The following is a 57,671-nucleotide window of genomic DNA, read 5'->3' as shown; positions in this document are numbered from 1 at the left end:
CGTATCGGCCGGCCGCTGCTGTGGGGCTGGCTGGGGCTGGGCTTGGTGCTGATCCTGGGCGAGGCCGCGGTGAATTTCGCGCTGCGGGCGGACGTCGAGCAGAACTTCGATTTCCTCGCCTCGCTGCTGGTGATCACCCCGGCGTTGTTCCTGCTGCCCCAGGCCTACTTCCGGGCCGGCCACAGCAATTTCCCGGCCAAGCTGTCCTCGGCGGTGTATTACGTGCACCCGTGGTTCGTCTATGGCGCGCTTGCGGCGGGCATGGCCTATGGCAACCTGATGACGATGCTGGTGTTGGTGCTGGCCTTTGCCGTGGCACCGCTGCTGATCCTGGCCAGCCGCCGGGTGCGCTTCATTCTCTAGAGCGGGCGGGTCGACGCTATTTTCATCCAGGGCCTACAATGAGCGCCCGTTCCTCATTACAATGGTCGCCCCCATGCCTCCTGAATGCCAATTGTTCGGCACCCTTGGTTGCCATTTGTGCGAGTTGGCCGAGGCCGAGCTGATGCCGCTGGTGGAGCACGGCCTGATGGTCGAGCTGGTGGACATCGCCGACAGCCAGGAGCTGTTCGAGGCCTATGGCCTGCGTATCCCGGTGTTGCGCCGGGTGGACAACGGCGCCGAGCTGGGCTGGCCGTTCGACGCCGAACAGGTGGTAGCGTTCCTGCGCTGAAACCTGCCGGGGCGTCGTGCAGCTTCCGCCTGTCGCCCTTGCCTGGAATTGATTGGCGATATCCATCGATTCGTTTACTGTATGCATATACAGTCAACGAGGAATCTCGCCATGTCGCTCACTTTCCTGACCGGTATCGAACGTTCGCAACCGTTGCCAACCCGTCTGATGGAGTTGGGCGGCAGCGAGCCTGCCCCTGGCCCCATCGGTAGCGGTTTCTCCCTGGACCGGACCCTGGGCCTGGGGGCCCCTCAGATCCACGGCCTGCTGGTGGACGATGACAATCTCCTGGGGTTCGGCATGTACCCCGGGGATCGCCTGATCGTCGATCGTGCCGCCACCCCCGTGGTGGACCAATACCTGGTGGTGCGTCCCCGCGGCTGTAGCGAGTACTCGCTGCGCCTGCTGGCTCCCGATCCCCGTGGCGGCCTGCTGCTCAAGGCAGCGCGTCCGTCGATCCCTTCCATTGCCCTGGACGACCTGGGCTCGATCGAGATCTGGGGCGTGGTGCTTTGGGTCGTCAGCTACGTTGGGCACAAGCAGCCCTGATGGATGTGGCGCAGGCTTCGAACCTTCAAAGGAATAAATGATGGTCAATGTCGAACAACTGAAAAACAGCGTGAACGGTATGTCTCCCGACGTGCTGCGCGAGGCGGTGCATGAGCTGCGCCTGGATGGTTTGGTCACCGAGGGCAAGACCCCCTTCAACAAGCTGCACTTCAATACCTGTTTCGCCGAGATAGAGGCCCTGTTCCAGCGTGCGGGTTATCACCGCCAGTTGGACGTCGTGGGGTACCAGGGGCTGTTGTATGCCCTTTACGATCCGGCTCGCTGGGAAGCGGTGGACGTCCTGCGCTGGCTCAAGGAGTTCACCGAGGCGGCGGCCCAGGCCAGGCAGTCTTGTGCCTGAAGGCGGGCAAACTCTTCCTAGGCTGTAGGGGATCGCTGTTGGATAATGCCGGCTTGGAACGATCCCTCGAGTTTTTGTATGTCTTGCGTGAGTTTTTCTGCGGCACAGCATCAGGCCAGCACTTTGTACCTGCCGCCAGGTCCTTGGGCGACCGTACTGGATTGCCTGTGCGATCACTTCACGGCCATCAGTCGTGAGCAGTGGCTGGACCGGTTTGCCCGGGGGCGGGTGCTGGATGGACAAGGCCAGCCCATCGGTGTGGAGGCGGCTTATCGTGAAGGTTTGCTGATTCACTATTTTCGCGAGGTGCCGAACGAAAAGGTGATCCCGGTGCAGGAGACGGTGTTGTATGCCGATGAGCACCTGGTGGTAGCGGACAAACCGCATTTCCTGCCGGTGACCCCGGCGGGCGAATACGTCGAGCAGACCCTTCTGCGGCGGTTGATCCGTCGTTTTGACAACCCGCATCTGGTGCCCCTGCATCGTATCGATCGGCACACCGCTGGGTTGGTGCTGTTTTCCGCCAACCCGGGTAGTCGCTCGGCCTACCAGGCGCTGTTTCCCAGCCGGCAGATCGAGAAGCGTTATGAAGCCATTGCCCGGGCCTTGCCCGATCTGGTCTTTCCGCTTTTGCACAAGAGCCGGCTGGTGGACGGCGAACCCTTCTTCCGCATGCAGGAGGCCCCAGGGGTCAGCAACACCGAGACCCTGGTGGATGTCCGGGAAAAGCATGGCGACCTGTGGCGTTACGGGCTGTATCCGGTGACGGGCAAGAAGCACCAGTTACGAGTGCACATGAGCGCTCTGGGCGCGCCGATCTGCAATGATCCGTTCTATCCCCAGGTGCTCAAGGACGCTGAGGACGACCCGGCCAAGCCATTGAAGCTGCTGGCCCAGGGGCTGCGCTTCGTCGATCCGCTGACTGGCCAGGAGCGCGAGTTCGAGAGTGGTATTCGCCTCGATTGGTGATATCGGGGCCGCAAAAACGCTAAAACCCGCACCAGGCGGGTTTTAGCGTTTTCAGGTCGGCAGTCGCCAGGCTTACAGCTCCTTGACGGTACGTACCTGATCCTTGTTGATGCGAGTCCGCTTGCCGTCCAGTTGTTCGAACTCGTAGAAGCCGGAATCACTGTCGAACTTGGGGGTATCCACGGCCTGGATTTCGCGACCATCATTCAGGGTGATCACTGTCGGCGATGCGCAACCGGCGAGAGTGGCCAGGCCCAATGCGAGCATGAAAGTGGCGAGGGTCCGTTGAGTCATTGTATGTCTCCGAAATGAGTACTTATGAGTGCTGGTCTTCAGACGTATACAACGTCTGCAAGTTCCTTGGCCAGGGACATTCTGCCACGTTGGCGGGACGATCGCAGGCGTTCGCTGGTGTGGGTTGCCCAATATGCCTGATTGTTCCCGAATGAACCGACCCACGAGGCATCGCCGGATGCGCGGCAGCGGAGCGGGGGCCTGTGATATAACACCGGCCTGTTTCCCCATCACTGGATCGAGCCTATGAAAGCCAAGGCTGATGTACCTTTTGTCCCGCTGAATATCGCGGTGTTGACCGTCAGCGATACCCGCACCCTGGACACCGATACCTCCGGCCAGCTCTTCGTCGAGCGCCTGGGTACTGCCGGTCACCACCTGGCGGCGCGGGTCCTGCTCAAGGACGACCTGTACAAGATCCGTGCCCAGGTCGCCACCTGGATCGCCGATGACCAGGTACAGGTAGTGCTGATCACCGGTGGTACCGGTTTCACGGGGCGCGATAGCACCCCGGAAGCGGTGGCGTGCTTGCTGGACAAGCAGGTCGATGGTTTTGGCGAGCTGTTCCGGCAGATCTCCGTGGCGGACATCGGCACCTCCACCGTGCAGTCGCGAGCGCTGGCCGGCCTGGCCAATGGCACATTGGTCTGCTGCCTGCCTGGTTCCACCAACGCCGTGCGCACCGGTTGGGATGGCATCCTTGCCGAACAGCTGGACTCGCGGCACCGTCCCTGCAATTTCGTTCCTCACCTGAAACAGGCGGCACCCTGTGAATCCCGTGGCTAAGCCGGGCAAGCTCGGTGCCCTGATGCCTGTGGAGGAGGCGCTGGAGCGCCTGCTGGCGATGGCCGAGGCGACGCCGATCCGCGAGCGCGAGCGTTTGCCATTGGCGGCGACCCAGGGGCGGGTGCTGGCCGAGCCCCTGGTATCCAGCCTGGACCTGCCGCCCTGGCCCAACAGCGCTATGGATGGTTATGCCCTGCGCCTGGAGGATTGGAAGGGCGAGCCCCTGCCGGTCAGCCAGAAGGTCTTCGCCGGCCAGGCCCCGGAGCCGCTGCAACCGGGCACATGCGCGCGGATCTTCACCGGAGCCCCGGTGCCGGCCGGCGCGGACTGTGTCGAGATGCAGGAAAACACCGAGGTCCAGGACGATCAACGAGTGCGTTTCACCGAGCCGCTGAAAGTCGGGCGGAACATCCGTCCCCAGGGCCAGGAAACCACCATCGGTGAGCAGATCCTCGCCGCGGGCACTCGCCTGGGACCTATCGAGCAGGGGCTGGCCGCTTCCCTGGGATGCGCCGAGCTGGACGTGATTCGCCGTGTGCGCGTGGCGGTGCTGTCCACCGGCGACGAACTGCTGGAGCCGGGCCAACTCCTGGGGCCCGGGCAGATCTATAACAGCAACCGGGTCCTGTTGTGCAGCTGGCTGCAGCGCCTGGGCTGCGAAGTGCTGGACGCCGGGATCCTGCCTGACGACCTGGCCGCGACCCGCGAACGCTTGGCAGGGCTCAAGGACGTCGACCTGATCCTTTCCAGCGGCGGTGTCTCGGTAGGGGAGGCGGACTTCCTCGGCCTGGCCCTGCGCGAGGCGGGAGAGCTGGCCTTGTGGAAGCTGGCGATCAAGCCGGGCAAGCCCCTGACCTTCGGGCATTTTCGGGGTGTGCCGGTACTTGGCCTGCCTGGCAACCCGGCATCGACCCTGGTGACCTTCGCCCTGCTGGCTCGTCCCTACCTGTTGCGGCGCCAGGGTGTGCAAAGCGTCCAGCCGTTGCGTTTCCAGGTGGCGGCCGGTTTTGCCTGGCCCCAAGCGGGCAATCGACGTGAGTACTTGCGGGGGCGGCTCGAGGATGGGCGGGCGATCATCTATCGCAACCAGAGTTCAGGGGTCCTGCGTAGCGCGGCGTGGGCCGAAGGCCTGGTGGAGGTGCTCGAAGGGCGGACCCTGGTCGAAGGTGACCAGGTCGCTTTCATTCCCCTGAGCGAGCTGCTGGATTGATCCTCCGTAGCCGGCCCGGTGTTGGGCCGGCTACGGAACGTTCAACGCAGCAGTAACAGCAACAACAGGCCGAAACGGCTGTGAAGACCCCAGGTCACCAGACCCGCCAGCAGGGCTGCGGCCAGTGCCAGTCGACCCAGGCGCTTGAGCAATGACGATAGGCGGGACTGAGGCGGGCGCGGTTCGCGGAATTCCTGGCTTGATGGAGTGGCCAGCCAGGCGTTGTCTTCGATGCGGTTGAGCGTCGAATGCGCTCGTGGATACAACCCCTTGTCATTCATGACCTTGTACTTCCCTGTTTGAGGCATCAGCGCCTGGCGACCACAGTCACTGATCGGTGCTGGAGGGTCAATTCGGGGAATTCTCTTTCTAAAGTCAGAAAAGTTACTGCAGCGGCCCTGGCTGTGGGCGAGCGTTGGGGCCGTCCCAGTAACGGCGGTACATGCCCAGGCGCTTCTTCAAGCCCAGGGGCAGGTAGCGTTCCTGCTGGCTGAGCTTATAGGCGAACAGCTTCAGTGCATTGCGCAGCAACGAGCCTGGCCATTGCAGCAGTCGTCCGAAGCCGAGGAATGCCAGTTCGGATTTGACGTAGCGCAATCCCTCGCCGCCGGCGCCGCCGAAGGCCTGGCGGATCCAGGGCTCCCGCGCATGGAACACGCCGATGTCGAAATAGCGGCGGAACTCTTCCTTGAGGCTGTAGTTGTGGGAGTGTCGGCAACAGGCTGTGCCTTCATAGACGACCTTCCAGCCGGCCAGGAGCATCTTGGCGCCGACGTACATGTCCTCGGACAGGATTACGTGGCTGGGAAAACCGCCCACCTGCATCAGCGCCTCGCGACGATAGGCCGAGAACGAGTTGGACATGAAGGCGGTCTTGATGCCCAGCGCCGGCACGTCGGCCAGGCTCTTCACCTGGGACGTGGGTGGGTAGTTGAACAGGCGCGCATGGGTGGCCAGGGGGCTGGCATCCAGGTGCGGCAGCTGGCGCCCGCACACGGCTCCCACTTGCCCATCGGCGAAGGGCGCGATGATGTTGGCGATGCCCTCGGCATCGGCGAGGTAGGCGTCCTGGGTCATGAACACATAGACGTCGTATTCGGCATTGCGCTCCACCATCAGTTGCCGGGTACCCCCGTGATTGAAGTCGCGGCTGTCGATGCGCAGTACGTTGGGGCAGCGCGACACGGCCATTTCATAAGTGCCGTCGCTGGAGCTGGAGTCGACGATCAGGGTATCGAAGACGGCGCTCTGGATGGCCAGGGAATCCAGCAACCGGGCCAGGTCCCGGCAGCCGTTGTAGGTGGGGATCACACAGGCCACGCGCAGTACCGACATAGATGCCTCCGGTTCAGGTCAGGTTCTGGCGCCAGGGGCGCAACCAGGCGGCGAGCCCCAGCAGCAAAAGCAACCCGCAGGCACTGCTCAGGGCCAGTTGCCAGATGATCGAGGTCAGCGGATGCAGGAACAGCGCCGCCAGCAGCATGCCGCCGATGCCGATCGACCAGTGGCTGCGCCAGGGCAGCAGGCCCAGCAACCGCTGGCGGCGCATCAGCAGCAGGGCGGTGAGCACCACCCCACAGATGGCCGCCAGGGCGATGCCCACCAGCCCCAGGAAGTAGGGAAGCGCGGCCAGCAGCAAGGCATTGAGCAGACTGCCGGCCAGTTCGCAGTTGAGCGGCATGCGGGTATCTCCCGCGGCGTAGGCATAACGCGCCAGCAGGGCGTTCCAGGCACCGAACATCAGTGGCACCGAGAACCAGGCCAGCAGGTTCGGCAAGGGGCTGTCCGCCGCCTGGGAAGGCAACAGCAGATGCACCAGCGCTGCCGCGGCGCCGATCAGCCCTACCACCGCCGGAATGGTCAGCAGGCTGGCGCTGCTCAGGCCCTTGCGCAACAGATCCAGCCGCTGTTCGCCGGAGCTGCCGCTCATCAGGCCCAGCAGCACCTGGTTGAGGCTCATCAGGGCGATCAGCGGCAGGTTGATCAGCTTGCGCGCCAGGTTGATCCAGGTGACCGCACCTTCGCCCAGCAACGAGGCGGCCATGCGTTCCAGCAACGCCAGGCCCTGGCTGGCCAGGTTGCTGCTCAGCAACGGACCGATGCGCTGCAGCAACTCGCGGCCGGCCCCGGGCGCGCCCTGGATGCGCCACGGGCGCCAGCCCTCGCGCAGCAGGCTGGGCAGCAGCACGCTGGGCATCAATACACTGCCCAGGACGCAAGCGGCCGCCAGACCGGTGGGACTGGCGGCATGTTGCAAGCTGGCCAGGTAGAGCACTGGCGGCAGGTTGAACAGCAGTGAGCCCAGACCGGCCAGGACGAACCGCGAACGAGCCTGCAAGGGTACGCAGAACAGGCTGTGGAGAATGAATCCAGGCGCACACCAGGCCAGCCAGTGCAGGCCGCCGCTGGCCAGGGCGTAGCCGTCAGCGGAAAGGCCTGGACCCACCAGGCGTACCCACAGGGGCGCGCCGAGGCTCAGCACGCCGCCCAGCAATAGGCCGCAGAGCAACAGGCGCGGGGCCAGGGCGGCGAGCCAGGCCTGTTGCTGCGTGGTCGAGCGTTGTTGGTACAAAGGCAGGGCCGCGGCGCTGAGCAGACCGGCGGCCAGGGCCATGCGCAGGGCTTCGGGCAGGAACATCGCTACCAGGAAACCGTCGCTCCGGCCGCCCGCCCCCCAGGCGGCCACCAGCAACCACTCCCGGGCGAAGCCGGCAGCCAGGCCGGTCAGGGTGGCCAGGGTCAGCCACAGCGTTGCGCCGAACATGTCGGGCGTTTCAGTGGAACAAAGTGAACAGGCCTTTGCCGCCCACTTTGTAGTTGAGGTTGCGGCAGCGTTCGCCCTTGATCGCCGCATCCGGGCCGCTGACGATGGCATAGGGCGGTATCGGCTTGGACACCACCGATTGGCCACCGACTACCGCGCCCTCGCCGATGTCGGCGCCATAGGACAGCAGCGCGCGGCTGGCGATCCAGGCGTAGTCATGGATATAGATCGGCCCGCCCACTGCCCAGAACTCCGGCTCCTTGAGGTCATGGCCGCCGGCGATGATCAATACGTGGGAAGCGATGGTCACGTGATCGCCGATGATCAAGCCACCCCGGGCATCGAGCTGGCAGTGCCAGGCCACGGTGCTGTCCCGGCCGATGCGCAGGCTGTCGATACCCAGTACCTCGGTGTTGCGCCAGACCGTGGAGCCCTTGCCGATCTTCGCCCCACCCATGCGCAACCAGAGCAGGCGCAGGGTGTGGCTGGGGATCTTGCAGATCAGGATGTTGTACATCTGTTCCCAGGTGCGCAGCATGCGATCGCGCAGGGTCGGCCAGTTGATGCCGTACATGGGGATCAGCGCGCCTTTGACTTCGCGACCCAGCAGGGCATAGAAGCGCCGGGGCAGGGCCGGTTCGATCTTCGATTCGATGTTCAGGTAGCTGATATAGGTGAGGATGTTGCCCTTGAGGGGCTGCTCGAAAATCACCTCGTTTTCCAGCATCCACTGATAGGCCGCTTCCAGTTCCTCGAGGCTTACGCCCATTTTCTGCGCATATTCGGGCAGTGCCTGTTTCAGGTTCTGCGAGTGAAAGAGGCGATGTTTCATGAATGGTTTCCTGAGCTAGGGGATTCTGGAGCATTGCCTGGTGTAGCAGCCTGGGCCTTGAGCCGCAGGCGCCTGGCTTCATGCAGGTTGAGGCCCAGCAGCAGCCAGAACAGGGCGGCCAAGACCTGGGTGAAGCTGAAATAGTGGTCGAACAGGCCGCTGATCAGCGCCGCGCTCAGGCCCGCGCCGCTGCCCAGCCACAGCGCATTGTCCCGGGTCAGGCGGGTTTGCAGGCCAGGGGCGCGGGTTTCCCGCCACCAGCTCCAGATCACCGCGACGAACAGCAGCATGCCCGGCACGCCGATCTTGTAGATGTAGTTCAACCACAGGTTGGAAATCCCCCACAGGCCAGTGCCCGGCACCGGCGGATCGACCTTGAAGCCGATGCCGAAGGGGAACATCGCCATGGCCTCGGGGAAGTGCGTGTACTCGTCGACCCGCACGCTGGTACTGGCGTCGCTGGAAGTGAACAGGGTCAGCAGGCGATCCTGCAGGGGCGGATAGGACATCATCAGCAGGGCGCCCAGGACGAAACCGCCCATGAGCATGCGTCCGGTGTAGGGCACCCGCTGGCGCGCCATCCAGATCAGTACCACCAACAGGCTCAGCAGGGCGCCACGCGAGCCTGAGAGCAACAGGCCGACCGCGCCCAGCAAGGCCACGCCCAGTCCCAGGCGGCGTTCCCAGCCGCTACGGGTCAGGCCGAAGCAGAAGGCCAGCGGCAGGACCAGCGCCATGGCGCCGCCGGTGACGTTGGGGTGCATCCAGGGCGAGCCCATGCGGTTGGCCAGGGCGCTGAGGCTGTCGCCCAGCACGGCGATGCCGCCGTAGCCGAGCCGTTCCAGGATCGGGGTCATGGCGGTGGCGGTGCCGCTCTTGAGGAATACGCTGATCGACAGCAGCAGGAGCATCGATGTCCCCAGCAACAGCCCGCAGACCAGTTGCTCCCGGGCCCGTTGCTCCTGCAAGAGGCGCGGCACCAGGAACAGTGCCGACAGGTTGAGCAGCCAGCGCACCCAGTTCACCGGCCCGTTGCCCACGGCGTCGACCGTCAACTGGCCGATGATGAAGGGCAGGGCGCTGAAGGCCATCAGCGCCAGCAACAGCTTCTCGGTACGCAGCAGGCGGGGCGGGCGCGGCAGGTTGGAGAACAGGTTCTGGGTCAGGACGCTGACCCAGACCAACAGCAGCAGCGCCTCGGAGACCGTGGTACGCAGGCCGATCTGCACCGTCGAATAGGGCAGGAAGGTGGCCAGCACGGCGAACAGCAGCAGCCCGCGCAAAGGCTGGCGGACCACGGTCACGGCCGCGGCGATGGCGACGATCAGCACCAGCACCTTCAAGGGCGGCAGCAGCCAGATCAGCACGCCGAAAACCAGGCTGAAGATCAGCGCCAGCGGCAGGGCGATGGGCATTACTTGAGCTCCTCGAGCAGTTCATCCAGGCGCTGGCGATAAGCGCCTTCGGCATAGCCGGCGGCCCAGGCCTGGAGCGCCGCTGGATCTTCCTTGGGAGAATCGGCCAACTGCACCATCAACTGGCCCAGCGCGGCGCCGTCGGTTGGCGAGAAGCGCGGGCTGCCGGCCGGGGTGATTTCATCCAGGGCCGAGCCCGAGGCCACTGCCACCGGGGTGCCGACGCTCAGCGCCTCGATCACCGGCAAGCCGAACCCCTCGGCATAGGAGGGCTGCCACAGGCGCAGGGCCTGGCGGTAGACGGCGTGCAGTTGGCTGTCGCTGAGGTCGCTGAGGAAATGCAGGCCGTGCAGGGCCCGCAGTTCGCTGGGCAGATGCTCGGGGGCGCCGATCAGCAGCAGCTCCGGGACGCTGGCCGACTGCTGGCGTGCGGCCTGCCAGGCGGAGACGAACCAGGGGATGTTCTTGCGTGGTTCGCGAGTGCCCACTACCAGCCAGTAGCGCTCGGGCAGTTGCAGGTCGCTGATGTCGGCCGGCTCGCCGCTGAAGCCGGCCACCAGGTTGGGCAGGACCCGGACCTTGTCCCGGGCGGCGGGGAACAGCTTGACCAACTCATCGGCGGTGTACTGCGAGGGCGTCCAGATGCGGTCGGCCTGCTTCACCGAATAGCCGATGGAGAGCTTGTCGCTCTGGCGGTAGAAGCGCTCCTTGAGGCGCGAGCCATGGCTGTTGCTCAGGGTCAGCTGGAACAGGTCGTGCAGTTGCAGCACATAGCGCAATCCCTGGGGTTTCTTGCCCAGCGGCAGGCCCATGTTGAAGTTGCAGATGTAGACCTCGACCCCCGCCTCGCGCAGGGCGCCCGGTAGAAAGCCGCCTTCGAAGCGCAGCCGCCCGGGCAGCCGGTGGATGCCTTGCAGCGCCGCTCCCCAGCGCGGGCAGTGCACCCGGCGACGTAGCGGATGATCTTCCGGGGCCACGCCGAACAACTGCAGGCTGACCTGCGGGTTGGCGCGCAGGGCTTGCTCCAGCGCCAGGTTCTGCCGGCCGATCCCGGTATTGCTGTAACCCGCGGCGGGGCGGTAATCCAGGCCTATGCGCATACGGATACTTGTTCCTTGACAGAGGGGAGTTGGTGATAGACCGCTTCGAGCTGGGCGGCAGCGGCGCTCCAGTCATGCCTGGCCAGGACGTAGGCCCGTCCGGCAGTGCCGATGCGGCGCAAGCGCTCGGGATCGGCCAATGCCTGGGCGAGGATCTGCGCCAGGGACGCGGAATCTTCGCTGCCCAGGTAGTGCTCGCCGTTTTCCACCTGCAGGCCCGAGCAGCCCTGGGCCGTGGTGACCACCGGCAAGCCGGCGGCCATGGCCTCGAGGACCTTGAGCTTGGAGCCGCCACCCTGGCGCAGCGGGGCGAAGAACAGCGCCGAGCGTCGTTGCAGGTCGCGCAGGTCCGGAACGAAGCCCTGCCACTCGATGCGCGGGTCGGTCCAGCGCTGGCGGAAGCTGTCCGGCAGCGCATAACCGCAGATGGCGAAGCGGACGTCCGGGTTGACGGCCCACAGCCGCGGCAGGATATCGTCCAGGGCCCATTGCACGGCATCCAGGTTGGGGCTGTATTCGTAGTTGCCGATGAACAACAGGCGCTGGCTGGAAAAGTCCGGCTGCACCGAGGCGTAGTGTCCGCAGTCCACGCCGTTGACCACCACTGGCGCCGGCTTGCCGCTGAGGCGGGCCAGGGTCAGCGCATCCTGCTCGGTCACGGCGACGACCCTGGCCGCCTGTCGGAACACCCGGGTTTCCCAGCGCCGGTAGCGCCACTGGTCATACAGAGTGAAGGGCTTGGACCAGGCTGGCAGGCGGTCGTAGCTGGCGGCTCCGAGCGCCGACTCGACATTGTGTTCGGTGAGGATGAAAGCTTGTTTGCGCTCGCGCAGTGGCTGCTCGAAGGGTTGGAAACTGTAGCTGTGCTCGATCTGCACCACGTCCCAGGGCTCATCCAGCAATTGCCGGAAACGCTGTTGCAGGGGCTCGGCCAGACCGTTGATCGTGGCCAGCATCGGGTACGGCGCGAACAGCACCGCCAGCAGGGTCTCGAGGCTGCGCAGGGGCCGGCGCGGCAGCACGATCAGGCGATCCAGCCAGGGTTCCAGGGCGGCGCGCGAGGCTTCGTCCAAAGGCGTCTTGGATTGCACCAGCAATGTAATGCGGTGCCCACGGGCGGCCAGGGCCCGCAGCAGATGGTATTGCCGGGTCTTGCCGCCGCTGGTGGCGGGCCAGGGCAGGTAGGGCAGGGTCCAGAGAATCTTCATGTTCACCACACCAGGAGTTGCAGGCTGGTTTTCAGCGGTACGTTGATGCCCTGGGCCCCGCTCAAGTCGCTGCGGGTACCGGCCAGAGGATCATGCAACGTGGCGTTGGTCAGTCCAGGAACCTGCAGGCTGGAGCCGCTGGCGCTCCAGAACATCCACACATGGGAGCCATCGGGGCGGGTCCAGGCGATGCTGTAGAGATCGCCCGGGGCATTGGCCAGGGGCGGCGGATCGGCCGGGACCAGGCTGGGCCCGGTGGTCTCGAGGAAATACTTGAGGGCGGTGTAGACCGGCTTGGGGTCGCCGGCCAGGTCCACCAGGCCATAGGCCTGGTCGCGGTTGGTGGCCCGGGAGTCCAGGTCGCTCAGGTTGAACAGGAAGATCCGCTGGTAGTCCATGGCCGCCATCAGGGCCAGGCGCCGCAGGGTGTAGTCGGCCTGGCCGCTGGGGCCGATCATCGCCTGCATCTCGGGGACGCCGGTGGTATAGCTCGACCAGCCCCATTCGGTGGCCCAGACCTGTTGCACGCCCTTGCCGTGCAGGGCGCTGTTGAGGAAGTTGCCCCGGGCCAGGAAATCCTTGGCCGCCGGGTCATCGCCCTCGGGGTATTCGGAGTAGGGATGGTAGGCGGCGATCAGGTTGTCATTGCCCAGGCCCTGGACCAGCAGGTCCTCGAGCATCAGCCCGGGAGTGCTGCGCATCTGGCTGTAGTAGGCCATGCCGGCGGTGGCCACCGGTTTGTCCGGCAGGGCTGTACGGATGGCATTGCTGGTGGTGCCGAGCAACTGGTCGTAGGCGCTGGGATCTTCCTTGGGCAGCCAGACGATGTTCGGCTCGTTCCAGACCTGCCAGGTGTTCACCTGGGGATAGCGCTGGGCGAGCATCTTCATGCGCTGGGCGAAGACGTTGAAATCCTTGGGCGGGTACTGGTCGGAGGGCGGGGCTCCGGCTGGGACGTTGGCGGCGAAGGGCGCCGAACCGACCATGTAGGCGAGGATCTTGTAGTGGCGATCCTTCATGGCGTTCATCGCGCCATCCAGGGTGTCGAGCTGCAGCTGATTTTCCACGGGTTCGATCATCGCCCAGTGGATGGACAGGCGGACCCAGTTCAGGCCCAGGGCGTCGAGCCGGTCCATCTGCTTCTGGTACAGGCTGGGGGCAAAATACTGGAATTGCGCGTTGACCCCGAGGAAGTCCTTCCAGGTCACCGGTCGTGGTCCGCGCAGGGTGTTGTCGGCCAGGGCCGTGCAGGCCAGGGTGGCCAGCAGCACGAGCAGCAGGCCTGATCTACGTGGCATGGACATGGGCAGCTCCTGCGCAGGCATCGGCGAACACTCGGGCGAAGCGTTCGGCAGTTTGGCTCCAGGCCCGGCGCGCGCCGATCATCGCCGCGTGCTCGGCCCAGCGTTCCACCAGCTCCGGGCTGGCGCACAGGTGGCTGATCTCGGCGGCCAGGGCCGCGACATTGCCCTGGGGAAAGATCACGCCATTGCCCTGGGCGACTTCTTCGGCGAACGAACGAGCATCGGAGGTGATGGCCCCGCGACCGCAGGCCACGGCCCAGGACAGCGCTCCGCTGGTGCCGCGCAACTGCCCCAGGACCCTGAGCTTGCTCGATTCGCGGTACGGCAGGACCATCACATGGTGGTCCTGGATGACTCGGGGGATATCACCGGCCGGCAGGTCCAGCTGCCAGTCGATGCTGTCCTGCAGGTTCAGGCGCTGGATATGCTGGCGTAGCTGGTTCAGGTAGCTGCCGGCAGTGCCGAAGGCCATTTCCGGTTCGCTGCCTCCGGCCAGGGTCAAGCGCAGGCGCTGGCGCAGCTCCGGTTGCTGGGCGAAGACCATGGCCAGGGCATCCAGCAGGTCTTCGATGCCCTTGCCGCGATAGATGAAACCGAAGTACAGCAACCTAAGTGGCATCAGCGGCGGCAGCGGCCGGGCGGGGATCGCCAGGTTGCCATGGGGGATCACCACCATCTGCTCGGCCCGCAGGCCCATGCGCTGGCGCAGGCACTCGCCGCCGGCACGGGTCAGGGTGATCAGCCGGTTCAGGCGGCGGGCCAGCTGTTTTTCCTCGTACAGGCAGATCGGGTCGGCCAGCACCGTAGCCAGCTGTGGCAGCGGCGAGGGCAATCGAGCGGCCAGCGACAACGGCCAGGGCAGGGCGGCCCGGCGCCACACCAGGCGCTCGGGGTCATGCACGGTGGCGCTCAGGGGCAGGCTGGGGAAGCGTTGGCGCAAGGCCCTCAAGGCATGGAACTCGGCCAATCGGCCGCCGCCGAGCTCGGCGTGCACCAGGTCGATATCCTGCCAGTCGGCCTGGGCCACGCGCTCGATGGCACGCTGCGGGTCGTTGCCCAGGCCTTGTAGCGGGGTGCTGATCCGTATCCCTCGCTCGTGCAGGGCCGTGCGCAAATGCGCGGCGTAGTCGGCGATGCCGTTCTGCTCGGGAGGCATGGGGGCCAGCACGGCGATGTGCATCAGTGTGGGCTCCTGATCCGCGCCATGAAACTGAGCACGCTTTCCGGAATACCGAAGCGCCGGCGGTTGAGAATGATGCCATCGACCCGCTTGAAGGCGGTGTTGAGGATCGCCAGGGCGTTTTGCAGGATTGGCACGGTGGTGGTCTCGGCCTCGATGATCAAGGCGATCAGGTCGGCTTCGCGCAGGCTGACGAAGGCCTCCTGGTTGGAGAAGAAGCCCGAGGCCTCCAGCAGCACGATTTCACCGGGTTGCGCAGTGGAGGCGCCATTGACTCGCACGCTATGCCCACGCTCTTGCAACAGGTCGCGCAGGTGGCCGGTCACGAAGCTCACCCCTTCGCCATGGCGGGCCGAAGTCAGGCCGATCACCAGCCCTCGCTCGGCCACCTGTTTCAACGGCAGCACGCCATACAACCGGTACAGGCTGGCGGTGAAGGCGCTGTTGCGCTGCGGCAGGTGGCTGTCCAGGTCCTGCAGGCTGCTCCAGACCTTGACGCCGAAACGTTCCTCCAACTGGTCGGCATCGTGGATGCGCTGGTCCAGCAGGTAGAAGAAGTACAGGGCCAGCAGGCCCACCGCCAGGCTCAGGGGGATGGCGGCCAGCAGCATGGTCAGGCTCTTGGGGAAGATCCGGCTGGGCTGGAAGGTGGCGTCCTCGATGACCGCGATGTTGCTGATCTGGCTCTGGTCCAGCTCGCGGTCGATCCGGGCTTTCTCGGTGCTGTCGCTGTACAGGGCGAAGCTTTTCTCGGCGGCGCTGAGCTCGCGCTGCAAACGGGCCAGCTCAGGTTCCAGGTCCAGGGCATGGCGCCGGTCCTGTTCCAGCTTGAGCAGCTGGCTTTCCTGTTGGGCGGCCTGGGTTTTCAGGCGGCTGAGGCTGGCTTGCTGGTCGGCGAAGCTGTTCTGCAGGCGGGTGTAGACCGGGTTCGGCGCCAGGTTCTCGCTGCGCTGGACCGTGGCGTTTTCCGCCCGTAGCAGGGCCTGCAGGTTGGCGATCGCCGCATCCATGGCCCGGACCGGCGGGGCGCCTTCCTTGAAAGTACGGAGCATCTCCTGGCGCTCGATCTGCTTGGCGTTGATCCGCTGTTGCAGGTCTTGGCGGTCGGGGTTGAGGCTCATCTGGCGCCCGATGCTGATTTCTTTCTTCATGCTGTTGAGCTGCTGCTGGATGGTGTCCAGGCCGCTCTTGGTGGAGGCCACCGCACGGGTGGTATTGAGATGCTCGCCGCGCAAGTTGTTGAGGTTGCGCGAGATGTCGTTCAGGCGCTCTTCGATGCTCACCGCGCCCAGCTGGTTGAGGTAGTCGGCGATCTGTTTCTTGTAGCCGAGGATGCGCTGGTTGGTGCTGGTGCTCTCGGTTTCATAGAAGGCGTACAGGCTCTTGCGCCCCAGGGTCTGCGCGCGTTCCTGCTGGTACTGCTCGATCCAGCTCTTGACCACGGTCTGCGCCACTTGCGGATCGTTCCAGATGAAGCTCACTTCCATCACCGAAGAGCCGGCGGCGTGGGTCACGCTGAAGTTCTTCAGCATGCGCTCGGTCAGGCGTTCGACCGGGGTTTGCTTCTCCACCAGGCCCACCAGTTGCAGCAGCCCGCGAAACAGGTCGGCGATACCTTCGACGGCGCCCTTGAGGGCGTTCTTGATGGTGCCCAGTACGCCGCCGGGCTGGGGCTGGCGCGACAGGTCGTCGAGGTACTGCTGCGCCACCTTGCGGGCGATGGGCGCGCCGGTGAGGATGCGTTCCTCGTCGAGGATCGGATCACGCTGGGCGCTGGGGATCACCACCGCCTGGCGGTCGGAAATCTCGATGGGCAGGGTGCTGGTATCGCGGCCTGGCTTGACCAGCAGCAGGGCGGTGGACTCGAAGCGGTTGGGCAGCAGGAAGGCGCCCAGCACGATGATGATGAACGTCACCAGGACGGTGATCTTGACCTCGCGCTTGAAGATGAAGAACAGCCGCAGCAAATCGCGAAAGGAACGGATATTGATCATGTGTGCAGTCCTTGGCGATCAATTGGATTGGCGGTTGATTTCGTAGCTGGCCGAGACACCGATCGACTTGGTGAACGGGATCAGCTGGTTGAGGTACACATCCACCCATTCGATGCCGTTGCCGACGCTGGACTTGGGCACGAACACCACGTCGCCGCGCTGCAGCAGTACCGGTGCCGCCCCGGCGTTCCCGGCGATCATGAACTTGCGGTAGTCGAAGAAGTAAGTCTTGTAGCGCCCGTCCTCGCCTTCGCGCAGCAGGGCGATGTTGCGGCTGTCGCCCACCGACAGCAGCCCCCCGGCACCGACGATGGCCTGTTCCAGGGTGGTGGTGACGGTCACTGGCAGGGACGCCGGGTTGCGCACCGACCCGCCGACGAACACCGTGTTGCCCGGCGCCTGGTTGATGTTCACGGTCAGCGCGGAGTCCTGGTAGATGTTCTTCAGCTTGCTTTCCAGGACCTGGGTCAACTGCTCGGGGGTCAGCCCCGCCGCCTTGACCTGGCCGGCATAGGGATAGGAGAAGGTGCCGTCGTTGAGCACGGTGAACAACGTCAGCTCGTAGATCGAGTTGGCGGTGAAGGCCGAGATCGACGGCGCCTCGCCGGTATTGCGGACGATGCGCAGGGTATCTCCCGGACGGATGCGCTGCGGCGGCAGCGGCTTGCCAGCCAGGGCCTCGCCGGCCCGGTGGCCTTGCTCGAGGTCCTGTCCGGGAGGCAGTTCAACTTTCGCCGGTATGGAACAGGCGCACAGCATGAGAACACTGGAAATCAGCAGCAGTCTTTTCATCGGGCGGTCTTCCTGGCGTCGTGCATAGTCACAATTCCCTGTCGGGCCAGATTCGGCGGTAGAACGCGGTTTCAGGTCTTGGCAGGCTCGGCGGGAACCCGTCCATAAATATCGTTGAAGCGCACGATGTCGTCTTCGCCGAGGTATTCCCCGCTCTGCACCTCGATCATCACCAGGTCGATCACCCCGGGATTGACCAGACGGTGGGTACGACCGGGCTTGATGAAGGTCGATTCGTTGGTGTTGAGCAGGAATTCGTCCTCGCCATTGGTCACCCGGGCCATGCCGCTGACGACGATCCAGTGCTCGCTGCGATGGTGGTGCATCTGCAGCGACAACGAGGCGTCAGGCTTGACCATGATGCGCTTGATCTTGAAGCGTGGCCCTTCCTCGAGCACGGTATAGGTGCCCCAGGGCCGGGTCACGGTACGGTGCAGCTTGTAGGCGTCGTGGCCCAGGCGCTTGAGTTCCTGGGCGATCAGCTTGACGTCCTGGCTGCGCTTGCCGTCGGCCACCAGCAGGGCGTCGGGCGTGTCGATGATGATCAGGTTGTCCAGGCCGACCCCGCCCACCAGGCGCTTGCGCGAGTCGATGTAGCAGTTGCTCACGTCATGCAGCACGGTCTGGCCGCTGCACTGGTTGCCGTGTTCGTCGGCGGGGGTCAGTTCCCGCACCGCCTGCCACGAGCCGATATCGCTCCAGCCGAGCTGGCAGGGCACCACGGCGACTTTCTTCGAGCGCTCCATGACGGCGTAGTCGATGGAGATATCCGCGGCCTGGGCGAAGCTGTCGCCGTCCAGTTCCACTTGCAGTTCGTGCTTGCCCTCCTTGCGGTGGCTCAGCTCCAGGCAGCGTTCCACGGCGCTGACCACGTCGGGTACGAACTCCCGCAGCTCCTGGAGGATCGCATCGGCGCGCATGCAGAACATGCCGCCGTTCCACAGGTGCAGGCCGCCGTCGACATAACGCTGGGCCGTGGCGGCGTCGGGTTTCTCGATGAAGCGGCTGACCTGGAAGCTGTCATGGTTCAGGCCCTGGCCTTTCTCGATGTAGCCGAAGCCGGTTTCGGCATGGGTCGGCACTATGCCGAAGGTCACCAGCCAGCCTTGTTCGGCCAGTTGCCGGGCCCGGCTCACGGCGGCGGCGAACGCGGACAGGTCCTTGATCAGGTGATCGGCCGGCAGCACCAGCAACTGCGCGTCCTCGCCGTACAGGCGGCTGACGTGCAGGGCCGCGGCGGCGATGGCAGGCGCGGTGTTGCGGCCGAAGGGTTCGAGGATGAAGTCCAGGTCGACCCGCTTCTTGTTCAGCAGGCGGTAGTCATCCAGGGTACGGAAGAACACGTCGCGGTTGGTCACCGTCAGCAGGCGGCCGACGTCGTCCAGGGCCGTCGCGCGCTCGAAGGTCTTCTGCAGCAGGCTTTCGCCATCGGGCAGGCGCATGAAGGGTTTGGGCATTGCCTCGCGGGATACCGGCCACAGACGGGTGCCGGCACCGCCAGCGATGATGCAGGGAATGAGTGTGCTCATTCAGAAGGCCTCGCGGGTCATGATCACGGAGGGAACGGTGCGGAACAGGATGTACAGATCGAACCAGACCGACCAGTTTTCGATGTATTCCAGGTCGAATTCGACACGTTTCTCGATTTTCTCCAGGGTATCGGTTTCGCCCCGGTAGCCATTGATTTGCGCCAGCCCGGTGATTCCCGGCTTGACCCGGTGGCGCGAAGTGTATTCCTTGACCGCCTCTTCGAAGAGGATGCCGGCGGCCTTGGTGGCGGTGGCATGGGGGCGTGGGCCGACCATGGACATGCTGCCGCCGAACACGTTGAACAACTGCGGCAGTTCGTCGAGGCTGGTCTTGCGGATGAAGCGCCCGACCCGAGTGATGCGTGGATCGCCACGGGTGGTCTGCTTTTCGGCATTGGCATCGCTCATGTGCTGGTGCATGGAGCGGAACTTGTAGACCTGGATCAGACGGTTGTTGTAGCCGTAGCGCTTCTGCTTGAACAGCACCGGGCCCCTGGAGTCGAGCTTGATGGCCAGGGCCACCAGCAGCATCACCGGGGACAGCAGCACCAGGGCGATGCTCGAGAGGACCATGTCCTCCAGGCGCTTGAAGAACGGCGACCACCCCCGCAGCGGTACTTCGGAGGCGTTGAACATCGGCAGGTTGGCGACTTCGGTGATGCGGTTGTGCGCATGCCGGAAGGCCACCATGTCCGGCACCAGCAACACGTTCACCGGTAGCCTGCGCAGTTCGCGGATCACGTAGGCCATGCGGTTCTCCGCCGACCAGGGCAGGGCCACCAGCACCTGGGTGACCTTTTCCTCGCGGATCAGGCGTTCCAGATCGCTGGAGTTGCCCAGCAACGGCAGATTGCACAACACCTTGGGCAGGCGACCGATGCGATCATCGATGAAACCGGTGACCCCGGAGCGGATGTCCTGGTGCTGGGCCAGGTATTCGGCCAGGCGCTGGCCGTTCTCTGTGGCGCCCAGGATCACCGCGTTCTGCAGGAAGACGCCGCGTTGCATCAGTTGCTGGAACAGGGTCAGGAGGATCAGGCGCTCGATGCCGAACAGCACGAAACTGCCAAAGAACCAGGCCAGCAGACCGCGATTGTCGACGGCGTTGAACATCTGCATCGAGTGATGCATGAACAACAGTACGCAAAAGGAGGCCGACCAGGCGAACAGGGTCAGTTGGAAACGCAGCAAGTTGCTGAAGATGGATTCGGCGTAGACCCCCAGGGCCTGGAAGATCAGCACGCTGATGACGCCGAAGAACACCAGGATGGTCAGGTCGCTCTTCAGGGTGTTGGGCAGGTCGTTCGCCAGCAGGAGCAGCAAGAGTCCTGGAAGGATCGCGGTCATGCCGTGGACTACGCGGATACCGAACAGGAAGTACTCGACCATGCTGGGGCGAGTCAGTAACAGGCTGTCTACAGGTTGCAACCGCATAAGATCAATTCCCTCGACCCAAGGCACACCGGTTGACTGGAAGAACCGGCCACATCTTCGAGCATTCACTTCGCATCCCAGGAGCCCTGCTCGAGGTGCTCCACGCCACTGCCGGCCTGGTCGCGTTTCACCGGGGGGCAGGCGCTATCCATGGCGGGGCGGAGCTCCCGATGCCGATCGACCCGTTGTCGAGCCTGCTCATCCAGATGACTTGGCTGAGTAAAGCTCATGAAACAGAAGCTTGCGAATTGAAAACAGCCAAGCGATGAAAGATCTTTTTTTGCGTGCCCTTTATCTCCCTTGCAGCCTGATAAAAGGCGTGCGAAGCCTGTTGCCGGCAAAAAATAATGATGGGCGACAGATCTTTTCCTCGACGGCCAGGGTCCACATTTTCCGCAGCTATTGAACACGGGAGGCATGACCAATGAGTGAACACAAGGCGTTGTTGATCCTGCACGGCAAGCAGGCACTCAACGAAGAGCTGCGGGCTGCGGTCCAGGCCAGGCGTGCGGCGGGCTGGGAGTTGGCGGTGCGCCTGACGTGGGAGGCTGGGGATGCCCAGCGCCTGGTGGGGGAGGCGCTGGACGCCGGTTACCGGCAACTGATCGCCGGTGGTGGCGATGGGACGTTGCGCGATGTCGCCCAGGCCTTGGCCGAAGCCTCGCAGCCGGCCAGCCTGGTGCTGCTGCCTCTGGGAACGGCCAATGATTTCGCGCGGGCGGCCGGCGTGCCACTGGATCCAGCGGCGGCCCTGGACTTGCTGGATGTTCCAGCCCGCCCGGTGGATCTGGGGGTGGTCGGCGGGCAGGTTTTCCTGAACATGGCCACCGGCGGTTTCGGCAGCCAGGTCACGGCCAATACCTCGGAGGACCTGAAGAAGGTCCTGGGCGGCGTCGCCTACCTGTTCACCGGGCTGTCACGGTTTGCCGAGTTGAGCGCCGCCTATGGCGAGTTGCAAGGGCCGGATTTCCATTGGCATGGTGAACTGCTGGCCCTGGGCATCGGCAACGGTCGCCAGGCGGGCGGCGGCCATGAACTCTGTCCCCAGGCGCTGGCCGATGACGGTCTGCTCGACGTCAGTATCCTGCCGGCGCCCCAGGAGCTGGTGGGCACCCTGAAGAACCTGCTGGCCGGGGGGATGGCGATCGACAAGCTGTTCGTTCGCACCCGCCTGCCCTGGGTCGAGATAAAGGCCTCGCGGGGGCTGGATATCAACCTCGACGGCGAGCCCCTGCAAGGCGACCGGCTGCGCTTCGAAGTCTGGCCCGCGGCCTTGCAGGTGCATCTGCCTGCCGATTCACCGCTGTTGGGCGGCGCTGGTTGACTCAGTCGTCGAGGCTGATGATGCGCTCGCGTACGGCGAACAGCACCAGCCCTGCGACGTCGAAGATCTGCAGGCGCTTCATGATCTGGGAGCGATGGGTTTCCACGGTCTTGATGCTCAGGCCTAACCCCTGGGCGATTTCCCGGGTGGACTTGCCGCGCACGATCAGGCGCAGGATCTCCAACTGGCGGGCTGTCAGGTTGTGGTTGTCCCTCGGCGGCGGCTGGGACTTCTGGTTGCGGGTCAAGGCCTGGGTGATGACGGTATGGGCGATAGCCGGGCTCAGGTAGCGCTCGTCGTTGCGCAGCGCTTCGAGGGCGTGTTCCAGTTCAGTGGCAGAGGTGTCCTTGAGCAGGTAGCCGTGGGCTCCGGACTCCAGCGCCTGCATGATCAGCGTCGGGTCGGTGTGCATCGACAAGATCAACACCTTGCTGTGCGGGTGGGTGGCCTTTAGCTGTCGCAGGGCCTCCAGGCCGCCGGTGTGCTTCATCGACAGGTCCAGGAGGACGATGTGCGGTCGCAGTTTCTCGACCATTTCCAACAGGTGTGCACCATCGTCGGCCTCACCGATCACGGCATATCCAGGGATATCCATGACCAGGGCACGCACGCCAGCCCTGATGAGCGAGTGGTCATCCACCAAAAGTAAATTACAGGTCAATGTAGAACCTTATTCGTGCTGGCCCGTTCCAGGGTGCGAGGGGCCCAGGGAAAGAGTGCTTCGATCTGGGTGCCCTGGTCGGTCTCGCTGGTGACCTTGAGGAACCCGCCCAGTTGGTTGATTCGTTCTTGCATCCCGGCCATGCCACGTTGGCCCTGGGCGCCGGGGTTGGCGGCAGGGGAAAACCCCTGGCCGTCATCGCTGATGAACAACGACAGGCCTTCGGGCAGGCGTTGCAGGCGCACCAGCAGGTTGTGCGCCCGGGCATGCCTAAGGGTATTGGTCACCGCTTCCTGGGTGATACGGAATGCCGCGACGGCCATTTCTTCCGGGATACCCGACAAGCGTTGGTGGCATTCCAGGCTCCAGTGCACCGAGGTGTTTTCCAGGGTCTTGAGCAGGTGGGCGCGCAGGCTCGCCTCCAGGCCCAGGCTGGTCAATTGCCGAGGGTTGAGGATGGCGGAAACGTCGCGGACCTTGGTCAGGGTCTCTTCCAGGGTGGTGCCGAGCAGGGCGAAATGCTCCTGCAGGTCTTCCGGTTGGCGACGCTTGAGCCAGTCGGCCTGAAGCTTGGCGGCCGTCAACAACTGGCCGATATCATCGTGCAATTCACGGCTGAGCCGGTGACGTTCGTTTTCCTTGACCTGCAGCAGGCGTTCGGCGAGTTCCTGGGGCTGGAAGCGGATGGACTTGCGCGAGTAGCCGTACTGCCCCCAGACGCAGGCCAGCGCCGCCATGTTGAGGAACACCAGGATCAGCGGCAGGGAATCCCCGAGGCAATAGACTAGTACGGTGCCCGCTGCCGAGCCAGAGCACAGCAACAGGCTGAGCCAGCGCAGGTGATCATGGGAGGGCGGCCAGGAGAAAAGTGACTTGAGACTGGCGTACATGACGGATGGAGCCAATGAATGTTCGCTGCGAAGAGCTTGGTCAGGAATGGATGGCCAGGCTTGTTTGAGAAACGGTGCTATTTGAATATCCGCTTGCAATCAACTCTGCCCGTATCTCTGCTATAGGCTCGATAGTGGTTGTCGACATTGGAGTCAATAGGCCATTAAGTCTGTCCATTAATGCGCCGCATAATACCACCGAAGATACTGCTGGTCGCGCCAAAGTGCCTGGGCATATATGTCCCGAAGGTCAGGAAAGCCATGGCCGATCACTTCTGTCCCGGGTTGCCGGGGGGATATTGCGAGCAATGAATCCGGGATAATCCGCTGCTGCGCGTACACGCAAGTCCCCGGGACAATCAATGCCGGGTTGGACGCAAGTTGAAATTGTTTTAGTAGCTTATGTCGTTCTTGGGTATGTGCTGTTCAATAACGACAGGCAATTGGATAGTTAGCCGCCTACTTATTTATCTTGTGCAGCTTGGCCATCGTCGTTCGATGTTCTCTATCCGGCACCTGGTGGTTAGTGCAACTTCAGTGCCGGCAAGATGGGTGCGAGCAGGTGCAGTTCTGCGATACCTGGTCGGCCAGTTCCTCGATCAGCATCAGTTGTTCGCTGTCATCCATGTTGAGCTGGCCATCGCGCGGGTCGATCAGTTCCAGTTGCCAGGCCATCAGCGTCAGGCAGCTCTTGAGTGCCTCGAGGATCTGGTCGTTGAGGTCCAGCGGATGCTGGGGCCGCTTGAGCAGACCATGGATGTGCTGGGAAAACTCCGAGAGTGGGCTGATGGCATGATGTGCCGCGCACTGTGCCAGGCGTTGCAGGGTCACGAGCAGGCAATTGATGGCTTCTTCATCGTTCCTGATCAAGTGCAGGTGGCTCAGGCAGTCTTCCGATTTGGCCAGTAGGGTCTGGGCTTCAAGCAGGAATTCGGGCAGGGGCGTGGTGCACTCATGGCCGTCCTTTAGCATGCTTATCTCCATGACTTCGTTTCCGATGGCGGGATAGGGCGTAGGCTGAACGGTTTCAATTTGGCAGGCGTTTTGGGAGTTTGAATATTAGTCAAGTCTGGCGTTTTTTCAGCAGTCGCAACCGGGCGCGATGAAGGACTTTCATCGTGTGCCGCTGGCAGCCGGATACCGTTCACAGCAAAGCGGCGCCTGGCCGCTGGGGTTCTGTGAGCAGGGGCATTTCGGCTTGAAAGGGGGCCGGGCCACCCTTTTGCGATCAAAAACAAAAGCCTGACTCCATTCATGCAATGAGAATGGCGTCACATTAATGGCTATTGGATATTGCGAATATCAGGCTGGTCCTGATTGTTGATAGGGGAATCCCTTAGGCAGGGGAACCTTCCGTCGAGATAGAGGTCTCGGCGGCGCAGCAGCAGTGCTGCTGAATTGACCGCCGCAGTAAAGCATGATGTTAATGTGACATCAATGGCTTTGTGTGGCAATTTGCACACGGGTCAAGATACGGCGTACCTGGCCGATATCTGTATTTAGTGAATTCATCAGTACAGCCCAGGAGTCATTAATGGCCGGCATTCTCGACACGGTAGATCAACGCACGCAACTGGTGGGTGAGAATCGACTGGAAATCCTCATGTTCCGCCTGGCCGGTCGACAGCTGTTCGCGATCAACGTCTTCAAGGTCCAGGAAGTCCTGCAACTGCCGAAACTGACCCTGATGCCCCAGCGCCATCCATTCGTCTGCGGCGTGGTCAACCTGCGGGGCCAGACCCTGCCGGTGATCGACCTGTCCCAGGCCATCGGCATGCGTCCGCTGGTACCCGGGCCCAACAGCACCATCATCGTCACCGAGTACAACCGCTCGGTGCAGGCGTTCCTGGTGGGCGGTGTGGACCGCATCGTCAACATGAACTGGGAAGCCATCATGCCGCCGCCCTCCAGCGCCGGCCGCCAGCACTACCTGACCGCCATCAGCAAGGTCGATGACCAGTTGGTGGAAGTCATCGACGTCGAGAAGGTGCTGGCCGAGATCGTGCCGTACAACGCCAAGGTTTCCCGCGACAAGCTCGACGACCCGCTGCTGGCCCGTGCCCGTGGTCGCGAGGTGCTGCTGGTGGACGACTCCAACGTGGCCCTGTCGCAGCTGCGCGATACCCTGGGCCAGCTGGGAGTGAAAATGCACATCGCCAGCGACGGCCTCAAGGCCCTGAAGATGCTCAAGGCCTGGGCCGACACCGGGGCCGAGATGACCGAGAAGCTGCTGATGGTGTTCACCGACGCCGAGATGCCGGAGATGGACGGCTATCGCCTGACCACCGAGATCCGCAACGACCCACGCCTGCGCGGGCTCTACGTGGTGCTGCACACCTCGCTGTCGGGCAGCTTCAACGAGTCCATGGTCAAGAAGGTCGGCTGCGACAACTTCCTCTCCAAGTTCCAGCCCGACAAGCTGGTGGATGTAGTGCGCCAGCGCCTGCTGCTGGACGAAGTCGACGCCTGAGCCCGGGTGCCAGCGCCATGGATCTTTGTTTCACCGGGGCGCTGGTATAGGGTGGGCGTTTTTCCCCCGTAGGGAGCAAGACATGCGTCTTAGCGCGCTTTATCGATATCCGTTGAAATCCGCCAGGGGCGAAACCCTGCAACAGATCGGCCTGGACAAGCTCGGCCTCGAGGGGGACCGCCGCTGGATGCTGGTGGATGAGGCCAGCGGGCGTTTCCTGACCCAGCGTGCCGTGGGACGCATGAGCCAGCTCTCGGCGCTGTGCAATGCCCAGGGCGGCCTGACTCTCAGCGCCCCAGGCCTGGCCTCGTTGGAAGTGGCACTACCGGATGAGACGGCGGCCTTGCGTGGCGTGACCATCTGGCAAGACACCTTGCGGGTTCCCGATGCCGGCGACGAGGCCGGAGCCTGGGTCAGCGAGTTCATCGGCAAACCCACGCGCCTGGTGCAGGTCCCGCTGGAGCGGGCGCGGACCACCGCCGCCGGTTATGGCAAGGATGATGACCAGGTGGCCTTCGCCGACGGTTTTCCCCTGCTACTGATCGGCCAGGCGTCCCTGGACGACCTGGCGAGCCGGGTTGGCCGGCCTCTGGAGATGCTGCGGTTCCGGCCCAACCTGGTGGTCGAGGGGGGCGAAGCGTTCGCCGAGGACAGCTGGAAGCGGGTGCGTATCGGCGATATAGAGTTCCGCGTGGTCAAGCCCTGCTCGCGCTGCATCCTCACCACCATCGATCCGCAGACGGGCGAGCGCAGTCCTGATCGTGAGCCCCTGGCGACCTTGCAAAAGTACCGGGCCCGGGAGGATGGGGCGATGTTCGGCCAGAACCTGGTCAACGATGGGATTGGCCAGTTGCAGGTGGGCATGCCGGTGACCGTCCTCGAATAGCCTTCGTGGCGAAAAAAATGCCCGTCCCCTGGTGGGGGGACGGGCATTTTTCATGCGTTGGTGAAAGCCGGGCGAGGGATCAGCCGCGGTATTCGCACAGGTAGGCAGTGTCTACTGCGACCTTGAGCTGGAACTTGCTGTTGGCCGGTACGTTGAAGTGGCTGCCGGCAGAGAAGGTCTGCCACTCGTCGCTGCCTGGCAGCTTGACGGTCAGGGCGCCGGAAACCACATGCATGATTTCCCGTTGCGCGGTGCCGAATTCGTATTCGCCCGGGGCCATGACGCCAATGGTGGCAGGACCTTCGGCCGTGCCGAAGGCAATCGACTTGACGGTGCCGTCGAAGTACTCGTTGACTTTAAACATGGGCGATTCCTCAAGAATGGGTCAAAAAGGCCGGCCAGTATGCACAACCCCCGAAGGGCCGTCACCTGCCGCCATCAAGCAAGCACCAGCGGCAGCAGGCGCGCGGTATTGCGGGCATCTTCCAGGGCTCGATGCTGCTGGCCATTGAACTGCATCCCGGCCAGTTGCAAGGCGGTATTCAGCCCCGGGGGGCGTTCCAGGCGCCGGGCCTTGGCGAAGCGTTGCTTGAGATTCATGTGCGGTACATCGACGAGCAAGCTGCGCAGCTGCTGGTTGTGCCATTCCTGCTGCAATTGCTTGCGATCGTAGTCGCCCCAGCTGGCCCAGCCTTCCAGGCGCGGTCGATGCTGGGCCAACCAGCGCTCGAACAGGGGCCAGACCTCGCTCAAGGGTGCGGCGCCGTCGATATTGGCCTGGGTGATATGGGTCAGCTCGCGGCAGAACGGCGTCAGCATCGGGCGCCTCACGGGCCGGACGAAACGCTGGAAGTGGTCCTGTTCCCGACCCTCTCGGTTGACCAGGGTAGCGCCGATCTCGATGATTTCCATCTCGCTCACCGGCCAGCCCCCTTCATCGGTCGTGGCTTCCAGATCTATTACCAGCCAGTGGGGCATCACGAATTCCAGCCTTCAACCATCTCGATGACGCTTGAGCGTAGCCAAAGCCTGGGATTCCGCCTAGGGGGAGCGCCGGGCGGAGCCCGATCCGCACTGACGCCGATGGGCCTGCCGGGTTATTCCACCTCCAGCAGCACCTGGCGGTTCTTCACCTGGTCGCCGAGGCCGACCTGGACCCGGGTGATCGTCCCGTCGATCCCGGCCTTGAGCGGATGCTCCATCTTCATCGCTTCCAGCACCAACAACAGCTGGCCCTTGCTGACGCGCATGCCCTCGCTTACCAGCACGTCGACGATAGCGCCATCCATCGGCGCCTTGAGCGTCCCCGAATGGGCGCCCGATGGGCTCTGGACCGGGGCATGGGTCCGGTCCTGCAGGTGCAGGCTGCCTTGTTGGCTGTGCAGCCAGAGTTCCTGGTTTTCCAGGTGATAGGCGCAGTGCCGGCGGATGCCGCCAACCTCCAGGATGGCCCGGCGTCCGTCGGCGCTGCAGACCTTCAGCTCCACTAACTGCCCTGCCTGCCGGACCTGCACCTGGCCTGCGGTCCCCGGGCTCAGTTGCAAGGACCACTGCCGTTGCTCCTGCCCCAGGCAATAGTGCAGCGCTACACCGGCGTTGTTGCGCCAGGCGGCGAGCGGCCCGGCATGGGCCTTGGCGCCATGGTGATGAAACAGCGCGGCGGCGATGGCCAGTTCCTCGTGGCCGGGAAGCTGCGGTTGCAGGCTCGGATCCTCGGCAAAGTGTTCGGCGATGAATGCCGTGCTGAACCGGCCGCTGGCGAACACCGGGTGCCCGAGCAGGTTGGCCAGCAGGCGCCGGTTGCTTTCCAGGCCCAGCAACACGCAATCCTCGACGCCGCGCAGCAGCTTGCGCCGGGCTTCCTCGCGGGTGGCACCGTGGGCGATCAGCTTGCCCAGCATCGGGTCATAGAAGGGGCTGATCCACTGGCCTTCCTGTACGCCATGATCGGTGCGGATGCCCGGCGCTGGCTCCCAGCGCAGCACCTGGCCGGTCTGGGGCAGAAAACCCTGGGCCGGGTCCTCAGCATACAGGCGCACTTCGATGGCGTGGCCGGACAAGCGCACCTGTTCCTGCTTCAGCGGTAGTGGCTCGCCGGCAGCCACCTGCAGTTGCAGGGCCACCAGGTCCAGGCCGGTGACCAGTTCGGTGACCGGGTGCTCCACCTGCAGGCGGGTGTTCATTTCCAGGAAGTAGAAGTGCCCCCGGGCATCGAGCAGGAACTCCACGGTGCCGGCGCCAACATAGTCCACGGCCCGTCCGGCCTTGAGCGCCGCTTCGCCCATGGCCTGGCGTAGTTCTTGGGTCATGACCGGGCAGGGCGCCTCCTCGACGACCTTCTGGTGGCGGCGCTGGATCGAACAGTCGCGCTCGCCGAGGTAGATCAACTGCCCGTGATGGTCGCCGAAGACCTGGATCTCCACGTGGCGCGGCTCGACCAGCGCTTGTTCCAGGATCAGCTCGTCGCTGCCGAAGGCGTGCAGCGCCTCGGAGCGCGCGGTCCTGATCTGCTCCAGCAGTTGCCCGGGTTCCTGCACCAGGCGCATGCCGCGCCCACCGCCACCGGCACTGGCCTTGATCATCAACGGATAACCGATGCGCTGGGCTTCGCGCTGCAAGGTGGCATCGTCTTGCTCTTCGCCCTGGTAGCCCTGGATGCAGGGCACGCCGGCCTCGAGCATGGCGATCTTCGAGCGGCGCTTGCTGCCCATCAGCTCGATGGCCGCGGGGCTGGGGCCGATGAAGGTGATGCCGGCGGTCTCGCAAGCCGCGGCGAACTCGGCGTTCTCCGAAAGAAAGCCGTAGCCGGTATGGATGGCATCGGCACCGCTGCGCCGGGCCGCATCGAGGATTGCGGCACTGTCCAGGTAGGACTGCCGGACCGGCGCGGGGCCTATGCGCACGGCTTCGTCCGCCATGCGCACATGGGGCGCCTCGGCGTCGGCGTCGCTGAATACGGCGACGGTGCGATAGCCCAGCTGCTGGGCGGTGCGCTGGATCCGGCAGGCGATTTCGCCACGGTTGGCGATCAGGATCTTGGTGAACGCGGGCATCGTAGGCTTCCTGTGTCTGTGTGGGGCGTCAGCCGGCCCAGGACGGTTGGCGTTTCTGCACGAAGGCCAGGGTGCCTTCGGTGCCTTCCTCGCCGCTGACGGCCTGGGCGAAGTCGTCGGCGGCCTGGTCCAGCAGCGACCCCAGGGGCTGGTCAACGCTGGCCAGCAGCAGGGCCTTGGTCCGTGCATTGGCCCCGGGGGCGCAGCGCAGGACCTGCGCCAGTTGCTGCTCCAGGCGCTCCTGCCGCGCCGTGGCATCGTTCTCGACGAAGTGCACCAGGCCCAGTTGCCGGGCCTGTTCGCCATCGAAGCGGGCGGCGGTCAGCGCCAGGCGCCGGGCCTGGGTCAGGCCGATGCGCCGGACCACGAACGGGGCGATCTGCGCCGGCAGCAGGCCGAGGCTGGTTTCCGGCATGCCGAACTGCGCCGAGTGCTCGGCGATGGCGATATCGCTGACGCAGGCCAGGCCAAAGCCGCCGCCGAGCACCGCGCCCTGCAGTACGCAGACCAGCACCTGGGGGATGTTCTGCGCTTCTTCGAGCAACGCCCCGAAGGCCCGGTTCAATTCACGGTAGGCCGCATTGCCCCGGGCCCGGGCGCCGGCCATGTCCTTGAGGTCGCCACCGGCGCAAAAGTGTCCGCCGGCGCCTTGCAGCACCAGGGCCCGGATGCTGCGGCGCTCGCTCACGGCGGCCAGCACCGCGCGCAATTCCGCCACCATCTCGAGGCTCATGGCGTTGCGATTCTCGGGGCGGTTGAAGGTGATGAACAGCACGCCGTCGCGTGATTCCAGCAACAGGGTCTGGCAACTCGGCAACAGGCTCATTTTTTCTTCCCGGGCAGGATGCCCATGAGTTTGCAGATGATCCCCAGCATGATTTCGTCGGCACCGCCGCCGATGGACACCAGGCGCACATCGCGATAGGCCCGGGCCACCGGGTTGTCCCACATGAAGCCCATCCCGCCCCAGTATTGCAGGCAGCTGTCGCTGACCTCGCGACCCAGGCGCCCGGCCTTGAGCTTGGCCATGGAGGCCAGGCGGGTCACGTCCTGGCCGCGCACGTATTGTTCGGTGGCCTGGTACACCAGGGCCCGCAGGCACTCGATTTCGCTGGACAGCTCGGCCAGGCGGAAATGAATCACCTGGTTGTCGATCAGCGGGTTGCCGAAGGTCTTGCGCTCCTTGCAGTACTCGATGGTGCTGTCGATGCAGTACTCCAGGCCCTTGATCATGTTCGCCGCGCCGAACAGCCGCTCTTCCTGGAATTGCAGCATCTGCATCATGAACCCGGCGCCTTCGTGGCCGATGCGGTTGCGCTGGGGCACCCGCACGTTGTCGAAGAACACCTGGGCGGTTTCCGAGCTGCGCATGCCGAGCTTGTCCAGAGGCGGACTGAGGCTGATGCCGGGGGTGTTCATCGGCACCATGATCAGCGACTTGTTGACGTGGGGCTTGTCGTCCGAGGTATTGGCCAGCAGGCAGATGAAATCGGCGCTGGGGGAGTTGGTGATCCACATCTTGCTGCCATTGATCACGTAGTCATCGCCGTCCTTGCGGGCGTGGGTCTTGAGCCCGGCCACATCGGAGCCGGCCCCGACCTCGGAAACGCCGATGCAGCCCACCTGCTCGCCGCTGATGGCCGGGCGCAGGAATTCCTCGCGCAGCTCGTCGGAGCCGAAGCGCGCCAGGGCCGGGGTGCACATATCGGTCTGCACGCCGATGGACATGGGAATCCCGCCGCAGCGGATGGTGCCGAACTCCTCGGCGGCAACGATCGAGTAGCTGTAGTCCAGGCCCATGCCGCCGAACTTCTCTGGCTTGGAGATGCCCAGCAGGCCCAGCTCGCCGGCCTTGCGGAAAATCTCGTGGATGGGGAAGCGTCCGGCTTCTTCCCATTCATCGACATGGGGGTTGATCTCGCGCTCGACAAAATGGCGCACCGTGCGCCGCAGTTCTTCGTGTTCCTGGGTGAAGATCATTGTTGTTGTCCTTCTCAAGTTGAGTGACGTCACCAGCGGATCTTTTTGTCCCGCTACCTGCGGGCCGTTCTGCGCGATCAGAACCGCGCCACGCCAAAGCTGTTGGGTTGCAGCGGGCGCACCTGGGCCTCATGGCAGATGTCCAGCAGCAGACCCAGCAAGGTGCGCGTGTCACGCGGGTCGATCAGGCCGTCGTCCCACAGGTTGGCGCTGCCGTACAGTGCGGTGGACTGGCTGTCGAGCTTCTGCGCGGTGGCCTGCTCCAGCATGTCGAGCATCTTCGGGTCGGCCTCCTGGCCGTTCTTGGCGTGCTTGGCCTCGGTGACGATGCGCAGCACCTTGCCGGCCTGGGCACCGCCCATCACCGCGGTGCGGCTGTTGGGCCAGGCAAAGATGAAGCGCGGGTCCAGGCCGCGGCCGCACATCGCATAGTTGCCGGCGCCGTAGGAACCGCCGACCACGATGGTCAGTTTCGGCACCCGGGCGTTGGCCACCGCCTGGATCAGCTTCGAGCCGTGCTTGATCACCCCTTGCTGCTCGGATTCGGTGCCGACCATGAAACCGGTGGTGTTGTGGAAGAACAGCAGCGGTGTCTGGCTCTGGTCGCAAAGCTGGATGAACTGCGCGGCCTTGCTCGCGCCCTGGGGTGTGATCGGGCCGTTGTTGCCGATGAAACCGCAGGCCCGGCCCTGGATCTGCAGGTGACCGCAGAGGGTCTGGGCATCGAACTCGCCCTTGAACTCCAGGAACTGCGAGCCGTCCGCCAGGCGCGCGACGATTTCCCGGGCGTCGTAGGGTTTCTTCGGGTCGTCGGGAACCAGCCCCAGCAGTTCCTCTATCGGGTACAGCGGTTCGCTCCAGGTCCTGGGCGGCTGTGCCGGCAGTTGGGCATTCCAGGGCAACAGGCTGACGATCTCGCGGACGATGCGGATGCCGTCGGCATCGTTTTCCGCCAGGTATTCGGCGGTACCGGCAACCTGGGCATGCATTTCGGCGCCGCCGAGCTGTTCGTCGGTGGCCACTTCGCCAGTGGCGGCCTTGAGCAAGGGCGGCCCGGCGAGAAACAGCTTGGCCTTGCCGCGCACCACTACCACGTAGTCCGACAGCCCGGGCTGGTAGGCGCCGCCGGCGGTGGCCGAGCCATGCACCACGGTGATCTGCGGCAGGCCCATGGCCGACATCCGCGCCTGGTTGGCGAAGCTGCGTGCGCCCTCGACGAAGATCTGCGCCGCGTAGTTGAGGTTGGCGCCGCCGCTTTCGGCCAGGGTCACCACCGGCAGCTTGTTCTCCATGGCGATCTGTTGCAGGCGCAGGGATTTGTACAGGCCGCTGGGGGAAATGGTGCCGCCCTTGATCGCGCTGTTGTTGGCCGCCACCAGCACGCGCACCCCGCAGACGTAGCCGATACCGGCGATCAGGCCGCCGCCGGCCTGGCTGCCGTCCTTGTCGTCGTGCAGCTTGTAGCCTGCCAGGCCGGCCAGTTCGAGGAACGGTGCGCCCGGGTCCAGCAGTAGGTTGAGGCGTTCCCGGGGTAGCAACTGCCCGCGCTGTTCAAACTTGGCCTTGGCCTCGGCGGCCTTGTCCAACTGGTGTTGCTGGATATCGCGCAGTTGTTGCAGGCCGGCCAGCATGGCCGCTTGGTTCTGGGCGAACTGCGGGCTGTGAGGATCGAGCTGGGAGTGGATCACCGGCATGGCTTATTCCTCGCCCTTGAGCACATCGGGTAGGTAGGCCCGATGAAAACCGTTGTACGAGTGGCTGTTGCGCGCCTTGCCCAGGGGCCAGGCGCGGCTGCCGAGGCTGGCGGCGCCGTCGATGCGCAAGGTGCTGCCGCTGATGAAGGCCGCGCCGGGGCTGAGCAGGAACACGATGGCCGCGCTGACTTCCGATTCGCTGCCGATGCGCTTGAGCGGCACATGCTCGCGCAGGGTGGGAATCACCGCCTTGAAGGCGCCTTCATAGGTGTCCATGCCGCTGGAAGCGATCCAGCCCGGGGCCACGGCGTTGACCCGCACCCCGGCATGCCCCCATTCGTAGGCGGCGGTCTTGGTGAAGTTGTCCATCCCCGAGCGCGCAGCGCCGGAATGGCCCATGCCGGGCATGCCGCCCCACATGTCGGCGAGCATGTTGACGATGCTGCCGCCGTGCTGGCTCATGGACTGGTTGAACACTTCCCGGGCCATGAGGAAACCGCCCACCAGGTTGGTGCGCAGCACGGTCTCGAAGCCCTTCTGGTTGATCGAGGCCAGGGGCGCCGGGTACTGGCCGCCGGCGTTGTTCACCAGGCCGTGGATCGGACCAAAGCGCTCGATCAGCTCACCGACCAGGGCCTTGACCGCCTCCTCGTCGCGAATGTCGCAAGCCCGCCAATCCACCAACCCACCGTCCTCGGCGATCTCGCCGGCGACCTGCTGGAGTTTTTCCGCCTTGCGCCCCACCAGCAGCACCCGGGCGCCCAGGGCCGCCAGCTCATGGGCGGTGCAACGGCCGATGCCACTGCCGCCGCCGGTGACGAGGATGGTCTGGCCGGCAAACAATTGCGCTTTGAAGATCGAGTCGTACACCACGGCAGCTCCTTAATTGACGGCGTCGGCGATGCGCTGGGGCACCGGGATCTGGATTTCCAGCAGTTGCTGGGCGAAGGCCTTGCCCTGGGGGTCGATGCGCAGGCTGGCGACGCCACCGCCGCCCAGGGCGTTTTCCAGGAGGAAGTTGAGGCTATGGGTGCCCGGCAGGTACCAGCGCTGGACCCGGCCATGGACCGGGTCCAGCACATGGCTCATCCAGTCCACCAGGACTTCCGGGGCCAGGGCCTCGGCGATCCACGGCAGGTAGTCCGGGTGGCGGGCCATGACCCCGATGTTGCTGTGGTTGCCCTTGTCGCCGGAGCGGGCCACGGCCAGCTTGACCAGGGGCACGCTGGCATCGGCCTGGCCCCGGGGCCTGGGCAATGGGTGGGGAACGGGCAGGGTGCCTGGGTCCAGCGGCTCGGGCCCCGGCAGGGCGCAGGCATGGCGCTGGCCGGCGAAGTCGATTTCCAGGTGGCAGCGGTCCTTGTCCAGCAGGAAGGAGAACAGGCGGATCACCGGGTACACCGTCGGTCGTCCGCCGACGATGCCGGTCAGTCCCGGGGCCATGCCGGTGGCGGCCTGGGCGATTTCCCGGGAGAACAGCACCAGGGCCGCTTTGCTCGGATGGCGCACGGCCAGCTTGATCACCACTTCGCGGCTGTCCTGGCGCTGGCCGTGGGGGCCATAGGTGGCCTCGCTGCCCAGCAGTTCGATGTTCACTTCGCTGTAGGGGCCCCAGCCACGCTGGCTGAACATCTCGCTGGTCTTGTCGATGATCGCCTGGCTCACCCGACGCGCCTTGGCCACCGCGTCGATGCCGGCCAGCAGGCAACTGGCGGTGCAGCGGAAACCGTCCGGATAGGTGGCACTGACCTTGTATTGATGGCTGGGGGGCATGCCCCGGGCGCCCTGGACGCTGACTCGGTCGGCCGCTTCCTGACGCAATTGCACCTGGGAAAAATCGCAGGTCACGTCCGGCAGCAGGTAGGCCTGGGGGTTGCCGATCTCATACAGCAGTTGCTCGCCCACCGTCAGCGGGCTGACCAGGCCGCCCGTGCCCGGTGCCTTGCTCACCACGAAACGGCCGTCGGCCTGGACTTCCACCACGGGGAAACCGATGTGCTCGTAGTCCGGCACGTCGCGCCAGTCGGTGAAGTTGCCGCCGGTGCACTGCGCGCCGCACTCGATGATGTGCCCGGCCAGGGCGGCCTGGGCCAGGCGGTCGTAGTCCTGCCAGGACCAGGCGAACTCGTGCACCAGGGCGGCGCTGACCACGGCGCTGTCGACCCCGCGCCCGGTGATGACGATGTCGGCCCCCAGTTCCAGGGCGGCGACTATTCCCGGGGCGCCGAGATAGGCGTTGGTGGAGACGCACAGGGGCGGTAGTGGGGCGCCGGTGAACATTTCCACGATACCGGCGCCGGCCAGCTCCTTGAGCTGTGGTTGCAGGTCGTCGCCCAGCAGCACGGCGACCTTCAGCGGCACCCCGGCCTTGGCGCAGGCGGCGCGCAGGGCGTCGGCGCAGGCTTGGGGATTGACCCCGCCGGCATTGCTGATGACGCGGATGTTCTGGGCGTGGATCGAGTCCAGCAGCGGCGTGAGTACTTCGACGAAGTCCGTGGCGTAGCCCGCCGCCGGATCCTTCATGCGGGCCCCGGCCATGATCGACAGGGTGATCTCGGCCAAATAGTCGAACACCAGGTAGTCCAGGCGGGCGCCTTGCACCAGTTGCGCGGCGGCGCTGCTGGTGTCGCCCCAGAAGGCGCTGGCACAGCCGATTCGTATGGTCTTGGTCATGGCGGGGCTCTCGAGAAAAGAACTGCACGGAGGCTACCAAGCAAGCGCTTGGTTTGTAAATGCCCTGGTCTATTCTTCTACCCAAGCGCTTGCTTGGGGGCGGTGGGGAGCTTAAATTGCGCGCGCCATGCCCGGTTTTACCGGGGCCGGCGCCAGAGCTATCGATGAAATGAAGTAGGAGAACACCGGTGGACGAGCAAAAAGCCTTGCAGGTGGTGCGCGAGCTGATCGCCAGCGGGCAGGTGACCGACCCCGAGAGCGCCCGGGGCAAGCTGTTGCGCACGGCTGCGCATCTGTTTCGCAACAAGGGCTACGAACGCACCACCGTGCGCGACCTGGCCGGTGCGGTGGGGATCCAGTCCGGCAGCATCTTCCACCACTTCAAGAGCAAGGACGACATCCTGCGGGCGGTGATGCAGGAGACCATCCACTACAACACCGCGTTGATGCGCGCCGAGCTGGCCGAAGCCGGCAGCGTGCGTGAGCGGGTGCTGGCGCTGATCCGCTGCGAGCTGCAGTCGATCATGGGCGGCAGTGGCGAGGCCATGGCGGTGCTGGTCTACGAATGGCGCTCGCTATCGGCCGAGGGCCAGGCGGCGGTCCTGGCCCTGCGCGATATCTACGAGCAGATCTGGCTGCAGGTGCTGGGCGAGGCCAAGGAAGCCGGTTTCATCAGGGGCGATGTGTTCATCACCCGGCGTTTTCTCACCGGCGCCTTGTCCTGGACCACCACCTGGTTTCGCGCCGAGGGCAGCATGACCCTGGAGCAACTGGCGCAAGAGGCTTTGCTGCTGGTGCTCAAGGATCGCTGATACGTCGATTAATTATCGCTTGCCAGATTGTCGAAGCGTCCGAAAACGCCTAGCTTTACGGCATTCCCATTCTCTTGCCCGAGGGGTGTTGCCTTGATGTCCCTGCCTCTGCGGCCAGCCTTGCGCATGCTTTTGCTGGCTCTGGCAACACTTTGGGTCGCTCCGGCCTCCTCGGCGCAACTGGTGCGGGTCGCGGCGGCCCATTTTCCTCCTTACACCGTGCGCCCTGAAACCGGGGCCGACACTGGCCTGCTGCCGCAACTGGTGGAGGCGCTGAACCAGTCCCAGAGCGATTACCAGTTCGTCCTGGTGCCCACTTCGATTCCCCGGCGCTTTCGCGATTTCGAGCAGGGGCGGGTGGACATGGCGATCTTCGAGAACCCGGCCTGGGGCTGGCAGGACATCGAGCACACCAGTGTCGACATGGGGCTCGAGGATGCGGAGATCTTCGTCGCCCAACGCCAGCCCGGGCGCGGCCAGGCGTACTTCGCCGACCTTACGGGCAAGCGCCTGGCGCTGTTCAGCGGTTATCACTACGCCTTCGCCCAGTTCAATGCCGATACCCGCTACCTGGCCGACACTTTCAACGCCACGCTGACCTATTCCCATGACAGCAACTTGCTGATGGTCTTGCGCGGCAGGGCGGATATCGCCCTGGTGACGCGTTCCTACCTCAGCGACTTCCTGGCCCGCAACGTCGACAGCACCGAACGCTTGCTGGTCTCCGAGCGCATCGACCAGATCTACCACCACTACAGCCTCATCCGACCCAAGGCGCCCATCAGCGCCGAGGATTTCGCCGGGTTGTTGCAAAGGCTGCGGGACAACGGCCAGATGCTGAAGATCTTCGAGCCTTATCGCATTGCGGTGAAGCCCGTTCCCCACGCTTGAGTCCGTTTCCGGCCCGGTTCACGCCGGGCTAAATTTTTCCTGGCGGCCCACGTCACTTGGTTGAATGCCCATTCGACGGTGACCTTGCCATGGCCCTTGTGAATCAGCTGAACGTTGACCCCCTAGGCACTGGCGCCATGCTGGGCATCGACGAGATTGCCGCACGGCGGATGCTGTTCCAGGCAATGCCTGTGCAAGGGCAGGAGTCCGGGCCCCTGGGTGCACAGGCCATCGAGGCGGCCCGCCAGGACCGCCTGGCGTTCTGGCTGTCGGTCCAGGTGCATGCCTTGTACCTGGACCCACCGGGTTGCGAGCGCCCCCCGGTTCCCAGCCATGAGCCTGCTTGTGCCGGGCATGACCGTTGTCGGTATTGCCAACAGGCATTCGATCTATTGCACAAACGTGCGGCGTTGCTGGTCCTGGGCCGGAGTGGCCTGCTCGAGGGCTGAACTCGAGCGCCTCTGGTGCTGGGCATCATGGCCCGGCACCGGTCGCGGGTCAGCGACGGGCGAAGGTGTCGGGGCGGCTACCCGAGACTTTGCGGCAATGCACCAGGGCATCGCGAATCATGAAGTTCACCAGCGTCGGCGAAACGCCCAGCTCCTTGGCGATGTCTTTCTGTGGGACACCATGCAAGCGATACATCTCGAAGGCATAGCGAGTGCGCGAGGGCAGCTCGGTCAGTGCTTCGGCAATGTTTTCCAGAGTGGAGAAGTTCATGTGGGAAGTTTCAGGTGAGGCACCATGGACGACGACGTTCAAGCCTTCTTCTTCGGTACCCGAGTACTTCTGCTCCAGCGCCTGCTTGCGATAGTGATCGATGGCCAGGTTGCGCACGATCTGGAACAGATAGCTGAGCTGGGCCTTGAACGAGGAGGTGATTTGCGGTGCCGATTGCAAGCGGAAAAACGCGTCTTGAACCACATCTTCAGCTCGTGACCGGCAGCCGGTGATACGCGCTGCAATCTTGACCAGGATCAGTCTGTTGTCGACAAATGCCTGGAGTAACGGTGAATCGCACCTGCTTGTGGATACTTGTTCCGTCATGGAAATCACCTTGTTGCAAAGAGGGTAGTGGGACTACTGAAACGTCAGACGCGTCCTACACATCGAGCGACAAATTAGGCTGAATGATAATTATTGTCAATTGAGAAAAAGAACTAATGCTCTCCTGATTTACAAATTGCGAACGGGTGCTCGCCGACGTTCCCAAGCAGGGTTTGCAGAGCAGGATGCGGACTAATTATTTCAAGACGTCATCCGTTCCCATTGGAGAATGATTCCGGGTAACAGACCCGGCCACGGCGCCTTCCTGCGATCCATGGCCCACTTGTAACTGTCTGATTCGTCGATAGTTATCAGGGCATGCCAGGACAGGGGCCGCTCTCCATTGCAAGCACAATCCTGGCAGGAAAACCCATGACGGACGCGTTCGAACTCCCCAGCACCCTGGCCCAAGCCCTTCAACGCCGGGCAGTCCTGGCACCTGACCAAATGGCGTTGCGTTTCCTCGCCGAAGACCAGGAGCAGAACGTGGTCCTCAGTTACCGGGACCTGGATCTGCGGGCGCGCACCATCGCCGCGGCCTTGCAAGCCAATGCCGAGTTCGGCGACCGGGCGGTGCTGCTGTTCCCCAGTGGCCCGGACTACGTCGCGGCGTTCTTCGGCTGTCTGTATGCCGGGGTGATCGCGGTACCGGCCTATCCGCCAGAGTCGGCCCGGCGCCATCACCAGGAACGGTTGATCTCGATCATGGCCGACGCCGAGCCACGGCTGCTGCTGACCAGCGCCGGACTGCGTGAGGCCCTGTTGCAGATGGACGAGCTCAAGGCCGAGGGGGCGCCGCAACTGTTGTGCGTCGATACCCTGGACAGCGCCCTGGCCGAGGGCTGGCAGAGCGTCGAGTTGGCGGACGATGACATCGCCTTCTTGCAATACACCTCCGGTTCCACGGCCTTGCCCAAGGGCGTGCAAGTCAGCCATGGCAACCTGGTGGCCAACGAGATGCTGATCCGCCGCGGCTTCGGCATCGACCTCAATCCGGACGACGTGATCGTCAGCTGGTTGCCGCTGTATCACGACATGGGCCTGATCGGCGGCCTGCTGCAACCGATCTTCAGTGGCGTACCCTGCGTGCTCATGTCCCCGGCCTACTTCCTGGCCCGGCCCCTGCGTTGGCTGGAAGCCATCAGCGAATACGGCGGCACCATTAGTGGCGGCCCGGACTTTGCCTACCGCCTGTGCAGCGAGAGGGTCAGTGAGTCGGCCCTGCAGCGCCTCGACCTGAGCGGCTGGCGCGTGGCCTATTCCGGCTCGGAGCCGATCCGCCTGGACACCCTGGAGCGCTTTGCCGAGAAGTTCGGCGCTTGCGGTTTCAGTGCCGATAACTTCCTGGCGTCCTATGGCCTGGCCGAAGCCACTCTGTTCGTCGCCGGTGGCGTGCGTGGCCAGGGCATCCCGGCCTTGCACCTGGATGAGCAGGCCCTGGCGCAGAACCGTGCCGAACCGGGGCAGGGCAGCGCGATGATGAGCTGCGGCTTCAGCCAGCCGGGGCACGCGGTGCTGTTGATGGACCCGCAGCAGCTTCGCGAGCTGCCCGATAACCGCATCGGTGAAGTCTGGGCCGCCGGGCCGAGCATCGCCCATGGTTACTGGCGCAACCCCGAAGCGAGCGCCAAGGCGTTCGTCCAGCACGCCGGCCGCACCTGGTTGCGCACTGGCGACCTGGGCTTCATGCGCGAGGGCCAGCTGTACATCACCGGGCGCCTGAAGGACCTGCTGATCGTGCGCGGGCACAATCTATATCCCCAGGACATCGAGAAGACCATCGAGCGCGAAGTAGAAGTGGTGCGCAAGGGGCGGGTGGCGGCGTTCGCGGTCACCGACCAGGGCCAGGAAGGCATTGGCATCGCCGCGGAAATCAGCCGCAGCGTGCAGAAGATCCTGCCGCCCGAGGCGCTGATCAAGACCATTCGCCAGGCAGTCGCCGAAGCCTGCCAGGAAGCGCCCAGCATGGTGGTGCTGCTCAATCCCGGAGCCTTGCCCAAGACCTCCAGCGGCAAGCTGCAACGCTCGGCCTGCCGTACTCGCCTGGCCGATGGCAGCCTGGACTACTACGCGCTGTTCCCGGATGCCTCGACGCCGAGCCAGGACGCAACCGGCGAAGCGCCGGGCAATGAGTTACAGGCCCTGATCGGGCGCATCTGGCAGGAGCAGTTGCAATGCGCAGCGGTGGCCGCCGACGATCACTTCTTCCTGCTGGGTGGCAACTCCATCGCCGCCACCCAGGTCATGGCCCGCCTGAGCCAGGAGCTGGGCCTGGAACTGGGGCTGCGCCTGTTGTTCGAGGCCCCGACCCTGGCGGCGTTCAGCGCCGAGGTCGCGCGCTTGCAGCAGGACGGTGGCAGGGCCCGGGGTGCGATCAGCGCCCTGTCGCGCCAGCAGCCGTTGCCGCAATCCCTGGCCCAGAACCGCCTGTGGATCACCTGGCAGCTGGACCCCTGCAGCAGCGCCTACAACATTCCCGGTGGCCTGCGCTTGCGTGGCGAACTGGACGAAGACGCCCTGCGTGCCAGCTTCCAGCAACTGCTGCAGCGTCACGAAGCCCTGCGCACGCGTTTCTTCGAGCGAGATGGCCAAGCCCTGCAACAGGTGGATGAGCCCTGCGAGTTCAACCTGCAGCTGATCGACATCAGCGACCTGCCGCCGGCCGAACGCGAAGCCCGGGCCCGGCAGATCCGCGAGGATGAGGCCCACACCCAGTTCGACCTGGAGAAGGGGCCCCTGTACTGGGCGACCCTGGTGCGCCTGGATGATGAAGAACATCAACTGTTGCTGACCCTGCACCACATCATTGCCGACGGCTGGTCGCTGAACCTGCTGATCGACGAGTTCTCGCGCCTGTATGCGGCCTTCGCCCAGGGCCAGGCCCTGGAGCTGGCGCCGCTGGCCCTGCAGTACGCCGACTACGGCAGTTGGCAGCGCCAGTGGTTGGCCCAGGGCGAAGGCCAGCGCCAGCTGGATTACTGGAAGCAGCAGCTGGCCGATGAAGCCCCTGCCCTGGGCCTGGCCACCGATCATCCGCGCTCGGCCCAGGTCCGGCACAGCGCCGCGCGCCACGGCCAGCGCTTGAGTGCAAACCTCAGCGAGGCCGTGCGCCAGGCGGCCCAGGCCCAGCAGGTGACGCCATTCATGCTACTGCTGGCAGCCTTCCAGACGCTGCTGTACCGCTACACCGGCCAGGGCGATGTCCGCGTCGGGGTGCCCAATGCCAACCGCCCGCGCCTGGAAACCCAGGGCCTGGTGGGCTTCTTCATCAATACCCAGGTGTTGCGCGGCCAGTTGCATGGGCGCCAGTCCTTCGCCGAGCTGCTGCAACAGACCCGTGAGACAACCCTGGGGGCCCAGGCCAATCAGGACCTGCCGTTCGAACAGCTGCTGGAAGCCTTCCCCGAGGCCCGCGAGCAAGGCCTGTTCCAGGTGATGTTCAACCACCAGCAACGCGACCTCAGTGCCCTGCGGCGCTTGCCCGGGTTGCTGGCCGAAGAGCTGCCGTGGCACAGCCGCGAAGCCAAGTTCGACCTGCAACTGCACACCGAGGAAGATCGCAACGGACGCCTGAGCCTGGCCTTCGACTACGCCGACGAGCTGTTCGAGGCGGCCACCATCGAGCGCCTGGCCGGACACTTCATCAGCCTGCTGGAATATGCCTGCCAGCAACCTGACGCGGCTCTGGGCGACCTGCCGCTCTTGAGCCAGGCAGAGGCCGAGCAGCTGCAACAGTGGAGCGTGGCCCCCTGTAAGCCGGCCGAGCGCTGGCTGCCGGAGCGCCTGCATGAACAATGGCAGTTGACCCCGGAACGCACCGCGCTGGTGTGGGAGGGTGGCCAGTTGAGTTTTGCCGAGCTGCACACCCAGGCCAACCGCCTGGCCCACTACCTGCGGGACAAGGGGGTCGGCCCCGACGTGTGCGTGGCCATCGCCGCCGAGCGTTCGCCGCAACTGCTGATCGGCCTGCTGGCCATCGTCAAGGCCGGCGGTGCCTATGTACCCCTGGACCCGGACTACCCGGCCGAGCGCCTGGCCTACATGCTCGGCGACAGCGGCGTCGAGCTGCTGCTGACCCAGACCCACCTGCTCGAGCGCATGCCAACCACCACGGGCGTCAGCGCCATCGCCATGGACAGCCTCAAGCTCGACAACTGGCCGAGCCAGGCCCCGGGCCTGCACCTGCATGGCGACAACCTGGCCTATGTGATCTACACCTCCGGTTCCACCGGCCAACCCAAGGGCGTCGGCAATACCCACGCCGCGCTGATGGAGCGCCTGCAATGGATGCAGGACCGCTACCAGTTGCAGGCTGACGATGTGCTGATGCAAAAAGCCCCGATCAGCTTCGACGTATCGGTATGGGAATGCTTCTGGCCGCTGATCACCGGCTGCCGCTTGTTCATTGCCGCTCCCGGCGAGCATCGCGACCCGCACCGTATCGCTCAGTTGGTGCAGGAGCACGGCGTGACCACGCTGCACTTTGTCCCGCCGCTGTTGCAGCTGTTCGTCGACGAGCCGCTCAGCGCCGGCTGCCATAGCCTGCGTCGGGTGTTCTCCGGTGGCGAAGCCTTGCCCGCCGAGTTGCGCAACCGCTTGCTGGAACAACTGCCGGGCGTGCAACTGCACAACCGCTATGGCCCGACCGAAACCGCGATCAACGTCACCCACTGGCACTGCGCGGTGGCTGATGGCGAGCGTTCGCCCATCGGTCGTCCCTTGGGGAATGTGATCTGCCGTGTGCTGGACGCCGAACTCAACGTGCTGCCGGCTGGAGTGCCCGGTGAGCTGTGCATCAGCGGCCAGGGCCTGGCCCGGGGTTACCTGGGGCGTGCGGCGCTGACTGCCGAACGCTTTGTGGTGGACCCGTTGAGCGAGGAGGGCGCGCGCCTGTACCGCACCGGTGACCGGGTGCGCTGGTGCGCCGATGGCGTACTGGAATACCTCGGTCGCCTCGACCAGCAGGTCAAGCTGCGGGGCTTCCGGGTCGAACCCCAGGAGATCGAAGCGCGCCTGCTCGCCCAGGACGGCGTGGCCCAGGCCGCGGTGCTGGTGCGTAAGACCCAGGCCGGAGCGCAGTTGATCGGCTACTACACGGCCCATGCCGACGATGAAGATGAACAACAGCTGAGCGCGCGCCTGAAAACCGCCCTGGCCGCCGAGCTGCCCGAATACATGGTGCCGGCGCAACTGGTGCGCCTTAAGTCCATGCCCCTGAGCCCCAGTGGCAAGCTGGATCGCCGGGCACTGCCCGAGCCGCAATGGCAGGTGCGCGAGCATGTCGAGCCCGGCACCGAGCTGGAGCAGCAGATCGCGGCGATCTGGCGCGAGGTGCTGGGCCAGCCACGCATCGGCCTGACGGACGATTTCTTCGCCCTGGGCGGCCATTCCTTGCTGGCCACCCAGATCATTTCCCGCACTCGCCAGGCCTGTGATGTGGAGCTGCCCCTGCGCGTGCTGTTCGAAGCCAGCGAGCTGGGGGCCTTTGCCGAACAAGTGCGACTGATCCAGGAGAGCGGGGCGCACAATCAGCAGCCGCCGATCGCCCAGGTCGATCGCAGCCAACCGGTGCCGCTGTCCTATTCCCAGCAGCGCATGTGGTTCCTCTGGCAGATGGAGCCGGACAGCCCGGCCTATAACGTCGGCGGCATGGCACGGCTGAGCGGTGTGCTGGATGTCGGGCGTTTCGAGGCGGCCTTGCAAGCGCTGATCCTGCGCCACGAAACCCTGCGCACCACCTTCCCCAGCGTCGACGGCGTGGCCCGCCAGCAGGTGCATGCCGATACCGGCCTGCGCATGGCCTGGAAGGACTTCTCGGCCCTGGCCCCCGAGGCGCGGCAACAGCGCCTGCAGCAACTGGCGGACAGCGAGGCGCACCAGCCCTTCGACCTGGAAACCGGCCCTTTGCTGCGGGCTTGCCTGGTCAAGGCCGGCGATCAGGAACACTACTTCGTCCTGACCCTGCACCACATCGTGACCGAAGGCTGGGCCATGGACATCTTCGCCCGTGAGCTGGGGGCGCTGTACGAAGCCTTCCTCGACGACCGCGATTCGCCCCTGGAACCGCTGCCGGTGCAGTACCTGGACTACAGCGTGTGGCAACGGCAGTGGCTGGAGTCTGGCGAGCGCCAGCGCCAGCTGGACTACTGGACAAAGCAACTGGGCAGCGAGCATCCATTGCTGGAGCTGCCCAGCGACCGGCCACGGCCGGCGGTGCAGAGCCACCAGGGCGAGCTCTATCGCTTCGATCTTGACGACGCACTGGCGGCCCGGGTCCGGGCCTTCAATGCCGAGCACGGCCTGACCCTGTTCATGACCATGACCGCCGCCCTGTCGGTGCTGCTGTATCGCTACAGCGGCCAGACCGACCTGCGCATCGGCGCGCCGGTGGCCAACCGCATCCGCCCGGAAAGCGAAGGCCTGATCGGGGCCTTCCTCAATACCCAGGTGCTGCGCTGCCAGCTGGATGGACAGATGAGCGTCGGCCAGTTGCTGGAGCAGGTACGCCAGACGGTGATCGATGGCCAGTCCCACCAGGACCTGCCGTTCGATCATCTGGTGGAGGCCCTGCAACCGCCGCGCAGCGCCGCCTACAACCCGCTGTTCCAGGTGATGTGCAACGTCCAGCGCTGGGAGTTCCAGCAGAGCCGGCAACTGGCGGGCATGACCGTGGAGTACCTGGTCAACGATGCCCGGGCTACCAAGTTCGACCTCAACCTGGAAGTCACCGACCTGGATCAGCGCCTGGGCTGCTGCCTGACCTACAGCACCGACCTGTTCGACGAGCCGCGCATCGCGCGCATGGCTGCGCACTGGCGCAATCTGCTGGAGGCGTTGCTGGGCGACCCGACGCAGCGTCTGTGCGAACTGCCATTGCTGCAGTCGGACGAGCAGCGCCAACTGCTCGATAGCCTGGGTAGCGAAGCCGGCGAGCAGCGCCTGGACCTATGCATCCAGCAGTTGTTCAGCCAGCAGGTCCGGGCTCGCCAGGAGGCCCCGGCGCTGACCTTCGCCGGCCAGACCCTGAGCTACAGCGAGCTGGACAGCCGCGCCAATCGCCTGGCCTGGATGCTCCGCGAGCGTGGAGTGGGCCCGCAGGTGCGGGTCGGCCTGGCGCTGGAGCGCTCGCTGGAAATGGTGATCGGCCTGCTGGCGATCCTCAAGGCCGGCGGCGCCTATGTGCCGCTGGACCCGGAATACCCCCTGGATCGCCTGCACTACATGATCGAGGACAGCGGCATCGGCCTGCTGCTCAGCGATGCGCGGATGTTCCAGGCCCTCGGCGAACTGCCGGCAGGCGTGGCGTGCTGGTGCCTGGAGGAGGACGGCGCGCTGCTGGCCGACTACCCGGCCAGCGAGCCGCCGTTGGTCAGCCTGCCGCAGCACCAGGCCTACCTGATCTACACCTCCGGTTCCACCGGCCTGCCCAAGGGCGTGGTGGTGTCCCATGGGGAAATCGCCATGCACTGCCAGGCGGTGATCCGTCGATTCGGCATGCGTGCCGACGATTGCGAACTGCACTTCTATTCCATCAACTTCGACGCCGCTACCGAGCGCTTGCTGGTGCCGCTGCTCAGCGGTGCCCAGGTGGTGCTGCGGGCCCAGGGCCAGTGGGACGCCGAGAAAATCTGCCAGCTGATCCGCCAGCATCGGGTCAGCATCCTGGGCTTCACCCCCAGTTATGGCAGCCAGTTGGCCCAGCACCTGGCGACCCAGCAGCAAACCCTGGCGGTACGCATGTGCATCACCGGTGGCGAAGCCCTGACCGGCGAGCACCTGCAACGCATTCGCGCGGCCTTCCAGCCGAGCCTGTTCTTCAACGCCTACGGCCCGACCGAAACCGTGGTCATGCCCCTGGCCAGCCTGGCGCCGGAACAATTGGCCGAAGGCGTGGCCAGCGTGCCCATCGGCCGCATCGTCGGCGCGCGGGTGGCCTATATCCTCGATGCCGACCTGGCTCTGGTGCCCCAAGGCGCGACCGGTGAGCTGTATGTGGGCGGTGCGGGCCTGGCCCAGGGCTACCATCGTCGCCCTGGTCTCAGCGCCGAGCGTTTCGTCGCCGACCCGTTCAGCGTCGCCGGCGGCCGCTTGTATCGCACCGGCGACCTGGTGCGCCAGTGCGCCGACGGCCAGGTGGAATACATCGGCCGGGTCGACCATCAGGTGAAGATCCGCGGCTTCCGTATCGAGCTGGGGGAAATCGAATCCCGCTTGCTGGATCATCCTGCAGTCCGCGAAGCGGTGGTGCTGGCGCTGGATGCGCCATCGGGCAAGCAACTGGCGGGTTACCTGGTGACCGAGGTCGCCGGACAGGACGAGGCGGCGCAAGCCGAGTTGCGCGAAGCCCTCAAGCAGCAGTTGAAGACCCAGTTGCCGGACTACATGGTGCCGACTCACCTGATCCTGCTGTCCAGCCTGCCGCTGACCGCCAACGGCAAGCTCGATCGCCGGGCCTTGCCGGTGCCGGACCCGGAGCTCAATCGCCAGCAGTACGTGGCTCCGAGCAACGAGTTGGAGCAGAGCCTGGCGCGGATCTGGTGCGATGTACTGAACGTGCAGCAGGTGGGCCTCAACGACAACTTCTTCGAACTGGGCGGCGATTCGATCCTGTCGATCCAGGTGGTCAGCCGCGCGCGCCAGCTGGGCATCCATTTCACCCCGCGTGACCTGTTCCAGCACCAGACCGTGCAGACCCTGGCGCGGGTGGCCAGCCGCCGCCAGCGCATCAGCGCCGAGCAAGGACTGCTCAGCGGCGAGACGCCGCTGACCCCGATCCAGCATTGGTTCTTCGATAGCCGCATCCCGCAGCCGCAGCACTGGAACCAGGCGCTGCTGCTGGAGCCGGTGGCGCCCCTGGATGCCCAGCGCCTGGAGCAGGCGCTGCTGGCGGTGGTGGAACAACACGACGCCTTGCGCCTGCGCTTCAACCAGAGCAACGAACAATGGCGCGCCGAGTACTTGCCGCTGTCCGATGCGCCGTTGCTGTGGCAGGTACGGGTGCCGTCCATGGCCACCTGCGAAACCTTGTTCGCCGATGCCCAGCGCAGCCTCGACCTGGAGCATGGGCCGCTGCTGCGCGCGGTGCTGGTGGACGGTCCGGAGGGTGAGCAGCGGCTGCTGCTGGTCATCCACCACCTGGTGGTGGACGGCGTGTCCTGGCGGGTACTGCTGGAGGATCTGCAGAACGTCTATCGCCAGCTGGAGGCGGGCCAGGCCGTGCAGTTGCCGGCCAAGACCAGCGCCCTGCGCGACTGGTCGAGCCGCTTGCAGGCCTACGCCGGCAGTGAGTCGCTGCGCGAGGAACTAGCCTGGTGGCAACAGCAATTGGCCGGCCCGGCGGCGCAATTGCCAGGGTTGCAGCCGGACGGTGGCCAGCAACACCAGCATGCCCGCAGCCACAGCGTGACCCTGGATGCCGAGCGCACCCGTCAACTGCTGCAACAGGCCCCGGCGGCCTATCGCACCCAGGTCAACGACCTGCTGCTCACCGCCCTGGCCCGGGTGCTGTGCCGCTGGAGCGGGCAGCCTTCGGCTCTGGTGCAACTGGAAGGGCACGGCCGCGAGGCGTTGTTCGACGAGATCGACCTGACCCGCACCGTGGGCTGGTTCACCAGCGCCTATCCGCTGCGCCTGACGCCGTTGCAGGTGGAAGAAGCCGCCGGGCAGGGCGCCTCGATCAAGGCGATCAAGGAGCAATTGCGCGGCGTGCCGCACAAGGGCCTGGGCTATGGCGTGCTGCGCTACCTGGCCGATGACGCTTGCCGTAGTGCCCTGGCGGCGCTGCCGCTGGCGCCGGTGACCTTCAACTACCTGGGGCAGTTCGACCAGAGCTTCGGTCGCGATGCGCTGCTGCGGCCGCTGGACGAGTCAGTCGGCCCGGCCCATGCCCTGGAGGCACCGCTGCCCAACGAGCTGAGCATCGACAGCCAGGTCTACGGCGGTGAACTGGTGCTGCGCTGGACCTACAGCGCCGAGCGCTTCGAGCCCGAGCTGATCGCCGAGCTGGCAGCGGCCTACCTGGGTGAGCTGCAGAGCCTGATCGCCCATTGCCTGAAGGACGATGCCGGTGGCTTGACGCCGTCGGACTTCCCCCTGGCGCGCCTGACCCAGGCCCAGCTCGATGCCCTGCCAGTACCGGCGTCGCAGATCGAGGATGTCTATCCGCTGACGCCGATGCAGGAAGGCATGTTGCTGCACACCCTGCTGGAACCGGGTACCGGCCTCTACTACATGCAGGACCGCTACCGCATCAACAGCGAACTGGACCCCGAGCGCTTTGCCCAGGCCTGGCAGGCCGTGGTGGCCCGGCATGAAGCCCTGCGCGCCTCGTTCTGCTGGAACGTGGGCGAGGACATGCTGCAGGTTATCCACAAGCCGGGCAGCACGCCCATCGAGTACCTGGACTGGAGCGATGTGCCGGAGGCCGAGCAGGAAGCCAGGCTGCAAGCCCTGCACAAGGCCGAGCGCGAGGCCGGTTTCGATCTGCTCAACCAGGCGCCGTTCCACCTGCGGCTGATCCGTGTCGGCGCCGCGCGCTACTGGTTCATGATGAGCAACCACCACATCCTCATCGATGCCTGGTGCCGTTCGTTGCTGATGAACGACTTCTTCGAGATATACACCGCCCTGGGCGAAGGCCGCGAGGCGCAGTTGGCAGTACCGCCGCGCTACCGCGACTACATCGGCTGGCTGCAACACCAGAGCCTGGCCGAGGCGCGCCAGTGGTGGCGGCAGAATCTCGCGGGCTTCGAACGCACCACGCCGATCCCCAGCGACCGGCCATTCCTGCGCGAGCATGCCGGCGACAGCGGCGGCATGATCGTCGGCGACTGCTACACCCGGCTCGATCCACGGGACGGTGCGCAATTGCGCGAGCTGGCGCAGCAGCACCAGTTGACCGTCAACACCTTCGCCCAGGCGGCCTGGGCCCTGGTGCTGCGGCGCATGAGCGGCGACCGCGACGTGCTGTTCGGGGTCACCGTGGCCGGGCGGCCGGTGGACATGCCGCAGATGCAGCGCACCGTCGGCCTGTTCATCAACAGCATCGCCCTGCGGGTCAAGTTGCCCGAGGATGGCCAGCGCTGCAGCGTGCGCCAATGGCTGGGCCAGTTGCTGGACAGCAACATGCAGCTGCGCGAGTACGAGTACCTGCCGCTGGTGGCGATCCAGGAAACCAGCGAGCTGCCCAAGGGCCAGCCGCTGTTCGACAGCCTGTTCGTGTTCGAGAACGCCCCGGTGGAGGTCTCGGTACTGGATCGGGCCCAGAGCCTGAACGCCAGTTCGGACTCCGGCCGCACCCACACCAACTTCCCGATCACGGCCGTCTGCTACCCGGGGGACGACCTGGGGCTGCACCTGTCCTATGACCAGCGCTACTTCGAGCAGGCGACCATCGAGCGCATGCTGGGCGAGTTCAAGCGCCTGCTGCTGGCGCTGATGCAGGGCTTTAATGGCGACATGGCCGAGCTGCCGTTGCTGGGCGAGGAGGAGCGTGATTTCCTGCTGGCCGGTTGCAACCAGAGCCAGCACCAGTACCCGCTGGAGCGCAGCTACGTGGAGTTGTTCGAGGCCCAGGTGGCGGCGCATCCGCAGCGTATCGCCGCCAGTTGCCTGGAGCAGAGCCATAGCTACGCCGAGTTGAACCTGCGCAGCAACCGCCTGGGCCATGCCCTGGTGACCCAGGGCGTGGGCTTCGACCAGCCGGTGGCCCTGCTGGCCGAGCGTGGCCTGGAGCTGTTGGGCATGATCATCGGCAGCTTCAAGGCCGGGGCCGGCTACCTGCCCCTGGACCCGGGCCTGCCGGGCCAGCGCCTGGGCCGCATCATCGAACTCAGTCGTACGCCGATCCTGGTCTGTACCCAGGCTTGCCGTGAACAGGCCCAGGCCCTGCTGGACGAGTTCGGCTGCGCCGCTCGTCCGCGCCTGCTGGTCTGGGAAGACGTCCAGGCCGGGGCTGGGCGCGAGGACAATCCCGGACGCTACAGCCGTGCGGACAACCTCGCCTACGTGATCTACACCTCCGGTTCCACCGGCCTGCCCAAGGGCGTGATGGTGGAGCAACGCGGCATGCTCAACAACCAGTTGAGCAAGGTGCCGTACCTGCAACTGAGCGAGGCCGATGTGATCGCCCAGACTGCCTCCCAGAGCTTCGATATCTCGGTCTGGCAGTTCCTGGCCGCGCCGCTGTTCGGCGCTCGGGTGGACATCGTGCCCAATACCATCGCCCATGATCCCCAGGGGCTCCTGGCCCACGTCCAGGAGCAGGGCATCACTGTGCTGGAGAGTGTGCCGTCGCTGATCCAGGGCATGCTGGCCCAGGACGCCATCGCCCTGGACGGCCTGCGCTGGATGCTGCCCACCGGCGAGGCCATGCCACCGGAGCTGGCGCACCAGTGGCTGCTGCGTTATCCACGGATCGGCCTGGTCAACGCCTACGGTCCGGCGGAGTGCTCCGATGACGTGGCCTTCTTCCGCGTGGACCTGGCCTCGACCCGGGGCAGCTACCTGCCCATCGGCACGCCCACCGACAACAACCTGTTGTACCTGATGGACGAAGCCCTGGAGCTGGTGCCCCTGGGCGCGGTGGGCGAGCTGTGCGTGGCCGGTACCGGTGTCGGCCGTGGCTACGTCAGCGACCCGTTGCGTACCGCGCTTGCCTTCGTGCCCCATCCGTTCGGTGCGGCGGGCGAACGCCTGTACCGCACCGGCGACCTGGCACGCCGGCGCAGCGACGGCGTGCTGGAATACGTCGGCCGCATCGACCATCAGGTGAAGATCCGTGGCTACCGCATCGAACTGGGCGAGATCGAAGCGCGCCTGCACGAACAGCCGGAGCTGCGCGATGCCGCGGTCGGGGTGCAGGAGGGCGTCAATGGCAAGCATCTGGTGGGCTACCTGGTGGCCAGTGACTCAAGCCTGAGCCCGAGCGAATGCCTGGAGCGGATCAAGCCGCGCCTGCGCGCCGAACTGCCGGAGTACATGGTGCCGCTGCACTGGCTGTGGCTGGAGCGCTTGCCGCTCAACGCCAACGGCAAGCTCGATCGCAAGGCCTTGCCGGCCCTGGAAATCGGCCAGTTGCAGAGCCAGGACTATCAAGCCCCGGGCAGCGAACTGGAACAGACCCTGGCCGATATCTGGGCCGAGGTGCTCAAGGTCGAACGGGTGGGCGTGCGCGACAACTTCTTCGAGTTGGGCGGGCATTCCCTGCTGGCCACGCAGATCGCCTCGCGGGTGCAGAAAACCCTGCAACGCAACGTGCCGCTGCGGGCGATGTTCGAATGCAGCACGGTGCAGGAGCTGGCCGCGTACATCGACGGACTGGGGGCCAATGAAATCAGCGAGGAGAAGGTCGATCGCCTGAGCGACCTGATGGCTGAGCTGGAGGGCTTGTGACCCCAAGGGTGACGGGGCCTTGTTCGCTGGCCAGTCAGGTTCTGTTGGTCTATAGCCCCTCAAACCCTCTGTTATGATCGCGCCCGGCCCAGGTCCCGCACCTGTGCCGGGCGTTTTCATTCAAGGACCGGAACCATGGCAGAGCAGCTTTACTGGCACGATATCGAAGACACCCTGGGCCACTGGAGCGGCCTGGGCGTCGAGATCGAACCCGGCGTCACGGACAAGCCGCCGCTGTACCTGCGCACCGGCGAGAATGCCCGCTTCAAGCTGATGCACCACGACACACCGTTGTTCTGGGCCACCATTGCCTGGGACCATGGCGGTGTTTGGCTGGTGCGCAAGCCGCTGGCCGAGGGCGCTGAATGCCGGTTGCTCGCCCCCATCGACTCACCCACCGTCGAACAGCACGCGGCGTTGGCGCCCGAGCGGCGGATCAAGGCCTGGAGCCGCTATTTCGTCAGCCGTCTGGGCGCCAGTGCCCGGCACTTCCTCACCCCCGGCTACTGGCTGGCCCAGGGCCTGGTAGCGGAACCGTCCAGTACCGGCAACGGCCTGGACAAATGGCGCTTCACCTCGAGGGTCGACCCGTTGACCCACGTGCCCAGCTGGTTCCTGTATGGCGAGGACTTTCTCGACAACCTGCAACCCCAGACTCTGGAGTGGATCGACTGGTGGCACGGCGGCGGCAAGCTCATCGGCCTGCATCGCGTCGATCCACAGGCGGGGCGGCTCAAGTGGTGGCGCAAGAAGGCCCGGGAGGGCAGCCTGCCGCCGGTGCTGCTGTGGTACGTCGGCGGACTGGCGTCCTACCTGGTGATCGATGGGCACTACCGTTTGCAGGCCGCCATCGCGGAAAATCTCGCGCCGTCCTTCATCGTCCTCAGCGCTACCCGCACGCGCAATTTCACGCCGAGCCTCGAGCATCGGCAACGGGTCATGGATTCGTTGCGCAAGCGTGGCGACGCGGTGCCGCGCAACCAGGCCTTGAGTACCGAGCACCTCAACCGGGTGCTGATCCAGGCTTTCGACGATCGGCCGCACTACGTCAGCGCGACCCAAGCCTGGACCGGCAATGAACCCCGGGAACAGTGGTGCGATGAGGTGCGCCAGTGCCTGATCGAGCAGGGGCTTGAAAGCGAGGTGGACGCAGTGATTGCCCGGCGTGGCTGACGGGGCCTCTGTTATAGTCGCGCCCGCGCGCCACAGGGCAGGGGATTAGGGACAATGGTGGAACAGGCTTTCTGGCGGGATATCGAGGATCTGGCTGGCAATTGGAGCGGCCTCGGGCTGGATGTCAGGCATCCGGCCAACGGCAAGCCAAACCTGTGCCTGCTCAGTGGCGATAACCGGCGCATGCAGTTGGTCGTCGGAGACCAGACGCTACTCTGGGCCACCATGTCGCGCTGTCTCTACGGGGTGTGGCTGGTACGCAATCAGCTGCTTGGGCAACTGCCGCAGACCCTGGTCGGGCCCATCGATTCGCCCCGGGTGGAACAACATTCGCGTCTCGCCCCGTCCCTGCAGCTCAAGGCCTGGAGTCGGTTTTTCGTCCAGCAGTTGCTGCGACATCAAGCGGATTTTCTCTACCCCGGCTATTGGTTGGTGCGGGCCCTGCAGCCTGCTGCCCACCCCTGTGGGCGATCACTGCCCAGCGGTATCGACCAGTGGTACTTCAAAGGCGGCGAAGATGCCCTGAGCCATATGCCGCAGTGGACCATCGACGGCCGCAACATTCTCGACAACCAACGGCCTGGCCCGGCGCGTTGGGTCGATCTTTGGGAAGGGGGTGGCGCGGTGGTTGGCCTGCATGGCGTCGATCCGCTGGCCGGGCGCCTGAAGTGGTGGCGCAAGAAAGCCCGTGAAGGCAGCTTGCCGCCGATCCTGTTGTGGTATGTCAGCGGGCTGAACAGCTACCTGGTTCTTGACGGGCATTACCGTTTGCAGGCCGCCATCGATGAGAACCTGCCGCCGCGGTTCTTGGTGCTCAGCTCGCCGCGGGTGACGGCCTACGCGCCGAACCCGCAGGAGCAGCAGAAGGTACTGGGGGCGCTGCAGGTGCAGATCCAGCGCAAGAACCTGGAGACCGAGCGCTTGAACCAGCTGCTGATCAGCACCTTCGACGACCGGCCGTATCATGGCTTCGGCAGTCACTCGTGGGTGGGGATCGCTTCGGAGCAAGTGTGGATCGATCAGGTGAGCGGTGTTCTTGAGGAACGTGGGGAGGCTGGCGAGCTGGACGCTATCCTGGCTCGCGAAGCCCCCGAGCATGATTGATCCCTCTCGCCGTTGCCGAGTCCCGCAGGTGCTGGGTGTTCTGGCTGATTACTTGGGGCCGAGGATCTGCGGCAGCTTGCCCGGCGCCGGGGCGCCTTGCTGTTGTTGCAGCTCGCCCTTGTCATCGAGGTAGAAGATCGCCGGGGTAGCCGACAACTCCAGTTCCTCCATGAGCTTCATGTTGGCGTCGAGCTTGGCCTGGATCGCTTTGGGGATGCTTTGCAGGGGTTTCAGGTTGCTGCCCTTGCCGGCCTTCTCGTGATCCTGCAGGGCCTGGCTCGGATCCTTGGCGGCCAGCAGGGCGGCGGATTTGCCCGGGCTGTCCTCGCGGATGATGCCGACCATGATGTGCCGCAGTTGCACCTTGCCGGCCTTGACCCAGGGCCGGGCTTGTTCCCAGAACATGTTGCAGTAGGGGCAGTTGGGGTCGCTGAACAGGTAGACGATACGTGGCGCATCGGCCTTGCCGTCGGCGATCCAGTCGCTTTTCTCCAGGTTGCCCCAGACTTCCTTGGCCATCGGTGCATAGACCAGTTTCTGCAGCGGTTCGGCGCTGAGGTCCTTGCCGTCGGCGTCGTACAGGTTGCCCAGCAGCACGTGCTGGCCATCGGCGGTCAGGTACAGGGTCATGCCGCGGTTCTGGTACTGCGCGGCATAACCCTTGAGGCCAGCCGGAGCGTCGAAGCTGCCGATGATCTTGGCGCCCTTGGCTTCGATCTTGCGGATCGGCGCGGGCAGTTCCTCGGCCTGCAGCAGCGGGACATTGAGCAGTGCCGCGCCCAGGGACAGGCTCAGCAGGTGGCGGATGAAGGGCATGGGGGTTTCCTTGAGGGGGCGACCGGAGTCGGATGGATGCCGTCGAAGTTCTCCAGGGCGCGGGCCAGGCTGGCTTCCGAGAGTTCCCCGAGGTGGCTGCCCAGCAGGCGGCCGTCGGCGCTGTAGAACAGGGTGGTGGGCAGGGCCATGGAACCCACGGCCTTGCCCAGGCGGCCACTGCCGTCGAACAGTACGTTGTCCAGGTTCAGCTCCTGGGTGGCCAGGAAGGTCGCGACGCTCTGCATGCTCTCGGCCTGGTTGACGAACAGGAAGGTCAGGTCCGGGCGTTGTTGCTGGGCTTTTTCCAGCACCGGCATTTCCCGCCGGCAGGGTGGGCACCAGGTGGCCCAGAGGTTGATCACCAGCGGCCCGCCCTGGTAGTCGGTGAGCTGCACGGTGTCGCCGTTGGCGTTGCGCAGGGCCACTTCCGGCAGGCGCGTACCCTGGTCGTAGAGGCTCAGGGACAGGGTCGCCAGCAGCCAGAACGCCAGGCCGGTAGCGATCCCGGCACCCAGCGGGCGGCGCAGGGCCGGGCGTTTCCAGCCCCAGGCCAGGGCTGCCAGGAGCATGACCAGCACCCCGGGCCAGGCTAGGAAGCCGCCGTCGCGCAGGTCGATGACCATCCACAAGTCGTGCCGGTAGTGCCTCCAGTAAGCGATGACGAAACTGACCCGGGCGGCGAGCATGCCGATCAGGAACAGCGAGAACAGCACCGACTCCGGGTTGTCGCCGCCGCGCTTGGCCACGCGCCAGCCCACCAGCGTGGCCAGGGCCAGGGCACTGATCAGCAGCAGGTGGTTGAGGGCGATGGCGAAGGTGCCGATGGTAAAGGTCAGCATCAGCGGGCTTCCAGGGTCTGGGTCCAGCGTTGCAGGAAGGTCGCGGAATCCACTTCGCCGGTGATGCGCTGGCTGCGGCGTTCGCTGCCATCCGGGCCGATCCACAGCATGCTGGGCGGTCCCGGTACCTTGTAGCGGCCGAGCAGTTCGCGGCCGTCGGCATTATCCAGGGTCACGTCCAGGCGCAGCAGGCGCACGTCCTTCAGGGCCTCGAGGACCTGGGGCTGGCCGAATACGGTCTTCTCCATGATCTTGCACGACACGCACCAGTCGGCGTAGTAGTCCAGCAGCACCCACTGGCCCCGGGCCTGGGCGCTGTCCAGGGCGCCTTGCAGCTCGGCAGGCGTCTTGACCGTGGTGAAGGCGTCGTGGGCACTGGCGTTGCTGGCGGGGGCGCCGCCGCTATAGACCTTCAGCGGGTGCAGCAGGTCGTCGCTGCCGCCAGCGGCGCCCACCAGCAGCACGCTGCCCCAGATGCCGAACAGCAACGCACCGGCACCGAACAGGTGCAGCAGGCGCCCGGCGATCGCCCGTTGCTGCCAGGCGCAGTAGGCCAGGACCAGGGCCAGGGCACCCCACAGGCCGATCCACAGGCTGGCGTTCAGCACCGGACGCAGCATGTAGATGGCGGTGCCGAGGAAAAGGATGCCGAACACGCCCTTGAGCAGGTTCATCCAGGGGCCGGGCTTGGGCAGGAAGCGGTTGCCCAGGGTCACCAGCAGCAACAACGGCAGGCCGATGCCCAGGCCCAGGGCGAACAGCGCCAGGCCGCCAAACAGGGCATTGCCGGTCTGGGCGATATACAGCAGGCCGCCCGCCAGGGGCGCGGTCATGCACGGGCCGACCAGTAGCGCGGACAGGGCGCCGAGGACCCCGCAGCCGATCAGGCTGCCGCCCTGGCGCTGGCGGCTGGCACCCTCCAGGCGATCACGCAGGAACGCCGGCATCTGCAACTCGAAGAAGCCGAACATCGGCAAGGCCAGCAGCACGAACAAGGCGGCGAAGCTGCCCAGGACCCAGGGTTGCTGCAGCCAGGCTTGCAGGTTGCTGCCCAGCAGGGCGGCGATCACGCCCATGCCGGCGTAAACCAGGGCCATGCACAGCACATAGCTGGAAGCCAGGGCCAGGCCTCGGCGCGGGCTGGCGCCGCTGCCCACCACCATGCCGGCGAGGATCGGCAGCATCGGCAGCGAGCAGGGCGCGAAGGCCAGTAGCAGGCCGAAGCCGAAGAACGCCAGCAGGCCCAGGCCCCAGGATTTCTGTTGCAAGTCGTTGGCCAGCAACTGGTCCTGGGCCGCCGCGGTGCCGCTCTGGGCGCTAGCGTTGGCCACCACGACCGGGGCTGCGCCCAGGTCCACTTCCAGGGTTTGCGGTGGGTAGCACAGGCCGGCGTCGGCGCAGCCTTGCCAGCCCAGCTTGACCTTGCCCGTGGCGGTGGCCGGGAGCTTCACCTCCAGGCCCTGGCTGGACACGGTCTGGGCCCCGAAGAATTCGTCGCTAAGGGCCTTGCCCGCCTGCCAGCCCGGCTGGCCCCCGGGGTGGAGGCCGTCGGACTTCAGGCGTTTCTGGGAC

At 65.2% G+C, this 57,671-nt stretch carries 45 protein-coding genes (1 of these 45 running past the window's edge); 16 read left to right on the top strand and 29 right to left on the bottom strand.

The annotated features are described in order from the left end of the window. The 5 genes from ACK6AU_RS03710 to ACK6AU_RS03690 all read left to right on the top strand — a co-directional run. Positions 1-363: the 3' end of an acyltransferase family protein gene (locus ACK6AU_RS03710; protein WP_409297810.1), read on the top strand. The gene continues 609 nt to the left of window position 1, outside the view; only the last 363 of its 972 coding nucleotides appear in the window; its start codon lies off the left edge, out of view; the stop codon is at positions 361-363. A gap of 73 nt (positions 364-436) precedes the next feature. Continuing rightward, positions 437-673, top strand: coding sequence for a glutaredoxin family protein (locus tag ACK6AU_RS03705; protein ID WP_185700976.1), 237 nt, complete (start codon positions 437-439; stop codon positions 671-673). 111 nt (positions 674-784) lie between these two features. Next, positions 785-1,222, top strand: coding sequence for a S24 family peptidase (locus tag ACK6AU_RS03700; protein ID WP_409297807.1), 438 nt, complete (start codon positions 785-787; stop codon positions 1,220-1,222). Positions 1,223-1,262: 40 nt separating this feature from the next. Then, positions 1,263-1,583 (top strand): transcriptional regulator, encoded by a 321-nt coding sequence (locus ACK6AU_RS03695; protein ID WP_409297805.1) that lies wholly within the window; start codon positions 1,263-1,265, stop codon positions 1,581-1,583. A gap of 78 nt (positions 1,584-1,661) precedes the next feature. Then, positions 1,662-2,552, top strand: a complete 891-nt coding sequence (locus ACK6AU_RS03690) for a pseudouridine synthase (protein WP_409297803.1) — start codon at positions 1,662-1,664, stop codon at positions 2,550-2,552. A gap of 72 nt (positions 2,553-2,624) precedes the next feature. Here the strand turns inward: ACK6AU_RS03690 and ACK6AU_RS03685 are convergent, their stop codons facing one another. After that, a complete protein-coding gene (locus ACK6AU_RS03685; protein ID WP_022640016.1) occupies positions 2,625-2,846 on the bottom strand; it encodes a YgdI/YgdR family lipoprotein in 222 nt (73 codons plus the stop codon). A 246-nt stretch (positions 2,847-3,092) separates the two neighbouring features. Between ACK6AU_RS03685 and moaB the strand changes: the two genes are divergently transcribed. After that, positions 3,093-3,632: a molybdenum cofactor biosynthesis protein B gene (moaB, locus tag ACK6AU_RS03680; protein ID WP_409297800.1), complete on the top strand. Its 540-nt coding sequence runs from the start codon at positions 3,093-3,095 to the stop codon at positions 3,630-3,632. A gap of 22 nt (positions 3,633-3,654) precedes the next feature. Next, positions 3,655-4,842, top strand: a complete 1,188-nt coding sequence (glp, locus tag ACK6AU_RS03675) for a gephyrin-like molybdotransferase Glp (protein ID WP_409297847.1) — start codon at positions 3,655-3,657, stop codon at positions 4,840-4,842. A gap of 41 nt (positions 4,843-4,883) precedes the next feature. Here glp and ACK6AU_RS03670 read toward each other — a convergent pair whose 3' ends face one another. From ACK6AU_RS03670 to ACK6AU_RS03610, 13 genes are all read right to left on the bottom strand, one after another. Continuing rightward, positions 4,884-5,123, bottom strand: coding sequence for a hypothetical protein (locus ACK6AU_RS03670; RefSeq protein WP_185700980.1), 240 nt, complete (start codon positions 5,121-5,123; stop codon positions 4,884-4,886). Positions 5,124-5,226: 103 nt separating this feature from the next. Continuing rightward, positions 5,227-6,177, bottom strand: coding sequence for a glycosyltransferase (locus ACK6AU_RS03665; RefSeq protein WP_409297798.1), 951 nt, complete (start codon positions 6,175-6,177; stop codon positions 5,227-5,229). Positions 6,178-6,190: 13 nt separating this feature from the next. After that, positions 6,191-7,606, bottom strand: a complete 1,416-nt coding sequence (locus ACK6AU_RS03660) for a lipid II flippase MurJ (RefSeq protein WP_409297796.1) — start codon at positions 7,604-7,606, stop codon at positions 6,191-6,193. Positions 7,607-7,616: 10 nt separating this feature from the next. Further along, positions 7,617-8,438, bottom strand: coding sequence for an acyltransferase (locus ACK6AU_RS03655; protein ID WP_409297794.1), 822 nt, complete (start codon positions 8,436-8,438; stop codon positions 7,617-7,619). Further along, on the bottom strand, positions 8,435-9,853 hold the full coding sequence (locus ACK6AU_RS03650; protein WP_409297792.1) for an O-antigen ligase family protein: 1,419 nt from the start codon (positions 9,851-9,853) through the stop codon (positions 8,435-8,437). Before ACK6AU_RS03650 ends, ACK6AU_RS03655 begins: the two co-directional genes overlap by 4 nt. Beyond that, complete coding sequence (locus ACK6AU_RS03645) at positions 9,853-10,953, bottom strand: glycosyltransferase family 1 protein (RefSeq protein WP_185700985.1); 1,101 nt, start codon at positions 10,951-10,953, stop codon at positions 9,853-9,855. Before ACK6AU_RS03645 ends, ACK6AU_RS03650 begins: the two co-directional genes overlap by 1 nt. Further along, complete coding sequence (locus tag ACK6AU_RS03640) at positions 10,944-12,161, bottom strand: glycosyltransferase family 4 protein (protein ID WP_409297790.1); 1,218 nt, start codon at positions 12,159-12,161, stop codon at positions 10,944-10,946. Before ACK6AU_RS03640 ends, ACK6AU_RS03645 begins: the two co-directional genes overlap by 10 nt. Before the next feature lie 2 nt (positions 12,162-12,163). Continuing rightward, positions 12,164-13,465, bottom strand: a complete 1,302-nt coding sequence (locus ACK6AU_RS03635) for a cellulase family glycosylhydrolase (RefSeq protein WP_409297788.1) — start codon at positions 13,463-13,465, stop codon at positions 12,164-12,166. Next, positions 13,449-14,645: a glycosyltransferase gene (locus tag ACK6AU_RS03630; protein ID WP_409297786.1), complete on the bottom strand. Its 1,197-nt coding sequence runs from the start codon at positions 14,643-14,645 to the stop codon at positions 13,449-13,451. The genes ACK6AU_RS03635 and ACK6AU_RS03630 overlap by 17 nt, the downstream gene beginning before the upstream one ends. Next, positions 14,645-16,639: a GumC family protein gene (locus ACK6AU_RS03625; protein WP_185700989.1), complete on the bottom strand. Its 1,995-nt coding sequence runs from the start codon at positions 16,637-16,639 to the stop codon at positions 14,645-14,647. The genes ACK6AU_RS03630 and ACK6AU_RS03625 overlap by 1 nt, the downstream gene beginning before the upstream one ends. Before the next feature lie 18 nt (positions 16,640-16,657). Then, positions 16,658-17,431, bottom strand: a complete 774-nt coding sequence (locus tag ACK6AU_RS03620; protein ID WP_185700990.1) for a polysaccharide biosynthesis/export family protein — start codon at positions 17,429-17,431, stop codon at positions 16,658-16,660. Between the two features lie 71 nt (positions 17,432-17,502). Beyond that, the gene (locus ACK6AU_RS03615) at positions 17,503-18,960 is read right to left on the bottom strand and encodes a mannose-1-phosphate guanylyltransferase/mannose-6-phosphate isomerase (protein ID WP_185700991.1); all 1,458 of its coding nucleotides are present in this window, start codon (positions 18,958-18,960) and stop codon (positions 17,503-17,505) included. After that, entirely contained in the window at positions 18,961-20,394 is a 1,434-nt protein-coding gene (locus tag ACK6AU_RS03610) for an undecaprenyl-phosphate glucose phosphotransferase (protein WP_409297783.1), read from the bottom strand. A 424-nt stretch (positions 20,395-20,818) separates the two neighbouring features. Here ACK6AU_RS03610 and yegS point away from each other — a divergent pair, with 424 nt between their 5' ends. Beyond that, positions 20,819-21,718, top strand: coding sequence for a lipid kinase YegS (gene yegS / locus ACK6AU_RS03605; protein ID WP_409297781.1), 900 nt, complete (start codon positions 20,819-20,821; stop codon positions 21,716-21,718). Between the two features lies 1 nt (position 21,719). On the opposite strand, the gene ACK6AU_RS03600 is transcribed toward yegS, so the two are convergent. The 3 genes from ACK6AU_RS03600 to ACK6AU_RS03590 all read right to left on the bottom strand — a co-directional run bounded on the left by ACK6AU_RS03600 (position 21,720) and on the right by ACK6AU_RS03590 (position 24,241). Beyond that, positions 21,720-22,379, bottom strand: coding sequence for a response regulator transcription factor (locus ACK6AU_RS03600; protein ID WP_185700994.1), 660 nt, complete (start codon positions 22,377-22,379; stop codon positions 21,720-21,722). Beyond that, positions 22,376-23,269, bottom strand: a complete 894-nt coding sequence (locus ACK6AU_RS03595; protein ID WP_185701043.1) for a sensor histidine kinase — start codon at positions 23,267-23,269, stop codon at positions 22,376-22,378. Before ACK6AU_RS03595 ends, ACK6AU_RS03600 begins: the two co-directional genes overlap by 4 nt. Positions 23,270-23,803: 534 nt before the next feature. Further along, positions 23,804-24,241, bottom strand: coding sequence for a hypothetical protein (locus ACK6AU_RS03590; protein WP_185700995.1), 438 nt, complete (start codon positions 24,239-24,241; stop codon positions 23,804-23,806). A gap of 562 nt (positions 24,242-24,803) precedes the next feature. On the opposite strand from ACK6AU_RS03590, the gene ACK6AU_RS03585 reads away from it, so the two are divergent. Next, positions 24,804-25,739: a chemotaxis protein CheV gene (locus ACK6AU_RS03585; RefSeq protein ID WP_409297778.1), complete on the top strand. Its 936-nt coding sequence runs from the start codon at positions 24,804-24,806 to the stop codon at positions 25,737-25,739. Positions 25,740-25,821: 82 nt separating this feature from the next. Next, positions 25,822-26,625: an MOSC domain-containing protein gene (locus ACK6AU_RS03580; RefSeq protein ID WP_185700997.1), complete on the top strand. Its 804-nt coding sequence runs from the start codon at positions 25,822-25,824 to the stop codon at positions 26,623-26,625. A gap of 79 nt (positions 26,626-26,704) precedes the next feature. Here ACK6AU_RS03580 and ACK6AU_RS03575 read toward each other — a convergent pair whose 3' ends face one another. The 8 genes from ACK6AU_RS03575 to ACK6AU_RS03540 form a co-directional block, all read right to left on the bottom strand. Further along, entirely contained in the window at positions 26,705-26,989 is a 285-nt protein-coding gene (locus ACK6AU_RS03575) for a pyrimidine/purine nucleoside phosphorylase (RefSeq protein ID WP_185700998.1), read from the bottom strand. Positions 26,990-27,063: 74 nt separating this feature from the next. Further along, a complete protein-coding gene (locus ACK6AU_RS03570) occupies positions 27,064-27,603 on the bottom strand; it encodes an exonuclease domain-containing protein (RefSeq protein ID WP_185700999.1) in 540 nt (179 codons plus the stop codon). Positions 27,604-27,722: 119 nt separating this feature from the next. Beyond that, a complete protein-coding gene (locus ACK6AU_RS03565) occupies positions 27,723-29,678 on the bottom strand; it encodes an acetyl/propionyl/methylcrotonyl-CoA carboxylase subunit alpha (protein ID WP_409297775.1) in 1,956 nt (651 codons plus the stop codon). A 28-nt stretch (positions 29,679-29,706) separates the two neighbouring features. Next, positions 29,707-30,504, bottom strand: coding sequence for an enoyl-CoA hydratase/isomerase family protein (locus tag ACK6AU_RS03560; RefSeq protein WP_185701001.1), 798 nt, complete (start codon positions 30,502-30,504; stop codon positions 29,707-29,709). Next, complete coding sequence (atuD, locus tag ACK6AU_RS03555) at positions 30,501-31,658, bottom strand: citronellyl-CoA dehydrogenase (RefSeq protein ID WP_185701002.1); 1,158 nt, start codon at positions 31,656-31,658, stop codon at positions 30,501-30,503. Before atuD ends, ACK6AU_RS03560 begins: the two co-directional genes overlap by 4 nt. Before the next feature lie 77 nt (positions 31,659-31,735). Continuing rightward, positions 31,736-33,352 (bottom strand): geranyl-CoA carboxylase subunit beta, encoded by a 1,617-nt coding sequence (gene atuC / locus ACK6AU_RS03550; protein WP_185701003.1) that lies wholly within the window; start codon positions 33,350-33,352, stop codon positions 31,736-31,738. 3 nt (positions 33,353-33,355) lie between these two features. Continuing rightward, on the bottom strand, positions 33,356-34,225 hold the full coding sequence (locus ACK6AU_RS03545) for an SDR family oxidoreductase (protein WP_409297771.1): 870 nt from the start codon (positions 34,223-34,225) through the stop codon (positions 33,356-33,358). Positions 34,226-34,234: 9 nt separating this feature from the next. After that, complete coding sequence (locus ACK6AU_RS03540; protein ID WP_409297769.1) at positions 34,235-36,025, bottom strand: acyclic terpene utilization AtuA family protein; 1,791 nt, start codon at positions 36,023-36,025, stop codon at positions 34,235-34,237. Between the two features lie 188 nt (positions 36,026-36,213). On the opposite strand from ACK6AU_RS03540, the gene ACK6AU_RS03535 reads away from it, so the two are divergent. The 3 genes from ACK6AU_RS03535 (at position 36,214) to ACK6AU_RS03525 (ending at position 38,177) form a co-directional block, all read left to right on the top strand. Continuing rightward, complete coding sequence (locus ACK6AU_RS03535) at positions 36,214-36,837, top strand: TetR family transcriptional regulator (protein WP_185701006.1); 624 nt, start codon at positions 36,214-36,216, stop codon at positions 36,835-36,837. 96 nt (positions 36,838-36,933) lie between these two features. Further along, positions 36,934-37,728 (top strand): substrate-binding periplasmic protein, encoded by a 795-nt coding sequence (locus ACK6AU_RS03530; protein WP_409297767.1) that lies wholly within the window; start codon positions 36,934-36,936, stop codon positions 37,726-37,728. A gap of 89 nt (positions 37,729-37,817) precedes the next feature. Further along, positions 37,818-38,177, top strand: coding sequence for a hypothetical protein (locus ACK6AU_RS03525; RefSeq protein ID WP_185701008.1), 360 nt, complete (start codon positions 37,818-37,820; stop codon positions 38,175-38,177). 49 nt (positions 38,178-38,226) lie between these two features. On the opposite strand, the gene ACK6AU_RS03520 is transcribed toward ACK6AU_RS03525, so the two are convergent. Further along, entirely contained in the window at positions 38,227-38,775 is a 549-nt protein-coding gene (locus tag ACK6AU_RS03520) for an RNA polymerase factor sigma-70 (RefSeq protein WP_185701009.1), read from the bottom strand. 372 nt (positions 38,776-39,147) lie between these two features. Between ACK6AU_RS03520 and ACK6AU_RS03515 the strand changes: the two genes are divergently transcribed. From ACK6AU_RS03515 to ACK6AU_RS03505, 3 genes are all read left to right on the top strand, one after another. Then, a complete protein-coding gene (locus ACK6AU_RS03515; protein ID WP_409297764.1) occupies positions 39,148-52,167 on the top strand; it encodes a non-ribosomal peptide synthetase in 13,020 nt (4,339 codons plus the stop codon). Positions 52,168-52,302: 135 nt separating this feature from the next. Further along, positions 52,303-53,340 (top strand): hypothetical protein, encoded by a 1,038-nt coding sequence (locus tag ACK6AU_RS03510; RefSeq protein ID WP_409297762.1) that lies wholly within the window; start codon positions 52,303-52,305, stop codon positions 53,338-53,340. A gap of 54 nt (positions 53,341-53,394) precedes the next feature. Next, a complete protein-coding gene (locus ACK6AU_RS03505) occupies positions 53,395-54,444 on the top strand; it encodes a hypothetical protein (RefSeq protein ID WP_409297760.1) in 1,050 nt (349 codons plus the stop codon). Positions 54,445-54,492: 48 nt separating this feature from the next. On the opposite strand, the gene dsbG is transcribed toward ACK6AU_RS03505, so the two are convergent. The 3 genes from dsbG to dsbD form a co-directional block, all read right to left on the bottom strand. After that, the gene (gene dsbG, locus ACK6AU_RS03500; RefSeq protein WP_185701013.1) at positions 54,493-55,260 is read right to left on the bottom strand and encodes a thiol:disulfide interchange protein DsbG; all 768 of its coding nucleotides are present in this window, start codon (positions 55,258-55,260) and stop codon (positions 54,493-54,495) included. Next, positions 55,236-56,099 (bottom strand): TlpA disulfide reductase family protein, encoded by an 864-nt coding sequence (locus ACK6AU_RS03495; RefSeq protein WP_185701014.1) that lies wholly within the window; start codon positions 56,097-56,099, stop codon positions 55,236-55,238. Before ACK6AU_RS03495 ends, dsbG begins: the two co-directional genes overlap by 25 nt. Next, a partial coding sequence (gene dsbD, locus ACK6AU_RS03490; RefSeq protein WP_409297758.1) for a protein-disulfide reductase DsbD occupies positions 56,099-57,671 on the bottom strand: 1,573 nt, incomplete at its 5' end. The genes dsbD and ACK6AU_RS03495, both read right to left, overlap by 1 nt.

This window comes from Pseudomonas sp. KCJK8993 (assembly GCF_046230915.1).
In the GTDB taxonomy this organism is placed as follows: Bacteria; Pseudomonadota; Gammaproteobacteria; order Pseudomonadales; family Pseudomonadaceae; genus Aquipseudomonas; species Aquipseudomonas piscis.
Note: the sequence above shows the minus strand (reverse complement) of the source record. Positions and strands in the feature narration are given on the sequence as shown.

What these genes read in the sequence shown, in the direction of transcription:
- ACK6AU_RS03670 (WP_185700980.1), bottom strand. Translation starts at nt 5,123, where the DNA reads ATGAATGACAAGGGGTTGTATCCACGAGCGCATTCGACGCTCAACCGC.
- ACK6AU_RS03540 (WP_409297769.1), bottom strand. Translation starts at nt 36,025, where the DNA reads ATGACCAAGACCATACGAATCGGCTGTGCCAGCGCCTTCTGGGGCGAC.
- ACK6AU_RS03635 (WP_409297788.1), bottom strand. Translation starts at nt 13,465, where the DNA reads ATGTCCATGCCACGTAGATCAGGCCTGCTGCTCGTGCTGCTGGCCACC.
- ACK6AU_RS03590 (WP_185700995.1), bottom strand. Translation starts at nt 24,241, where the DNA reads ATGCTAAAGGACGGCCATGAGTGCACCACGCCCCTGCCCGAATTCCTG.
- ACK6AU_RS03510 (WP_409297762.1), top strand. Translation starts at nt 52,303, where the DNA reads ATGGCAGAGCAGCTTTACTGGCACGATATCGAAGACACCCTGGGCCAC.
- ACK6AU_RS03585 (WP_409297778.1), top strand. Translation starts at nt 24,804, where the DNA reads ATGGCCGGCATTCTCGACACGGTAGATCAACGCACGCAACTGGTGGGT.
- ACK6AU_RS03655 (WP_409297794.1), bottom strand. Translation starts at nt 8,438, where the DNA reads ATGAAACATCGCCTCTTTCACTCGCAGAACCTGAAACAGGCACTGCCC.
- ACK6AU_RS03520 (WP_185701009.1), bottom strand. Translation starts at nt 38,775, where the DNA reads ATGACGGAACAAGTATCCACAAGCAGGTGCGATTCACCGTTACTCCAG.
- ACK6AU_RS03650 (WP_409297792.1), bottom strand. Translation starts at nt 9,853, where the DNA reads ATGCCCATCGCCCTGCCGCTGGCGCTGATCTTCAGCCTGGTTTTCGGC.
- ACK6AU_RS03515 (WP_409297764.1), top strand. Translation starts at nt 39,148, where the DNA reads ATGACGGACGCGTTCGAACTCCCCAGCACCCTGGCCCAAGCCCTTCAA.
- atuC (WP_185701003.1), bottom strand. Translation starts at nt 33,352, where the DNA reads ATGCCGGTGATCCACTCCCAGCTCGATCCTCACAGCCCGCAGTTCGCC.
- ACK6AU_RS03525 (WP_185701008.1), top strand. Translation starts at nt 37,818, where the DNA reads ATGGCCCTTGTGAATCAGCTGAACGTTGACCCCCTAGGCACTGGCGCC.
- glp (WP_409297847.1), top strand. Translation starts at nt 3,655, where the DNA reads ATGCCTGTGGAGGAGGCGCTGGAGCGCCTGCTGGCGATGGCCGAGGCG.
- ACK6AU_RS03530 (WP_409297767.1), top strand. Translation starts at nt 36,934, where the DNA reads ATGTCCCTGCCTCTGCGGCCAGCCTTGCGCATGCTTTTGCTGGCTCTG.
- ACK6AU_RS03620 (WP_185700990.1), bottom strand. Translation starts at nt 17,431, where the DNA reads ATGAAAAGACTGCTGCTGATTTCCAGTGTTCTCATGCTGTGCGCCTGT.
- atuD (WP_185701002.1), bottom strand. Translation starts at nt 31,658, where the DNA reads ATGATCTTCACCCAGGAACACGAAGAACTGCGGCGCACGGTGCGCCAT.
- ACK6AU_RS03700 (WP_409297807.1), top strand. Translation starts at nt 785, where the DNA reads ATGTCGCTCACTTTCCTGACCGGTATCGAACGTTCGCAACCGTTGCCA.
- ACK6AU_RS03690 (WP_409297803.1), top strand. Translation starts at nt 1,662, where the DNA reads ATGTCTTGCGTGAGTTTTTCTGCGGCACAGCATCAGGCCAGCACTTTG.
- dsbG (WP_185701013.1), bottom strand. Translation starts at nt 55,260, where the DNA reads ATGCCCTTCATCCGCCACCTGCTGAGCCTGTCCCTGGGCGCGGCACTG.
- ACK6AU_RS03705 (WP_185700976.1), top strand. Translation starts at nt 437, where the DNA reads ATGCCTCCTGAATGCCAATTGTTCGGCACCCTTGGTTGCCATTTGTGC.
- ACK6AU_RS03630 (WP_409297786.1), bottom strand. Translation starts at nt 14,645, where the DNA reads ATGCACATCGCCGTGCTGGCCCCCATGCCTCCCGAGCAGAACGGCATC.
- ACK6AU_RS03505 (WP_409297760.1), top strand. Translation starts at nt 53,395, where the DNA reads ATGGTGGAACAGGCTTTCTGGCGGGATATCGAGGATCTGGCTGGCAAT.
- ACK6AU_RS03570 (WP_185700999.1), bottom strand. Translation starts at nt 27,603, where the DNA reads ATGCCCCACTGGCTGGTAATAGATCTGGAAGCCACGACCGATGAAGGG.
- ACK6AU_RS03565 (WP_409297775.1), bottom strand. Translation starts at nt 29,678, where the DNA reads ATGCCCGCGTTCACCAAGATCCTGATCGCCAACCGTGGCGAAATCGCC.
- ACK6AU_RS03610 (WP_409297783.1), bottom strand. Translation starts at nt 20,394, where the DNA reads ATGCGGTTGCAACCTGTAGACAGCCTGTTACTGACTCGCCCCAGCATG.
- ACK6AU_RS03575 (WP_185700998.1), bottom strand. Translation starts at nt 26,989, where the DNA reads ATGTTTAAAGTCAACGAGTACTTCGACGGCACCGTCAAGTCGATTGCC.
- ACK6AU_RS03665 (WP_409297798.1), bottom strand. Translation starts at nt 6,177, where the DNA reads ATGTCGGTACTGCGCGTGGCCTGTGTGATCCCCACCTACAACGGCTGC.
- moaB (WP_409297800.1), top strand. Translation starts at nt 3,093, where the DNA reads ATGAAAGCCAAGGCTGATGTACCTTTTGTCCCGCTGAATATCGCGGTG.
- ACK6AU_RS03695 (WP_409297805.1), top strand. Translation starts at nt 1,263, where the DNA reads ATGGTCAATGTCGAACAACTGAAAAACAGCGTGAACGGTATGTCTCCC.
- ACK6AU_RS03660 (WP_409297796.1), bottom strand. Translation starts at nt 7,606, where the DNA reads ATGTTCGGCGCAACGCTGTGGCTGACCCTGGCCACCCTGACCGGCCTG.
- ACK6AU_RS03580 (WP_185700997.1), top strand. Translation starts at nt 25,822, where the DNA reads ATGCGTCTTAGCGCGCTTTATCGATATCCGTTGAAATCCGCCAGGGGC.
- ACK6AU_RS03495 (WP_185701014.1), bottom strand. Translation starts at nt 56,099, where the DNA reads ATGCTGACCTTTACCATCGGCACCTTCGCCATCGCCCTCAACCACCTG.
- ACK6AU_RS03640 (WP_409297790.1), bottom strand. Translation starts at nt 12,161, where the DNA reads ATGAAGATTCTCTGGACCCTGCCCTACCTGCCCTGGCCCGCCACCAGC.
- ACK6AU_RS03645 (WP_185700985.1), bottom strand. Translation starts at nt 10,953, where the DNA reads ATGCGCATAGGCCTGGATTACCGCCCCGCCGCGGGTTACAGCAATACC.
- ACK6AU_RS03625 (WP_185700989.1), bottom strand. Translation starts at nt 16,639, where the DNA reads ATGATCAATATCCGTTCCTTTCGCGATTTGCTGCGGCTGTTCTTCATC.
- ACK6AU_RS03560 (WP_185701001.1), bottom strand. Translation starts at nt 30,504, where the DNA reads ATGAGCCTGTTGCCGAGTTGCCAGACCCTGTTGCTGGAATCACGCGAC.
- ACK6AU_RS03595 (WP_185701043.1), bottom strand. Translation starts at nt 23,269, where the DNA reads ATGTACGCCAGTCTCAAGTCACTTTTCTCCTGGCCGCCCTCCCATGAT.
- ACK6AU_RS03685 (WP_022640016.1), bottom strand. Translation starts at nt 2,846, where the DNA reads ATGACTCAACGGACCCTCGCCACTTTCATGCTCGCATTGGGCCTGGCC.
- ACK6AU_RS03615 (WP_185700991.1), bottom strand. Translation starts at nt 18,960, where the DNA reads ATGAGCACACTCATTCCCTGCATCATCGCTGGCGGTGCCGGCACCCGT.
- yegS (WP_409297781.1), top strand. Translation starts at nt 20,819, where the DNA reads ATGAGTGAACACAAGGCGTTGTTGATCCTGCACGGCAAGCAGGCACTC.